A 56,670-nucleotide genomic window follows, 5' to 3' on the forward strand; every position below is an offset into this window, starting at 1 on the left:
CATCCCGAACTCAGTAGTGAAACGATGCATCGCCGATGGTAGTGTGGGGTTTCCCCATGTGAGAGTAGGTCATCGTCAAGATTAAATTCCGAAACCCCATTTGCGAAAGCAGATGGGGTTTTGTTTTATGTAGAAACTCATGAATTTCATCGGCGCGATGCGAATGCAACGATCCGATACACAGAATTTCTTGACGACCATAGAGCATTGGAACCACCTGATCCCATCCCGAACTCAGTAGTGAAACGATGCATCGCCGATGGTAGTGTGGGGTTTCCCCATGTGAGAGTAGGTCATCGTCAAGATTAAATTCCAAAACCCCTGTCTGTTATACAGACAGGGGTTTTGTCGTTTAGAGGCGCTGGTGGGTGGGGGCCGCACTAGTGGCTCAGAACTGGTAACTTACCGCCGCGCTTACGCTGCGCTCTTCACCCAGATAGCAGAAGTTCAGACTGGCATAGGACGCTACATAAGTTTCATTGGTCAGATTGTTAGCATTCAGCCTTATATCCACGCCCTTCAAGTCGACGTTACCTTAAAGGTATAGCTGCCCAGGAACTTAGCTCCATATGTGCTTCCAATTCCAGCCCCAGCGAACGTACAGCGCCGACAGCACGATAAAAGCTTTTCTGCGGTAGCTTGGTTGCCAGATTTTCCTGATCAATTCGATCAGGTCTTGCAGATAAAACCCGGTCTGCTCCACCCGGCGCAAGTAGCTGGTAGGGCTGTAATAGCGGATAACAGAGTTACCATAGGCTGGGTTAAGCGCATTGATTGGCTCAAGCGACCCACTTGTCCAATCCACCACTGTTTTACGCCCTTGATAGCCCGCACCTATCAGCATGGTTTGCTTGGTCGCCCTAGTGGAGATAGGCCTGTAACGTCAGTGAAGTGTCATCGGTAAAGTCGATGCTCAGACGGGACATCTGCGCCCATAGAGTAGTGAGGAAGGACCCTTGAGAATGTCCACGCGCTCCAGGAAGTACGGATGCAACTTACATCGTGCTATAGGTGCCTCTGTCCCTCATGGACTTCAAGCCATCAAGGTAAATGTTATCCACCGAGCGATCATTTAAGCAGCGCATCGCACTGTAACCCCACCGAGTGCCGGTCCTGAGTTTGCGCTGGCATGCTGGACATAGTGACGCCTATCGGTCGTGAGAACTGATTGAGTACCTGGCTCAGTGGGCCTGCAGCTATCTTGTAGGGTTGATTGACCTGCTCGGCGCGGGCTTCTGCCGCTGAGACACTGATGAGTACCGTACCGCTACCCAGCGCCGTCAACAGCAATGCTGCGCGTATGGCTTGACCCAATAGCGTGTAGGAAGAGTCGAGCGTGTTGCGGGGAAAACACGCTGGCATGTTGAGCATCTGTAGAGCCTGGTGAGCGCAGATTGACTGGCTCACTGTCTAAGCTGGACTCACGGAAAAAAGCCGCCAAAAAAAGTGAAAAATTACACCCTTCGCTCCAGGCTCACCCACCAACGCGTGCGATAGCGCACGTGTACCGGCAGTATGCGTGGCAGTATCGCTAGCAATTTATCGGTGTCCTCCAGGCGGAATGCACCCGACAGCCTTAAATCTGCAATATCCATTGAGCAGCCCAGATAACCAGGGCGATAACGCCTAACTTCTGCAAGGAAGTCGATCAACCGCATATTTCGGGTCAGGAGCAGCCCATCTGACCAAGCAGCAATGTCCATATCTGGCGGCGGAGCAAGCATGGCTTCGGTCTGACGCACGACGTAACTCTCACCTGCGTGAACGCGCGTCGAAAGTCCATCCGGCCTGTGCGGTGAGTGAATCGCTACAGTACCGCTGACCACATTCAAGCGCGTGCAGTCACTGTACTGACGAACTGTAAAACGCCCTTCGATGCCTTCCAGCAAGCCGTGTTGAGCTTGAACCAACAATGGGGCAGAGGAAGCAGCACTGCAGGTCACCAGTATTTCCCCACGCACCAATGTGATCAGACGCTGCTGCGCATTGAAGTCCAGGTCTACCGCGCTGTCTGTGTTGAGTTGCAGGCGAGTGCCATCGGGCAATTGCATGCTGCGGCGCTCGCCGGTGGCTGTTGCGAGGTCAGAAGTCCAGCGCTGCAAACCGGTCAGGTCCCGGCTTAGCCATACTGTTGAGCCCACCAGCAGTGCGCCGGCCAATAACTTCAGTGCCTGCCGCCGTCCCAGGCCTTGTGTACTGTTTTCCAGTGCTTTATGTACCCCGGGGATCGCGGTCAGATGGCTATTGAGCTCCTGTTGTAGCGCCAGTACCCGTTGCCAGGCCAGTTCGTGATCATGATGAGCTTCGCGCCATTGCTCGCATTGCAGGCGCAGCCGTGTATTGGCGGGGTTGTGACGTAAGCGCAGCATCCAACTGATGGCCTGCTTGACCACCCTAGAGTCTGGCGCGGAGCGTGTGGTGTTATTCATTGGCGCCGTAACGCAGGACGGAGCAGTAGTAAAGCGCCTCGGCGACATAACGCTCAACTGACCTCAGTGATATACCCATCTGTTTTGTGATCAGCTTGTACGTTAGCCAATCACACTGAACCATCAGAAATACCTTACGCACCTCAGGTTTTAGCCCTTCCAAAAGCCGGGCGATGTCCTCCAGTAACTCCAATACCAACGCCCGCGTCTCAGCGCTTGGCGCCAGCGCTTCGGACAGATGGGCGATTGACTCGATATAGGCTCGTTCGATCTCCTCGCGGCGCCAGTGATCAACGACCACCCCTCGTGCACTTGTGCGCAACAATGCCCGTAGCGCCTTGAGTTCAAAACGTTCGATTCTCTACAGCAGTCGAATGAAGGCGTTTTGAGGCAGTTCTGCTGCATCTGCGACATTGGCCATACGGCCGCAGCCACGTGTTAAGCCAGTTGTGGTGGGTGCAGTAAAGCGTCTGCACAACGCTATCTTCACGCGAGGTGTATTCAGAGGGAGGCCTGTAAACAAGCTCGTCCAGGCGCTACAGATGTCAATTTGTCTCAGTGCTTGGCAGGCGGAAAAATTTTTTACTTCGCTCCTTGTACGACAACCTTTTGTCGGTTTCCTACCTAAAAAGAAGATCTTTCCCACAAATCACTAAGTTTTACTTCGGCGTGGCCGAAAGCCTGATAAGCCATGTGTGCACCGAAATAGAGCGGCCCGAGACGCTGCCTAGACCGTACATGGAATGCTCCATTCGGCCCGCTCACCCCCCCTTTGGCAAAAAGAAGTCGATGAAATGAATCTCAAGTTCAGTCATAAAATTTTGTTGGCCGCGTCAGGCGTCGTGGTTCTAGCCTTCGCGTTATTTACTCTTTACAACGACTACCTGCAGCGCAGCACCATCAAGCAGAACCTGGAGTCGTCTATCCAGCAGTCGGGTGAGCTCACCGCCAGCAGTGTGCAGAACTGGCTCAGCGGTCGGATATTGGTGCTCGAAAGTCTGACGCAAAACGTTGCCCACCAAGGCAGTGCGGCTGACCTCCCGGGGTTGGTCGATCAACCGGCGTTCACCTCGAACTTCCAGTTCACCTACGTTGGTCAAACCAACGGCGTGTTCACCCAGCGTCCCGACGCAAAGATGCCTGACGGCTACGACCCTCGTCAGCGTCCCTGGTACAAGCAAGCGGTGGCTGCCGATAAGCCCATGCTGACGCCGCCCTATATGGCCGCAGTGGGTGGGCAGATCGTAACGATCGCCATGCCGGTGAAAAAGAACGGCGAGTTGCTCGGTGTGGTCGGCGGTGACCTGAGCCTGCAAACCCTGGTGAAGATCATCAACTCGGTGGACTTCGGCGGTATCGGCCATGCGTTCCTGGTCAGCGGCGACGGCCAAGTCATCGTCAGCCCTGACGAAGACCAAGTGATGAAAAACCTCAAGGACATCTATCCAGGTACCAGCGTCCGGATTGAGAAAGTTAACCAGGAGGTCGTCCTCAAAGGTCAGGACCGCATCCTGTCGTTCACGCCTATCAGCGGTTTGCCCGGTGCTGATTGGTATATCGGTCTGTCGATCGATAAAGACAAAGCCTATGCACCGCTGGGCAAATTCCGCACGTCCGCGTTGATCGCCATGCTGATCGCTGTTGTCGCGATTGCCGTGCTCTTGAGCCTGCTGATTCAAGTATTGCTGCGCCCTCTGACCACCATGGGCATTGCCATGCAGGACATCGCCCAGGGTGAGGGTGACCTGACCCGCCGCTTGACGGTTACCAGCAAAGACGAGTTCGGTGAAGTGGGCAGTGCGTTCAACCGGTTCGTAGAACGTATCCATGCCTCGATCTCCGAAGTGTCTTCAGCAACGCGCCAGGTGCATGACCTGTCCCAGCGTGTGATGGCGTCATCCAACGCTTCGATCATAGGCTCTGACGAGCAGAGCGCACGTACCAACAGCGTCGCCGCAGCAATCAACGAGCTGGGCGCCGCTACTCAGGAAATCGCCCGTAACGCCGCTGACGCCTCACAGCACGCCAGTGGTGCCAGCGAGCAGGCCGACGATGGGCGCAAAGTGGTTGAGCAAACCATCCTGGCAATGTCGGAACTGTCGCAAAAGATCAGCCTGTCCTGCACCCAGATCGAAACGCTGAACGCCAGCACCGACAACATCGGCCACATCCTTGATGTGATCAAAGGCATCTCCCAGCAAACCAACTTGCTGGCATTGAACGCGGCAATCGAAGCAGCACGTGCTGGTGAAGCCGGACGCGGGTTCGCCGTGGTCGCCGATGAGGTGCGTAACCTGGCTCACCGTACCCAGGAGTCGGCTGAAGAGATTCATAAGATGATCACTTCGCTGCAAGTGGGCTCGCGTGAGGCGGTGACCACCATGAATGCCAGCCAGACCTCCAGCGAAGAAAGCGTTCAGGTGGCCAACCAGGCCGGTGAGCGCCTGGTCAGCGTAACGCAGCGAATCGTCGAGATCGACGGCATGAACCAGTCCGTGGCCGCCGCTACTGAGGAACAGACTGCCGTGGTGGAAACCCTCAACGTCGACATCAACCAGATCAACCTGCTGAACCAGCAAGGTGTGACCAACCTCAACGAAACCCTGAAAGACTGCGATGCGCTGTCTCAACAGGCCAATCGGTTGAAGCAGTTGGTCGATAGCTTCAAAATTTGATCTGCTGAGTGTGTAGGAGCGAGCGATCTCGCTCCTATCGCTTACCCAGCAAGCGGCGAACATTCTCCAGGGCGCCATCGGCGAACCCCTGCACAAACTGCTCAAATCCCACCTGTGCTGCGTCTAAGGGCTCGGCAATGATGGTCCAGGTTACCCTGGAGCAGTGCTCTCCAAGAGCGTCTACTTTGATTGCCGCCCACAGCCTGGCCACGCCCAGGGTGTTGTAGATCGTGGTCCAGGTCATGTGCATCGCGTGCTCATCCCAGCTATTTAGCTGTTCCACCACTCGGTTGCCATCGCGGAAAAATTTCGTGCGTAAGGCGCCCACACCGGTGCCGGTCATTTCGATATGCGTCAGGGCCGGTATGAAGGTATCGAAGCCTGCAAACCGTCCCACCGTGTTCCATAGGCGGGTGGCATGGCAGTCGATCACCACAGAGGCCACGATCGGCCGGCCGTTTGGGTTATGAATTAACGTATCGGGTTGCAGCGGTTTCATGAAGTTGTCCTGAAGCGGTTCAGAGAAAGCCGATGGTCTTAAGGTAATTGCAGCCTCTACTCAGCAGCACCGCGTTCTTTTCGGGGTACTGCTCGCCCATCTGCTGGACGCCGTGTTGTGCGTTGTCATGACGGATCATCAACGTGTCGCCAATGTCTTCATCCAGTCGATCCAGGTAAAACCCGATTACGCCAAACAACGCATTGTCCTGGCCCGCTGTTCGCAGCGCCTGCTGCCAACGCGCAGTACTCACCCGTTCGAACCGATGGCCCGCCCGGCTGAACGCATCCAGGTAGTGATCCCAGCTCAATGGCTGTGGGTTGTGCAGGTTGAATACGCTTCTGTCCGCTTCAAAGCGCGTGCAGTGGTAAGCAATGAATCGAGCCAGGAAGTCCACGGGCATTAGGTCGAAATTCAGATCTAGCCGAGGCAACATTCCCAACTGCAGAGACCCCTTAAGCATCAGCATCAGGCGATTCTTCTGCGGCTGGCAGACACCGTTGCGACTGTTGAAGCTGATATTTCCAGGGCGATGGATATTTACCCAGGCACCTTGCGCGACCGCACGCCCCAACACTCGCTCGGCTGCCCACTTGGATAGGTTGTAGCCATTGCGGATGTACAGCGGCAGGGTGGTCGCAGCCGCTGCTTCGAGCACATACCCTTGCGGGTCGATGCTGCTGGACGCCGACAACGTTGAGACAAAGTTGAAGACCTTCTTGCAGCGGGTCTCGCACAGGCGCAGGCATTCGAATATGGGTTCAACGTTGTCTCTGGTCAGTGACGCGTAGTCCATCACGTGGTTGACCTGCGCCGCGTTATGCACCAGCACGCCAAAGTCTGCGGCGAGCGTGTCATACACCTCGCAGGTCAAACCCAATCGCGGCAGGCTGATGTCGGCGGCGACTACCCGTACCCGGCTCAAGTCCAGGTGTTCCAGGTGGTATTCGCGCAGCGACTGGGTAAAGCGTGCCATTGCAGGCTTCCCCGGCATCTCACGTACCAGGCATGCCACCTCGGTTACACCAGAGGCCAGCAATGCTTCGACAATATGGACGCCGACGAAACTGTTGGCCCCCGTCACAATCACCTTGTGCGGATCACCAGCGCAATTCCTATGCAAGGGAGTGATCACCCAATCCCGTTGGGCATCCAAGACTGCCTGGCCAGAGGATGCGTCGGGTGGTTCTCCGTCCTCCATCAGCGTTGCGAGCGTACGAATCGTCGGAACTTCAATGAAGTGGCTCAACGCGAAACTACGCCCAAATTGCTCGCGTACACGCAACAAGAGAGTCGACAGCAAAATTGAATGGCCGCCCAACGCGAAGAAGCTTTCGTCGATGGACAACTGATGGCTGGGCACACCCAGCAGCTCGCTCCACACCTCGCTCAATCGTGCTTGAAGCGGTGTGTGTGGAGCCCGGTGCGCAGCGCTGAAAATCGGTTGGAAGGGGAGCGCCAGCAGCGTCTTCCGGTCGACCTTGCCGTTGTTGGTGTACGGCATGCCTGGCAGTTCCACCCAGAAACCGGGTTGCATATAGTCCGGTAGCCGGTGGCGCGCATGCTGCTGCAGGGCCACCAGCGTGGCGCCGGGTGCGGGCTGGGCGACAAAGACGCAGATCCTGCTTTCATGATCGATCACTACCGCCAGTTCGCGATACAGCCGGCTATTGCGCAGGCATTGTTCAATCTCTCGGGGTTCGACCCGGAAACCGCGGATCTTCACCTGATCGTCGCGACGCCCACCCAGCACAATCCCTTGGGCCGTCCACTGTGCCAAGTCGCCGCTGCGGTAGGCCCGCAGCGGTTGGCCGCTCGGCATCAGCAGTTCGACGAATGGGCTGTCAGCCTGATGCGGCGCATTCACATAGCCCAGACTTAATCCGGGGCCGACGATGTACAACTCGCCCATCACCTGTTCATCCACAGGTTGCAGATCGTCATCGAGTATCAGCACCTGGCTATTGGCGATCGGGTGGCCAACGTTGCGATTGTTGTCATCGGGTGCGAGCGTCCGGTGCGTAATCAGCACTGTGGTTTCGGTGGGGCCATAGAGGTTGTGAAGCTGACACTGCGCTGCCAGTCGCTCGACGACATGGGGTTCGCAGGCATCGCCACCGGTGAGCAGGTGCGTCACACCCAAGGGTTGATCCAGCGGCAGGATATTGAGCAGCGCGGGCGGTAGGAAGGCATGGGTAACGCACTGTCGACGGAGCAGTTCCACCAGTTGCTCAGGGTCGCGTCGTTGTTCTTCACTGGGCACGATCAACTGCGCACCTGCAATCAGCGCAGGGAAAATGTCGATCAATGACGAGTCGAAACCCAGGGGCGAAAACTGTAGAACGCGGCTCCATTCATCTGGCTTCATGCAGGACCCAAGCCAAGCAGTGAAGTGCGCCAGGTTACCTTGACTGAGGAGCACCCCCTTGGGCTGGCCCGTGCTGCCAGAGGTATAGAGCACCATGCACGGCATATCCGAGCAGGGCCGATTGTGCATCAGCGGATGAGCAAATTTGAGGGTGTGTGGCTCAACGGTGCTGACATCGAGTGAAGTGAAATGCGCCCGTAACGGGTGCTGGCCGGTATCCAGCAACACTTGAGCCCCGGCGCTTTCGAGCATGGTCTGATGCCGTTTAAGAGGCTGCTCAGATTCCAGTGGCAGGTACACCGCGCCACAGCCGAGCAGCGCAAGAATGCTGGCGTACAGTTCGATGGACTTTTCCATGCACACGCCAACTATCCACGGCGTTTCAACAGCCTCCAGCAAGGGCTGTAATCGTTGCTGGATTGCTATGGCTTGAAGGTGCAACTCGCGGTAGGTCACCGTGTGCCCGGCGATATTCAGAGCCGTCCGGTCAGCGAAGGCATAAAGGCTGGACTGGAGCTGTTCGATCACAGGCACCTGGGCTTTCTGGATCAGGTTGGGGTCTGCCGTACGATTGAATCGGTGCATAAAGGCCAGCGTCTCCAGCCCCCGCAAGCTCTGCTCGGGCCAGTCAGTGGCAATCGCACTCGTAGAGAGAGCCCCGGGATCACGTGAAAAACCACTGACGAGCAGCGCGACCCAGTCCACCACTGTGTCTGTGACCTGCCGACGCAGTCGCTGGCCGTTACCACTGGGTTCTTCGGCGATGTCCAGCACGGCAGACAAACGTCGCTCACGGTCATAGGCGCGCAATTGCAACAGGGGCAACCCGCAATCGGTTACCGGACCGACCCCAAGGCGCAGACTTATACAGGAGGCTTTGCCCACGTCATCCGGCAACGGCAGGCTACCGTCTTCAATCCACAGGTCGATGTTCTTATCGCCCGACACATGCCCGTATTGCTCCAATACGGGCCTGATGGCGCCAAGTGCCTTGCTTGTTCCGAGCCAGCCGATTGTCAGGCACCTCATGGCGACACCGGCAGGTAGTCGTTCAGCGCCTGCGCCACACTTGGCGTTTGCAGCAAGCCGCTGTGTTGCAGGAAACCCATGATATTGCCCATCAACGGGTGCTGGCGGGTGATGGGAAACGCCAGCGCTGCGACTTCATCGCGCAGATTCCCGCGTAGGCGATCGCTGATGTCGAGGTGCTCGATCAGTTGCAGGTCGAAGTTTTTCTGCAGGTCGTTGGTCAGGTAATGCGCCAGGAATGTGGGCAGTACCTGAGCGATGCTGTCACGGTCGTCCGGGCTCGCGGTTTGCCAGTAAATACGCACCAGCCGGGTCCAGAACTGCGCGTGGCGGCCTTCGTCAAACAGGTGGTCGGCCATCAAGCCACGAACGGAAGCTTTGACACTGCTGTCCTTAGAGAACGCTGCGACATCGTGGGTTACGGTGTTTTCGGCGATAGCCACGCCAATCAGTTCCACAGCATCGCTCAGATGGGCGGGGGCCTGCGCCTGTGCCGCCGGCAGCGCACGGCTCAGTTCGATATGCTCCGGCAGGTCGAGCGGTTGTATGCCGGTCATTTCCACTGTCTGTTGCAGGAAATCCAGCGCTACCAAGGCGTGGTAGTCCTCATCCACCACCACCGTCATCGCATCAACGCGACAGGCTAGGGGGAAGGGTAGCGAGAAGCGATTCTTGGCAATATTGCGCGCAGTTTTTTCGACGATTTCGGTTTCAAAAATGACCACGTCGTTGATGAATTTGTAGAAGCTTTGCACCAGCACGAAGTCGCGCCATTGTGCGCAGTGTTCAACAAAGGTCTTGCTGAGTACCAAGGGTTGGCGGCACATCGGATAGATCAGATTTTCATCGTTTTCCAGCAAGCGGCGAGGGCGTGTACGGATGGTCGCGCGGCGTTCCCAGTCGTCGGCGATGGGGGTGTAGCCCACGGTATTCATGGGCGCACCTCTTGCAGCGCGGCCCGCACCTCGTCCCAGAACGTGATACGGCTTTCTACGGCGGCGAGGGCTGCTTCGTCGGCTTGTTGCGGGTAACTCGGAGCCACTGCCAGCAAGCGTTCGAGCAACTGCTCAGCTGCCGGCCCATGATGCTCAGCGTCTAACTCGACGTGGCGCTCGAAGTAGCCGCACAAGGTGGGTGCTTGGCGATGGATAAACGTATCAGTCTGCAGGATGCGTTCGAACATGCGTGGGACGACACACTCACGGCCATGAAGGAATACGGCGGCTACACAATGGGTGGGTGCGTTCAGTGCCATGTGCAATGTGTCGCTGACGAAGCGTGCAGCACCAGCAGGAGCGTTCGACATGCTCAGGACAGTATTTGCATCAACGCCTTGGTGTTGCAGTGCAATGAAACGGTTTATCGACGAGGTGCTGGCGCCGACTTCGACCATGGCTTCCAAGTACAACTCGAAGTGGCTGCAATAGCCTTGCCTGGGGTGTGAGTCCGACTCTTCGCCCAGCACTATCTCATTGATCAGGCGTGCAGCGTTCGGGTCGGCCGGTGGCAGCCAAGGCAGGCGAGTGCATGTCAGGTCCTGTTGCAGGCGTTTGGTGAGTGTCATGAAGTCCCAAACTGCAAACACATGGTGCTCCATGAATAGTTGTAATTTTTGCAGTGAGGTTATTTCCAGAAATAACGGATGGTTGCACAACTTCAGTTTTCTTTTTTCAAGTAATGGTGGGTACATGGTTGATGCCTATGAGTTGTTGCGTCTGCTGTTTAAGCAGTATTGGGTTGTTGTGAGTGGCAAGGAGATAAAGAGATATAAGCCAGACTTGGCGCGCACAAACGCTCGCGCGATTGGGGCTGCGCCGTCGAGTTAAGTGTCTGGTTTAGTGGCGGTGGATAATAAGCGGGTTAAACAAGTTGGTAAGCATATGAATGCATTAGATGTTTTGCTAAATAATATTAGCTGTCGGCAACTTGCATTATAAGAGTGAGAAGTTTCTTCGGCGCGGGGTGTGCTACCTGATCAGGTAGGAAGCCCCGCAGCTCTGGAGCGTCAAGACGAGAGACCTGGCGCTTTGTTATGGGGTGTTTTTTACAGTGGTATTCGGGCTGTTGAGATAGGCTGTGATCACTTCCATTCCGCGCATCAAGTGATTACGCAGTGTCAGGATGCTTTCGTCGGTTTTCCTCTGCGCCACAAGGTTTAGCAGTTCACGGTGATCTTCCTGGGATGTCTCACCCAGCCCCATCGCTTCTAGGTTGAAACGCAGGAAGCGCTCTTCCTCATTTAACCCGTGCTCTACCAATTTGAGCAGCCGTTGGTTAGGCGCCTTGCTGTAAAGGGTCATGTGAAACAGGCGGTTGAGACGACCGATCTCGGTGTAGTCCTTTTCCTGTTCGAGGGCACAAATGAAATTCTCTGCATCGGCCAGATCTGCTTCGGTCAGCAAGGGAATCGACAAGCGTAGCGCTTCAGACTCCAGCAACAGTCGCAGCTCATAGGTCTCAGCTGAGTTGTCTTCGATCAACGGTGCCACGACGGCGCCCTTGTGGGTGACCACATGCAGCAGTGACTGCGCCTCTAACTGGCGCAAGGCTTCACGCACCGGCATGCGGCTGACCCCGAACAGGCTGGCGAGCTCCTGCTGGCGCATGGCGGTACCGCAGGGCAACCGGCCATCGAGGATGGCATTGCGCAATGTTTCTTCAATCACGGAGCGAGCGAGATGGGCGGGAATAGGACCGCTGATCTTGATGCTGTTCAAAGGGTTCGGCTTCTGCGTCACGGCTACGCTATCCTCCTTATTCAAAGAGTGGTGGCTAATTGGATCCAATGCACACTAGTGGCTGCCAATAAGCTTGTCAAACGGCCACGGTTTCGGCTTGTAAGCGTTTCAACGCGGGGCTCCGGTGGCCCACATCCGAGCTTTCCGGGGTCTTACACGCTGCTGCCATGTTGCGACATTCCCGCATATCGATATTCATTAACGGTATTTAAAATGCCGTTCTTATACCTATAAAGTCACTCTCCTGTCTGACCGGGAGTGAACTCATGTCTGCCACCTCTACTGTTCCAACAGCGATCCTTTCCGCCCAGGATTTCGAGGTTCGCCCGCTGCCCGGCAGCGTCGGTGCGGAGATTATCGGTCTGGACCTGTCCCGGCCAGTCAATGACCAGGATTTCGCGCGTATTCATCGCGCGCACCTGGATCACCATGTGGTGGTCTTTCGCGACCAGCGCATCACCCCCGAACAACAGATTGCCTTCAGTCGCCGTTTTGGCGTGCTGCAGATCCACGTACTCAAACAGTTTCTGCTGGCCAACCACCCGGAAATCCTGATCGTTTCCAACATTATCGAAAACGGCCAATCCATCGGCCTGGGCGACGCGGGTAAATTCTGGCATTCGGACCTGTCCTATAAAGAACTGCCGAGCCTTGGCTCGATGCTCCATGCGCAGGAGTTGCCCTCTGAAGGGGGCGACACTTTGTTCGCCGACATGCACAAAGCCTGGGACCAACTGCCCGAGCACCTGCGCAACGCTGTCGAAGGCCGCAGCGCCGCCCATTCCTACACCGCGCGCTACAGCGAGACCAAGTTCGAAGGCAATTGGCGCCCCACGCTTACTCCCGAGCAGTTGGCGCAAGTCGCAGAAGTGGTACACCCGATTGTGCGCACCCACCCGGAAAACGGCCGCAAAGCGTTGTTCGTCAGTGAAGGGTTCACCACCCGTATCGTCGGCCTGCCGGAAGACGAAAGCCGCGATCTGCTGGCTCAGCTGTACGCCCACAGCGTGCTGCCGCACAACATCTATCGCCACCAATGGCAGCCTCACGACCTGGTGTTCTGGGACAACCGTTCGCTGATCCACTTGGCCGCCGGTTGCCCGAGCCATCTGCGCCGCAAGCTGTTTCGCACCACCATCCAGGGCGACGCGCCTTTCTGATTCGGAGCATGACCATGTCCAGGAACATTCCATTTGCACGATTGGCCGCCACAGTTGGATTGGGTATCAGTCTGTTGGCGGGCAGCCTCGTCGCTCCAGCAGCGGCCCAGGCCGAAGGCGAGATCCGCATCGCCGAACAATTCGGCATCGTCTACCTGCTGCTCAACGTGGTGCGCGACCAGAACCTCATCGAGAAATACGGCAAGCAGGAAGGCATCGACATCAAGGTCGACTGGACCCAACTTTCCGGTGGCGCGGCAGTCAACGATGCGCTGCTGTCCGGCTCCATCGATATCGCCGGTGCCGGTGTCGGTCCACTGCTGACCATCTGGGATCGCACCCACGGTAAGCAGAACGTCAAGGCCGTAGCGTCCCTGGGTAACTTCCCGTACTACCTGGTCAGCAACAATCCCAAGGTCAAGACCATTGCCGATTTCACCGACCAGGACCGTATCGCCGTGCCTGCGGTGGGCGTTTCGGTACAGTCGCGCTTCCTGCAATACGCCGCTGCCAAGCAGTGGGGTGATAAGGAATTCAATCGCCTCGACAAGTACACCGTCGCCGTCCCGCACCCTGACGCCACCGCCGCATTGATCGCAGGCGGTACTGAACTGACCGGGCACTTTTCCAACCCGCCATTCCAGGACCAGGCCCTGGCCAACCCCAATGTGCATGTGGTGCTGAACACCTATGACCTGCTGGGGCCGAACTCACCGACGGTGTTGTTCGCCACCGAAAAATTCCGCAACGACAACCCGAAAACCTACAAGGCCTTTGTGGACGCGTTGACCGAAGCCGCACAATTCGCCCAGAACGATAAGGGCGCCGCAGCCGACACTTACATCCGCGTGACCAAGGCCAAGATCGACCGCGCCGAGCTGCTCAAGATCATCGACAACCCGCAGTTCGAGTTCAGCGTCACGCCGAAAAACACCTACCCGCTGGCGGAATTCCTCTACCGCGTCGGCGCCATCAAAAACAAGCCTGAATCGTGGAAGGACTACTTCTTCCAGGACGCCAAGCCCCTGCAAGGAAGCTGAGATGAACGCGCCCTTGCAAGGCCACACGGCCAGCAACCTGCACACCGCCGAGCCGTTGCTGGCGGTGGATAGCGTCAGCCTCGAATACCGTACTCCCGAGCGCGTGGTACGGGCCACGCACCAAGTCAGTTTCGAGATCGATCCGGCTGACCGTTACGTGCTGCTGGGCCCTTCGGGCTGCGGCAAATCCACGTTGCTCAAGTCCATCGCCGGGTTTATCAAACCGTGCGAAGGCGAGATTCGTTTGCTGGGGCAAAAGGTCGAACAACCCGGCCCGGACCGCATTGTGGTGTTCCAGGAATTCGACCAACTGCCACCGTGGAAAACCGTCAAACAGAACGTGATGTTCCCACTGTTGGCGTCCAAGACCCTCAAGCGCCGTGAGGCCGAAGAACGCGCGCTGCACTACCTGGACAAGGTGGGCCTGAGTGCCTTCGCCGACGCTTACCCCCACACGCTTTCCGGCGGCATGAAAGCCCGTGTGGCCATCGCGCGCGCGCTGGCGATGCAGCCGAAAATCCTGCTGATGGACGAACCCTTCGCCGCCCTTGATGCCCTGACCCGGCGCAAGATGCAGGAAGAATTGCTGCTGCTCTGGGAGGAGGTGCGCTTCACCTTGTTGTTCGTCACCCACTCCATCGAAGAAGCACTCGTGGTGGGCAATCGCATTCTGTTGCTGTCCCCCCATCCGGGGCGCGTACGTGCAGAAATCCACAGCCATCAATACGACCTGCACAGCTTGGGCGGTGTGGACTTCCAGGCGTCGGCGCGGCGTATTCATCGCTTGTTGTTCGATGAAACCAGCGCAGCGGAACCCGAGTTGGGTTTTGCCGACATCCGCATCGCTTACTAAGGGGGCAACCCATGCGCCAGGAATATGAAGTCACCCTCGAACCGCTGCTCAGTGTCCCCGTGGAGCGCGAGTTGCCCCTGCGCCAACGCCTTTGGCAACAAGGCTGGCTGCGCAAGGGCCTGATCCTGATCGTGCTTGCGATCCTCTGGGAAGTCGTGGCGCGCTATCAGAACAACGACCTGCTGCTACCGAGCTTTCTGCAGACTTTTAACGCGCTGTCCGACGGCCTGCTCAGCGGTGAACTGCTGAGCAAGGTGAGTATCTCGCTGGTGGTGCTGATCAAGGGTTACCTGATCGGCATAGTGCTGGCCTTTGCCCTGACCACCTTGGCTGTGTCGACCCAATTGGGCCGCGACCTGCTGAGCACCCTGACCTCGATGTTCAATCCACTGCCGGCCATTGCGTTGCTGCCGCTGGCGCTGCTGTGGTTCGGCCTGGGCCAGAACAGCCTGATTTTCGTGCTGGTGCATTCGGTGTTGTGGGCGCTGGCGCTCAACACCTATTCGGGGTTCCTCGGTGTGTCCGAGACGCTGCGCATGGCGGGTCGCAACTATGGTCTGAAGGGCATGCGCTTTGTGCTGTTTATCCTGATCCCGGCTGCACTGCCGTCGATCCTCGCCGGCCTGAAAATCGGCTGGGCGTTTGCCTGGCGCACGCTGATCGCCGCCGAGTTGGTGTTCGGCGCCACCAGCGGCAAGGGCGGGCTGGGTTGGTACATCTTCCAGAACCGCAATGAGCTATATACCGACAAGGTGTTTGCCGGGTTGGCGGTGGTGATCCTGATCGGCCTACTGGTGGAAAACCTCGTGTTTGGCACCTTCGAGCGGCTCACCGTGAAGCGTTGGGGCATGCAGCGCTAAACAGGAATGATTGCTCTTTGTCCGACGTGAACCTGATAATGCCGGCCGAATTCGACGCTGCTCCGGCGTCGGATAGGCTTGGTAAAAGGATTTACGACGATGCGTTTTTTTGTCTTGGCTGCGGCCTTGTTGCTGTCGACCTCTGCGTTGGCCGAGTTCATACCCGAAACGGTATCGATGCCCAAGCCGGTCTACCCTGGCAACCTGACTAACACCCAAGGGCATGCGCGCATCAGCCTGAACATTCACAGCGACGGCACCGTCAGTGACGTCAAAGCACTCAGCGCCACCAAGCCGGAGTTCGGTGAGGCGGCCGTGGCTGCAGCCTCAAAATGGCGCTTCAAACCCTGGACGGTGAATGCCGATCGGCCAGAGGTAATCGATGCTCAGAACGACATGATTTTCTCGCCCGTACCGACGAGTGAAGAAAGTACGCGACTGACCTTTACGCAAACCACCTATCAATCCTGCAGCGCGTTGAACGAGGAAGTCAGCCAGTTCCGGCGCGATCATCCCTCCCGGCCACTGATCGCCATGAAGAGCTTTGCCATTACCCGTGTGGCAGTGATGTTCCCGGCGTTAAGCGGTAAAAGCGACTACAACGAAGGCCTGTCCAAGGCCGACGAGCTTGAAAGCGCTCTGCCGGACATCGTGCGCAAATGCCAGGCCAATCCCAAACGAACCTACGCCGACTACCTGCCACGCAACCTCAAGCGTTACCTCTAAAGCCTGCTACGATTGCGCCCAGTTCACTCCCTTCTGATCACGAGTGCTTGGCATGCAACTACCGGACATGAACCTGCTGGTCGCCCTCGACGCCTTGCTCGACGAGGGCAGTGTGGTCGGCGCCGCCCGGCGGATGAACCTCAGTCCAGCAGCCATGAGCCGTACCCTCACGCGTATCCGCGAAGCGGTGGGCGACCCGATTCTAGTGCGGGCCGGTCGGGGCCTGGTGCCAACGCCCAAGGCCCTGCAACTGCAAGGTCAGGTGCGCAACGTGGTGGAACAGGCGGCGCTGCTGTTTCGGTCGGCGGATCAAGTGGACCTGACCACCCTGCGCCGCCGCTTCAGCGTGCGCGCTAATGACTTTTTTATTGGCGTGTATGGCGGTCGTCTCTTCGACACCATGGAGCGTATGGCACCGCTGTGTGAGCTGTGTTTCGTGCCAGAAGGCGACACCGACGACGAAGCGTTGCGCGAAGGACGCTTGGATTTGCGCGTGAGCAACACCCAGCCGGCAAGCCCCGAGGTCAAGGTGCAGAACCTGTTCTCCACCACCTTCGTCGGCCTGGCGCGGCAGGATCACCCGTTATTCGACGAGGAGATCACCGCCGCACGTTTCGCCAGTTACTCCCACATCAGCATCTCGCGACGCGGCATCGCCCGGGGGCCGATCGATACCGCGCTGAATGCCCAGGGTTTGGAGCGTCGTGTGGCGATGATCGCCCCAGGGTTTCACGGTGCGATGTTCATGCTGCCTGACTCCGACTTGATCCTGCCGGTGCCCAAGGAGGCGCTCTACAGCGCTAATCGCCTGAAGCTGCCCCTGCGCGCCTTCCCGCTGCCGATCTCTTTGCCGACCCTGGTCCTGGCCCAATCCTGGCACCCTCGCTTCGATAAAGACCCCGCTCACAAATGGCTGCGCGAAACCATGCGCGAGAGCTGCCACGCCACGTGGCTGGAAGCCCAGCCGACCTGAACATCAAGCGTACACAGGGCAAATGTGAGAGGGCGCTTGCCCCCGATCGCGGTGGATCAGATAGAGAGTCTGTGCCGGCCACACGGCAATCGGGGGGCAAGCCCCCTCCCACGAGAGATCTGTGGTGGATTCAGGATTGCGTCTGACGCACTTATACCCTGCCAACATGTAACTTTTTGTCATGTGTGTGCCTGATTAAACTGCTCGGGTATTTTTAATCCCGAGTTATCCGTTCATGACTTCCCTCGCTGCCCCCACCCTCGCGGCCGCAGCCAAACCCACCGCCATCACCCCACCCGTATTCGGCCCGCGCATCATCATCGGCCTGGTCGGCGTGTTGTTGGCGGTGCTGGTGTCCGGTCTCAACGAGATGGTCACCAAGGTGGCCCTCGCCGATATCCGTGGTGCGCTTTACATCGGTTTTGACGAAGGCACTTGGCTTGTCGCGGCCTACACCGCCACCTCGGTCGCGGCCATGGCCTTTGCCCCCTGGTGCTCGGTGACGTTCTCCCTGCGCCGCTTCACCCTGTGCGCCATAGCCCTGTTCACCGTACTCGGGATCCTGTGCCCCTTCGCGCCGAACTACGAAAGCCTGTTGCTGCTGCGCACCGTGCAAGGTTTGGCCGGTGGCGCATTGCCGCCAATGCTAATGACCGTGGCGCTGCGCTTCCTGCCGGCCAACGTCAAGCTGTATGGCCTGGCCGGCTACGCGCTCACCGCTACCTTCGGCCCGAGCCTTGGCACACCACTGGCGGCGCTGTGGACCGAATACGTCGGCTGGCAGTGGGCGTTCTGGCAGATCGTCGCGCCGTGCCTGCTGGCGATGGCCGCCGTGGCCTATGGCTTGCCCCAAGACCCGCTGCGCTTGGAGCGCTTCAAGCAGTTCAATTGGCGCGGCCTGCTGCTGGGCTTCCCGGCGATCTGCATGCTGGTGATCGGCATCCTGCAAGGCAATCGGCTGGACTGGTTCGAGTCGGGCCTGATCACCTTTTTGCTGAGTGGCGGCTCGCTGCTGCTGGTGCTGTTTATGCTCAATGAATGGTCGCACCCGATGCCGTTTTTCAAGTTGCAGATGCTCGGCCTGCGTAACCTCTCGTTTGCTTTGATCGTGCTGGCGGGCGTGCTGATGGTGCTGACCTCAGTGATCATCATCCCGTCGAGTTTCCTCGCCCAAGTCCAAGGCTATCGACCGCTGCAAACCGCGCCAGTGATGCTGCTGATGGCGTTGCCGCAGTTGATCGCGCTGCCGCTGGTGGCCGCGTTGTGTAACCTGCGCTGGGTCGATTGCCGCTGGGTGCTGGGGATCGGCTTGAGCATGTTGGTGCTGTGCTGCATCGGCAGCGCGCACCTCACTTCGGCGTGGATCCGCGACGATTTTTACGGCCTGTACGTGCTGCAAATCTTTGGGCAGCCCATGGCTGTGTTACCGCTGTTGATGCTGTCCACCGGCAGCATTCAGCCACAGGACGGCCCGTTCGCTTCGGCCTGGTTCAACACCGTCAAAGGCCTGGCCGCCGTGGTCGCCACCGGCGTGCTGGACGCGCTGACCACCCAGCGCCTGCACTTTCACTCGACCATGTTGGTGGATCGCCTGGGCAATTCGCCCCTGGCCGACGGCGACGCGCCGGGCCTCGCCCATCGGCTGCACGAGCAGGCGGTGGTGCTCACTTCTTCGGATCTTTATTACGTCATGGGCGGTGTCGCCGTGGCGTTGATCCTGCTGATTTTCTGGATGCCCACGCGGATCTTCCCGCCTCGCGCACCGACCTAGCCACAAGGACTTTCCATGAAACGCAAAGACAAAATTGCCGTCTCCGTCATCACCGTATTTGCCGTCGGTGTGCTGTTCTATCTGGTCGCGCCAGGCTTGCTGGGCAGCAAGCATCAGAGCACTAACGACGCGTTTGTTGCGGCAGACTTCACCCTGGTTGCCCCGCGCGTGGCGGGTTTTATCAAGGAAGTGCTGGTGGAGGACAACCAGCGAGTTAAGGCCGGACAGTTACTGGCGCTGATCGACGACCGTGATTTTCGCGCCGCCGCCCAGGCCGCTGATGCGGACACATTGGTTGCCCAGGCCCAGCTGAAAAACGCCACCGCGACCCTGGAACGCCAAAGCTCGGTGATCGCCCAAGCCCAAGCCACCGTCGCGGCGGATCGCGCCGAAATGGCCTTCGCCGAGCACGAACTGAACCGCTACAACCACCTCGCCGGTGTGGGCGCCGGTACTGTGCAAAACGCCCAGCAAGCCAAGACTCGCATCGACCAGGCCACCGCACGCCTGGCCAATGCTACGGCGGTGCTGGCGGCCGAACGTAAGCAGGTGGAGATTCTCACCGCCCAGCGCGATGCGGCTGAAGGCGGGCTCAAGCGCGCCCAGGCAGCGTTGGAGATGGCCAGCTATCAGCTGTCCTACACGCGCATCGTTGCTCCGGTGGATGGCATGGTCGGCGAGCGCGCCGTGCGGGTCGGCGCCTATGTGACGCCGGGCAGCAAGATCCTCGCCGTGGTGCCGTTGGCGCAGGCGTACGTGGTGGCTAACTTTCAAGAGACCCAACTCTCTCACATGCGAGCCGGCCAAGCCGTTCAGGTGCGTGTCGACAGCCTCGACGGCGAGTTGCTCAACGGCCATCTGGAGAGCCTCGCACCCGCGACTGGGGTGACCTTCGCCGCGGTCAAACCGGACAACGCCACGGGTAACTTCACCAAGGTGGTGCAGCGCATTCCGGTCAAAATTGTGCTGGAGCCCAACCAGCCGCTGACCGAGCGCCTGCGCGTCGGTATGTCGGTGGAGGCCAGCGTCGACACTCAGCCGGTCGCACGTCAGCGTGAGGTTGCCCAGCAATGAAACGAGTTGCCTGGCTCACCCTCAGTTTGATCAGCCTGAGTGCATGCACCGTCGGCCCGGATTTTCAGCGCCCGCAGAACGCTCAAGTGACGCAATGGAGCGCACCCCAAGGCCGCCAAGCCGACAGCCGCGCCGTCAGCGACCCGCTCCAGGAGCGTTGGTGGGACGTGTTCCACGATGCACAACTCTCGGCCCTGACGCGCCGCGCCCTCACCGATAACCTCGACTTGAAACTGGCCAGCAGCCGTCTGGAACAAAGCCGCGCCGTGCGCCAGGTGACCACTGCCGAGCGTTACCCCAAGGTTGATGCCACGGGGGCTTACCAGCGCAAACGCAACAGTGGCAAAGGCTTGAACGACCCGTCCGGCGAGAATGGCCGCGCGGCGTTCAGCCAATGGGATTCGGGTTTCTCCGCCTCCTGGGAGCTGGATTTCTGGGGCCGGGTCAAACGCGAAACTGAAGCCGCCGATGCCACCTTGCAAGTCGCCGAAAACGACCGTCGTGCCGTGCTGCTCTCGGTGCTGGCCGAGACAGCCCAGGACTACATCCAACTGCGCGGCGTGCAAAATACCCGCGCGGTGACCGAGCAAAACCTCGACGTCGCACGCCATAGCCTCAAGCTCTCGCAACTGCGCCTGGCTGATGGCGTCGCCACCGACCTGGACGTGGCCGAAGCCGCCGCCCAAGTCGCCGCCATCGAAGCGCGCCTGCCGGATTTGCAGCAACGCCAGGACCAGTTGATCAACGCCCTTAGCCTGCTGATGGGCGAGCCACCCCAAGCCCTGCACGCGCAGTTGTCCAAGGACGCCGCCGTACCGCAGACCCAGCGCCAAGTTGCTATCGGCCTACCGTCGGAGCTTGCCGAACGCCGTCCGGATATCCGCCAGGCTGAAGCTCGCTTGCATGCCGCCACCGCCAACATCGGCGTGGCCAAGGGCGATTTCTATCCGCGTATCACCCTGTCCGGCAGCCTCGGTTCACAGGCCATGCAACTGTCGGATTTCGGCTCCTGGGGCTCACGCGCCTTTGCCTTCGGCCCACAGTTCAGCCTGCCGCTGTTCAACGGCGGGCGCCTGCAAGGCATGGTGAATCTGCGCGAAGCCCAGCAACAGGAAGCGGCGCTGGCCTATCAGCAAACCGTGCTGCGCGCCTGGCATGAAATCGACGACCAACTGACCCGCTACAACGCCAGCCAACTGCGCCGCGACAGCCTGGCCGAAGCCGTGCGTCAGAACCAGATCGCCCTGACCACCGCGCAACATCAGTACGTGGAAGGTGTGGCAGATTTCGTCAATGTCCTCACCGTGCAAAGCGCGTTGCTGGCGACGCAAGAGCAGTGGGTGGAAAGCTCGACCGGCGTGTCGTTGGCGATGGTGGGGTTGTACAAGGCGTTGGGGGGAGGATGGGAGTCGGTGTATCCGCTGCAAGCTGTTAACCGATGAACTCACGAAGTCGAGAGTAGGAAGGCTCTCTATTTTGGCGCGGGCCAAAAAATCGGGAACGCGAGCAGTACTGTGGCGGGCTATTCCTTAAAGAGCCCTCGCTATGTCCATTGCTGAAAACCCTTACGCACCGCCGCAAGCCGATCTCACCCTCGCAGCGGCCCGGCCCGCTGCCTTTTTTGTGGTGGCCCACCGCAAGCTGCTGGTGATGATGCTGTTGTCCTACGGCCTTTATGGCTTTTACTGGTTGTATAAGCACTGGGATGCCTATCGCAGCGCTACCGGTGCCAGAGTGCTGCCTGTGGTTCGGGCATTTTTTTCAATTTTTTTTGCTTATTCGCTCGTCCTGAAAATCAAGCGGGCGCTCGATTTGAAAGATGCGTCCTATCGATGGTGGCCTCGTTGCTTCGCCCTGGGCTGGATAGGCTGCGCCTTTTTACCCTATACCTACATCTGGTTTGTATCGCCTTTGACGGTAGTAAAAGTGGGTGTCTGCTTCACCATTGTTCAGGTTGCCGTGATGGTGCAGATTCAGCTTGCGGTGAACCACCTTGAGGATGATCCAAAAGGCGAAGCCAACAGCCGTTTTACATGGGCCAACGGAATTTGGATCGTCATAGGCGTGAGTTTGTGGGCGCTGGGAATAGCGTCTGCGTTCCTTACCGCTTAGTAGACGTGAGCTTGCTCGCGAAGGGCCAGCAGTCGCCGCGTGCATGCAGAATGCACGCGTATTTGTTGATGTTTTTCTAGCGTTCATCAGCGGTTCTGCAAAAACACCACATACCCCCGAAACCACTCACTCCCCTTCAAATACTCCGGCTCCTCCCACGCCCCGCCCTGGATCAAACCAATCTTGAACGCCAGCCCCAACCGATTCATACGCGGTAAATACGCCGCGTAATCCGGGATGCTGTGGCGGCCTTGATACGTTTGCACCACCACCTCATCCACCACGCCCTTGAGTTGGGCGATGGCGGCCGGGTCGGCGTTGCTGCTCCAGTCCATCAGGCCGGTGATGCTCAGGCGCAGGTCGGCGGGCAGGCGGTGGCGCAGGTCGCGCAGGAAGTCGGCGTATTCGTGCAGGTATTGGGTGCGGGCGTCGAAGTCGATCTGGATACCGACCACCGGGTTGCCCGCGTCGCGCCAGCGTTGCACCTGGCCGAGCAGTTGGGTGTAGACCCGTTCCGGCCAATGCAGGGTGTGGGCGCGATAGACCACCCAGACTTCACCTTGAGTGATGCGCGGCACGCTGATGCCCTGGGCGATAAATTGCACGCCGCGTTGGGGCGCGCGGCGCGTTGAGTTGATCTGGCCCTGGAGGATGTACAGGGTTTTCGCCTGTTTGAGTACCGGCTGGGGCGTGACGCCGCTCCACAGCCAGAAGGCGTCATAGTCGCGAGCGTCGACGGCGGCGAAGGCCGGGCTTGCCAGCAACAGCAAGCCCAGCCACAGCTTTTTCACCAGTAGTACTGCAGGGATTTGCCCCACTGCGTGTCGCCAAACCCGGTCTTGAGTTGGCGGAACCAGGCTTTGCGCACAGCCGGTTCCACGTCCTGGCCGCCGCAGCTGTTATAGCCGGCCGGCGCGTAGCAGTTGATGGCGCGGAACAGGGCGTAAGCCTTGTCGTTCTTCGGCGCTTTGGCATTGGCGATGACCTGCTTGTAACCGTCGAGGCGCGAGAAGGTTTCTCCTTTGAAGTCCGACGCGGTGCTGCCCAGGCTACCGGCGGCGCGGGCCTGCTCCAGGGGCATGCCGTCCAAGTTGTTGCGCAGGATGAACTCGCCGAAGCAGTTCAGGGCTTGCGGGTTTTTCGCGTCAGCCTGCAACGCCGCTGCGGTTTGCGCGATGCTCGGGCAGGCGTAGCCGGATTCGGCTTTGTCACCGCTCCACTGGAACAACTTCAGGGTCTGGTTGCCGCTGTAGACGTAACCCAGGCTGGTGCCCAATTTGTCCTCAGTGGGCGAGGCGGGCAGTTGCTTGAGATCTTCGGCGAAGGTGGCGTACTGGCCGCGCAGCAGGTCTTTATAAAGCAGGACGAATTGCGCGGTCTGGCGCTCCAGCGGATCGCTGGCCTGGGCGATCTGCTGGCGCAGTAACTCAGGCCCGGCGACGTTGCGCAGCAGAATGTAGCGCACCTGCTTGGCAGTGATGGGCGAGTCGCTGGCAAACACCTTGGCTAATTGGCCGCTGCGTTCGTAGTTCATGGCCAGAGCCAGTTCCAGTTGGTCACGTTGCAATGGCAACTTGGCCTGAGCGAGCAGTTTCAGCCACAGTGCTTCGGCGCTTTTCCAGTCCTTTTTTTCTTCAAGCGCCAATGCACGCAGCGTTTGTTGGCTGAAGGCGAAATAATCCAGGTTCGACGGCATGTCCTGGGGTAGGTGCTTCAAGGCGGTGTCGGGCTGATGCTCGACGTACAGCGCAAAGGCCGCCTGCAGGTAGTCGTACAGTGCTGGCGTGTTGGCAAACGTGGCTTTCTGCTGGGCGAGGGCTTCGCGGGTCAGGCGTGGCGGAGTGTTGGCGCGCATCAGCATCAGATCGGTGACGGTTTGCAGCAGCGGCTCTTTGAGGTTGGCGCTGTTGACCATCAGCAGCTTGAGGTCGGCTTCTTCCACCAGTTCGTCCACCGACACATTGCGCTGGGCGTCGGTGGCTTGGGTCAACTGCCAGGCGAAGTCTTCGGCCAGTTTGTCGTTGTCGTCCGCCAGCCAGTGCACGCGGCGCAGCAGGCCGTGGGCGGACGTCGCGTAGACACCTTGTGGATAAGTGTTCAGGTAGCCCAGAAACCCAGCTTCCGCCTGGCCCAGTGCAGACTTATCCACATGCTCAAGCTGCGGCATGCCGTACTCATCGAAGGCCTCAGCTTGGGCCTGGTTGAGTGAGTTGCGCGCGGTCATGTACAGCGCGGTCTCCTTCAGCCAAGGGATCGTCGACAGGTTAGCGGCGGCGAATCCGCGTTCGGCGTCACTGAAGCGGCCGCTGTAGAAGTCAGCGGCGGCTTGCAGGTAGGTGCGAAAGAGCAGGCCGTGGGCTGACTCGATGGGATCGGTCACCACCTGGCCATCCCAGTCGCAGGTGGTGAGCAATTGCAGGCGGGCCTTCACCAGCGCCGTGCGCTCGGTACTCGGCATGTCGGCGTTGATGACCTGGCTGATAAACGCGGTGGCGCTGTCATCGTCATTGCTGCGGCAGCGGCTGCCTTCGCCGTCGACGAAGGCTTCGCCAGCGGTCTTGTACTCTTCGCGCTTGATCCCCAGACCGGTCAACAAGGTGTCCAGCTCGGCGGTGGGCGATTGGTCGGAGTCGGGCTGCGTCTCTGCGCTTGAGGCGGGTATCAGGCGATACACCGGAAACGGCACCGGGCCAAAGCCCTGGGACAGATCATCTTCACTCAGCGCGTTGGGCGTCAGCGCCGCGTTCTTTTTGTCGGCCAGCAATAGGCGCAGGTTGGCCCGGCTGTCATTGCCAGGGCTCAGAAACGGTAGGTTGTTGCAGGGATCGAGGCTGTCACGTGACACCCGCCAGTCCGGGTAGCACGAATCGTCTGAACTGGCCTGGGCCGGCAGGGAAATACCGGCCAGCAGGGCCAGTGCCAGGGGTGACAGAAAACCGATGCGCATGACGTGTCCTTGATCCTGAGTCCTTGGAGGGAGGCAATCATAGCCTGATCCGACGCGTGCTTCGTTGAAGCCCTACACAAATTGCCGATTTGTCCGATTCCAGCAGCGACTCAGGGGCTTTTGTCCTAGAGTGGCGGGAGTTTGCACATGAGCAATCAAGGCAGTGGCAGGGGAATCGGGGTGCGTCGGTCTGTGGTAGAGCAAAATGAAAAGGTCGGGGCGTTGCCCGCAATCAACCGTCTCACGTGGGAGGGGGCTGCTTGGCTGAGCCGTCTTTGGTGGGTGCCGATCCTGGCGTTGGCCATGGCCCTGCGGTTTTATCACCTCACGTCGGCGGCGATCTGGGGAGATGAAGGTTCCAGCCTCCTGCTCAGCGAGTACGCCCTTGGCGACTTGTGGTTTCACGCCGCCCATGATGTGCACCCGCCGCTGTATTTCTTCCTGCTGCGCGGCTGGATCGAGCTGTTTGGCGACAGCATCTGGTCAATTCGCGGCATGAGCGCCATTCCCGGTGTCATTGCGGTGGGGCTGGGCATCTGGCTGACGCGGCAACTGTCCACCCGTCGCGCTGCAGTGCTGGCGGGCGTGCTGCTGGCGCTACTGCCGACCGCCGTGCGCTACAGCCAGGAAGTGCGCATGTATTCACTGCTCGGTGTGTGGCTGCTGGGTGCCACGCTGGCGTTGGTGTACTGGGTGCGCCAACCTGAGCGCACGCGATACATGGCGGTGTATGTACTGCTGATGAGTGCCGGGTTTTATACCCACTACTTCACGGCGCTATGCGTGCTGGTGCATTGGGCGTACCTGGGACTGTTGAGTGCCGCCCCCGGTCAGCGTTTGATCAAGCGCCCGGCGTGGTGGGGCGCCAATGTCGTGATTGTGTTGCTGTACCTGCCCTGGTTGCCGAACTTGCTGGACCTGGTGCAACACGTCGACCAGCTCAAAGTGGGCGGTGACATTGGCTGGGAAGAACCGGTCAACCTGCTGTCCCTGCCGTCGATGATCTGGCAGTTCGTGCTGCAGGATGAAGGTGTTGGTTTCTGGCCGCCGCTGTTCTGGCTGTTTCCGTTGCTGCTGGTCGCGGTCGTTGTGGTGACCGCCTGGCGCGACCGCGAGCGCTATCGACCGGCGAGCCTGCTGGCGTTGTTCTTTCTGCTGCCGCTGCTGCTGGTCTACGCCGTGTCGTTTATTTCACCGGTGTTTATCGAGCGTTATCTCACGGTGTACGCCCTGGCTTTGCCGATCCTGTTGGCGCTGGCCATCGACCGTTTGTCGTGGCTGGGTGCGGCGGTGTTTGTGCTGTTTGTCGGCGTTGAGTTGGTGGGGCTGAAGAACAACTTCGCTGTGGATGAACACGACCAGTTCAACGTGCCCGTGGAATTCGTCAACCGTAACTACCAGGAAGACGACCGCATCGTGCTCAGCGACATGATGTGGTACCTCAGCTACGTGTATTACGACCAGACCGATGCCCAGTTGCAGCTCTATACCCCGCCAAAACCCGATGGCACGCCGACCCGCCCCAACGCCTACGGCTTCGGCACCCTGGTGGACCAGGACGGTGGCCGTATATACCTCGACCACTTGTCGGCATTGCCCGAAGGCACCCGCCGCGTTTGGCTGATCAGCAGCAACGAAGCCCCGGACGATTTCGCCCCACTGCCTGCGGGCTGGCGCGAACTCAGCCGCCAGGACGGTGGTGGCGCCAGGGCGCGGTTGTTCGTGCTGTGCAACGCGCCATCGGCGCAACCCGAGGGCTGCCGCTAGACTCGTTTCAACCGCCTTTATCAGGAGCTCATCATGGAATCGCCTGTGCATAGCTTGTCGTCATTGTTCAAACAGCTGGGCCTGCCGGATGACCCGGTGAGCATCGAAAAGTTTGTGTCCGTTCACTCGCCACTCAAGTCTGAGCTGCATCTGGCGGACGCGTTTTTCTGGACGGGCAGTCAACGGGCGTTTTTGCGTGAGGAGATTCTGGAGGATGCGGATTGGGCTGAGGTGGTGGATGAGTTGAACTTGATGTTGAGGGGGGGGCGAGGGGGGCAGAAAGCTTAGGCAACACCGTCGGATGTGAAAAATCTGATGAAAGGATGAAGGATCTGTGTAGAACGTTCTGTAATCAAACTGCTCGGTGTTGCTGAGTGGGACAAAAATAGACCAGAATAAAGCACCTAATTGAGGTCTTTATTATGCAGATTGTCTTGGCCGATATGGCCGTCAGTGTTTCCGAACTTAAAAAAAACCCCTCTGCAGTGCTGAGTGGTGCGCACGGTGGCCCGGTTGCTGTGCTCAACCATAACCGTGTGATGGGTTACATGGTCCCCGCCGAAGTATTCGAAGCGATGATGGATCGTTTAGATGACTTGGAGTTGGCTGAACTCGTTCGTCAGCGTAGCCACGAGACGCCTGAGCCGGTGAACCTGGATGACCTATAAGCTTGAATTTCTGCCTTCGGCACGTAAGGAGTGGGACAAGCTCGGACACACATTGCGAGAGCAGTTTAAAAAGAAGTTGGCCGAGCGTCTTTTGTTGCCGCGCATACAGTCTGACGCGCTGCATGGAATGCCAGATTGCTACAAGATAAAACTCAAGGCTTCAGGCTATCGCTTGGTTTATCAGGTAATCGAGGCGCGTGTAGTAGTCGCGGTCGTCGCGGTAGGTAAGCGTGAGCGTAGCGATGTTTATGAGCGCGCTAAAAAGCGGTGAGTTTTGAAACGTCGGGGGTATGTACGAAACCATGACGCCATGGTTGGGCAAGCCAGCCCATATTGCGAAGCGCAGAAATCAGCCCCTCCCCATCCGCAAAATTGTTTCAAAACTTGACGCATCCTCCTCCTTCCACCATATTGATAGTTAGCAAACTAACTGTATGCGAACTATCCAGTGCCTCAATCCCTCGAACAACTCCAGATGAACCTCAGCAGCAGCATGGTGGTGGGCGCCCGTAATTGGCGCAAAATCTGCCAGACCACGCTGGTGAGCTATGGCATCTCCGAAGCCTGCGCCGTGCCGCTGTTGATGATCGGCCGCTTGGGCGACGGTGTGCACCAGGTCAAAGTTGCCCAGGCATCCGGTATGGAGAGCCCATCCCTGGTGCGCCTGCTCGATCGCCTGTGCAGTGACGGCTACGTATGCCGCACCGAAGATGTCCACGACCGTCGCGCCAAGGCCTTGAGCCTTACCGAGCGTGGCCGTGAGCTGGTGCAAGCGGTGGAAGTCCAATTGGTGCGCCTGCGCCGTGAAGTGCTGGCGGACATCGACTCCACCGATATGGAAGCCGCGCTGCGTGTGCTGCGGGCCTTTGAGGCAGCGACGCTTTGAACGGATTCTTTACCGGTTTTCCGCCGGCCCGCGACTGGTTCTACGGCGTGCGTACTTTCGCCGCGTCGATGATCGCGCTCTATATCGCGATGCTGATGCAAATGCCGCGTCCGTACTGGGCGATGGCCACGGTGTACATCGTCTCCAGCCCGTTTGTCGGCCCCACCAGTTCCAAGGCCCTGTACCGCGCCATCGGCACCTTGATGGGCGCGGCGGCGGCGGTGTTTTTTGTGCCGATGTTCGTGCAGTCGCCGTACATTTTGGTGGTGGTGATCGCACTGTGGACGGGCACTTTGCTGTTCCTCTCGATGCACCTGCGCACCGCCAACAACTATGCCTTGATGCTCGCTGGCTACACCTTGCCGCTGATCGCCCTGCCGGTGGTGGATAACCCGTTGGCGGTATGGGATGTGGCCGAGGCGCGAACCGAAGAAATCTTCCTCGGTATTGCGGTCGCCGCCGTAGTGGGTGCGATGTTCTGGCCGCGCCGCCTGATGCCCGTGTTCGATGGCTCGGTGGCCAAGTGGTTTGCCGATGCTCAGGTCTACAGCCAACGCTTTCTGACGCGCAATGTGCAGCGTGAAGAAGTCAGCACTTTGCGCAGCGGCATGGTCGCCACTTTCAACACCCTCGAATTGATGATCGGCCAATTGCCTCACGAAGGCGCGCGGCCGCAAACGGTGCGTAACACCAAGGAACTGCGCGGGCGCATGATCCACCTGCTGCCGGTGGTGGATGCCCTCGACGATGCGCTCTACGCCATCGAACATCGGGCGCCGGAATTTCTCGACCGCATCCAGCCGATTCTGGAAGCCACAAGCCAGTGGCTGGAAAACACTCAACAAAGTGCACCGTTGGAAAGCTGGCGCGCCCTGCGTGACCAGGTCGACGCCCTGCAACCCCAAGGCGAGGCGCTGGACGACCGCCACACCCTGCTGTTTTCCAACGCGCTGTATCGCCTGGGCGAATGGATCGACCTGTGGCAAGACTGCCGCAGCCTGCAAGCGGCCATCCAGTGCGAAAGCCAGGACAGCTGGCGCGCCGTGTATCGTCACTGGCGGCTGGGTCGGCTCACGCCATTCCTTGACCGTGGTCTGATGTTCTATTCGGCGTTTTCTACCGTCACCGCGATCATCGTCGCCTCGGTGCTGTGGATCCTGCTGGGCTGGACCGACGGCGGCAGCGCGGTGATTCTGGCCGCCGTGGCGTGCAGCTTCTTCGCCTCGATGGACGATCCGGCGCCACAGATCTATCGGTTCTTTTTCTGGACCGCCATGTCGGTGCTGTTCGCCAGCCTGTACCTGTTTCTGGTGCTGCCCAACCTGCACGATTTCCCAATGCTGGTGCTGGCGTTTGCGGTGCCGTTCATCTGCATCGGTACCCTTACTGTGCAGCCGCGCTTCTACCTGGGCATGTTGCTGACGTTGGTGAACACCTCGTCGTTCATCAGCATCCAGGGTGCCTACGACGCGGACTTTCTCAACTTCGCCAACGTCAACCTCGCCGGGCCCGTGGGCCTGCTGTTTGCGTTTGTGTGGACATTGGTTGCGCGGCCTTTCGGCGCCGAATTCGCCGCCAAGCGCCTGACCCGTTTCAGCTGGCGTGACATCGTCGGCCTCACCGAGCCCGCAACCCTGGCCGAACACCGACACCTCGCCGTGCAGATGCTCGATCGCCTCATGCAGCACCTGCCGCGCCTGGCACTCACCGGCCAGGACACCGGCATCGCCCTGCGCGATTTGCGCGTGGCGCTGAACCTGCTCGACCTGCTGGCGTACTCGCCGCGCATCCTTGGAGTGCCACGTGTGTTGCTCAACCAGGTCGTCGAAGGGGTGGGCGCTTACTTCAAGGCCTGCCTCAAGGCGGGTGAACGCTTGCCCGCGCCCAGCGGTCTGCTGATGACCCTCGACCGCACGCGCCGCGCCCTCAACGGCCAGGGTCTGCAAGACGAGGACGATACTCGCCTGCACCTGTTGCACGCCCTGGCCGGCCTGCGACTGGCGTTGTTGCCTGGCGTCGAATTTATTGGCGGCACCGAGATGGAGGCGCCGCTGCCTGATGGAGCGCCTTTATGATCGGTGATCTGGATATCAGCGGGGTGTTCCTGCCCACGCTACTGGTGCTGATGGGCATTACGTACGTGTTGTTTCTGGTGGTGCACGGGCTGTTGACGCGCATGCACTTCTATCGCCTGGTCTGGCACCGGGCATTGTTCAATGTGGGGCTCTACGCGCTGTTGCTGGGCGCGGTGGACTCACTCAGTCGATACCTGATGACATGAAAAAACCTTTTTTGACCATCGGCCGTGTAGTCCTGACGCTGCTGATCGTGAGCTTCGCGGTCGTCGTTGTGTGGCGCATGGTCATGTACTACATGTTTGCGCCCTGGACCCGCGACGGGCACATCCGTGCCGACATCGTGCAGATCGCCCCGGACGTGTCCGGGCTGATCCAGCGCGTGGACGTGCGCGACAACCAGTTGGTGACCAAGGGCCAGGTGCTGTTTGCCGTCGACCAGGACCGCTTCAAGCTGGCCCTGCGCCAAGCCCAGGCCGCCGTGGCCGACCGCCAGGAAACCCTGGCCCAGGCCCAGCGCGAGTACAAGCGTAACCGTGGCCTCGGCAACCTGGTGCCCAGCGAGCAACTGGAAGAAAGCCAGTCCCGCGTGGCCCGTGCCCAGTCGGCCCTGGCTGAAGCGCAAGTGACGGTGGATTCGGCCCAACTGAACCTGGATCGCTCAGTAATCCGCAGCCCGGTGGACGGCTACGTCAACGACCGGGCGCCGCGTAACCAGGAATTCGTCACCGCCGGCCGGCCGGTCCTGTCAGTGGTGGACAGCAATTCCTTCCATATCGACGGCTATTTCGAAGAGACCAAACTCGACGGCATCCACGTCGGCATGGCGGTGGATATCCGCGTGATCGGTGATAACGCTCGCTTGCGCGGCCACGTGCAGAGCATCGTCGCCGGTATCGAAGATCGCGACCGCAGCAGCGGCTCCAACCTGTTGCCCAACGTCAACCCGGCGTTTAGCTGGGTGCGCCTGGCCCAGCGCATTCCGGTACGCATCGCCTTTGACGACGTGCCGGCGGACTTCCGCATGATCGCCGGGCGTACGGCCACGGTGTCGATCATTGGCGACAAGCCCAATGACGGAGCCACGCCATGAAGCAACTGTTGGCAACCGCCGCGTTGGGTTTGCTGCTGTCGGCCTGCCAAGTGGTAGGCCCGGACTACCAGTTGCCGGACAAGGCCGCGGTCAACCGTGGCGACCTGCAAGGGCAACTCGCGGGCGAGGGCTCTAACGTGGTGTCAGCACCGGTGCCGACCGACTGGTGGAAACTCTACAAAGACCCGCGCCTGGATGAGCTGGTGCGCCAGGCCATGGCGTCCAACACCGACTTGCGCGTGGCCGCTGCCAATTTGCAGCGCGCGAGGTTCCAGACCCAACAGGCTGAATCCGCCGGCGGCTGGAGCCTCGGCGCCAAGGCAGAGGCGCAGCGCCTGCAGGAGTCCGGCGAAGCATTTTTGCTGGCCGACAAAGTGCCGGTGGGTAACATCGGCAGCGTCGGCATTACCACCTCGTATCAATTCGATCTGTTCGGCACCTTGCAACGGGGCATCGAAAGCGCCCAGGCCAGCGCCGATGCCGCTCAGGCCGCTGCCGATATCGCGCGCATTACCCTAGTGGCCGATGTGGTGCGTTCCTACACCCAGGTGTGCGCGGCCAACGAAGAGCTGGCGATTGCCAACGAGTCCCTGGACTTGCAAGCCCAGAGCACCAAGCTGACCCAACGCCTGCGTGACGCCGGCCGTGGCGATGAAACCCAGGTCACCCGCTCGCAAACCCAGTACAAATCCCTTCGCGCCGACATGCCGCGCTACGAAGCTGCGCGCCAGGCCGGGCTGTTCCGCCTGTCGATGCTGCTGGCCAAGCCGTTGGACCAACTGCCGGCGGGCACCGGCAACTGCGCCGAGCTGCCGCACATTGCCCAGTTGTTGCCAGTGGGTGACGGCGCGGCGCTGCTCAAGCGGCGTCCCGATGTGCGCCAGGCCGAACGCCAATTGGCCGCTGCCACCGCACGTATCGGCGTGGCCACCGGCGCTCTGTACCCAGACATCGCCATCGGCGCCACCGTAGGCACCGTCGGCTTGCTCGACAACCTCGGCACGCCTGCGACCAACCGCTGGGGTTTTGGCCCGATGATCAGCTGGACCGTGCCGACCAACGGCGCCCGGGCCCGCGTCCACGAAGCCGAAGCTGCCACCCAGGGCGCCCTGGCGCATTTCGATGGGGTGGTGCTCAACGCCATTCGCGAAACCCAGACCGGTCTGGCGCAATACACCGCGCAACTGCAACGCCGTGATGCGTTGGCCGAAGCCGGCGAGTCGGCCAAGGAAGCGGCGGGGCAGACCCATCGCTTCTTCCAGGCCGGCCGCGCGTCGTTCCTGGCCGACCTGCAAGCCACCCGCACTTACACCGATGTGCGTGCGCAATTGGCGGCGGCGAATACCCAGGTCGCCATGAGCCAGATCGATCTGTTCCTGGCCCTGGGCGGCGGTTGGGAAAGCGGACGAACGCAAGCGTCACAGCCCGGCAAACCCTGAGCGGGTAGCTATGCTTTGTCAGGTGGGCCGCCGTGATGGCCTACCTGACACTGCTCGCGTTTGCTCATGGGGATTCCAATAATGAAAAACCCTTATGCTCCCGCTTTCTGGTGCGTGCTCCTCGCACTGGTGCTGTTATCGGCCGCGTATTTCTACGGCGTCATGCTCGCCCACCAGCTCGACAAGGCCATGGTCTTTCTCGACAGCGCCTGCCTGGTGATCGGCACCTTGTCCATCGGCGTGGTGGCCTGGGCCTCTTACCAAAATCAACGGATCAAGAAAAAACTTCTCGAACAAGGCAAGACCCGCGTGGCGATCTGGGACACCAAGGTCGCGCTCCGGCGTGTGGAAACCGTGTTCGATCGTTATTTCTGGGGCAGCTACTGGCAGCCGGGTCGCACCTTTCAGGAGGTCATGGGAGACCTCACCGGCACCCCCCTGGAAAAAAGCCTCGAAGTTCTGAAAAAACAGTGCGTGGCCCTCGATCAGCAGGTCGCCGATGGTAGGCATTGGCTTAACAATGCGCGTGAATTGTCTGACGTCGCGACGCAGATGGCCCGCGAACGCTACCAACTGGATTTCTGCGACCCCAAGGCCGATACCCCCGGCAACGCGGTGATACACCGCGAATTTGAGGTGTTGGTGTACACCTGGACCGCGCGGCTGAAGAGTTTCGATCACCAACTCGACGAGATCGAACTGGAATACTCGTGAACCAACTGCTCGCCTGAACCTCTGAGAAATCTGGGCCCTTCGCGGCCGCCAGTGCTAATCTTCCCCCGTTTTCGGCGGGCTTGAGCCAACCCCATCGGGGTTCAAGGAAGACAGCCCACTTCTCACAGGATTTGATCAGGTCACTTCATGAATAAGCCAGCAGTCGTTCTTTTGGGTTTTGTTGTCGCCGTAGGCGTCGTCAGTGCAGGCGGCGCCTGGTACACCGGTAAACAACTGGAGCCGGTGCTGCAAACCGCGATCCAGAACGCCAACAAGGAACTGCAGACCTCCATGGCCGGCGTCGATGGCACTGTGGCCCTGGAGCTGGTCTCCCTGGACCGTGGCGTGTTCAGCAGCACCGCCCATTACCGCTTGAAAGGCCAGGGTTCGGTCTTCGGCGAAGAAAACCCTAACCCGGAACTGCTGTTCGTCGACCATATCGAACACGGCCCGCTGCCGTTCTCGCGCCTGGTGACACTCAAGTGGCTGCCGGTCATGGCCACCAGTCACTACGAGCTGGAAAAGAACGCCACCACCGAGAAGTGGTTCGCCGCCGCCAAAGACGTATCGCCACTCAAAGGCGTAGCCAACATTGGTTACACCCGTTCGGTCAACGGCAATATCGAATTGCTGCCCCTGGAGTTCAAAGACGATACGTCTTCGGTGAGCTTCTCCGGCGCGAACATGAATTTCGACAGCACTGCCGAAGGCCAGAAGGTCAAGGCCGACGGCTTCATGAACAGCGTCAAGGTCGCCGCGGTAGACGCCAAGGGCGAGCACTTCGAAGCTGAGCTGTCTGGGCTGACCATCGCCAGCAACCTGGAAAAATCCACCTTCGGCTTCTACACCGGGCAAAACACCGTTGAGCTGACCGACAGCAAGTTCACCTTCGGCCCGCAGAAAGCCGTGCTGACCGTCAAAGGCTTCGAGCAGAAAGACTCCAGCGAAACCAAGGACAACAACCTGGCCGGCCGTGTCGACTACAAGATCGACGAGATCGGCTACCAGGGTAAACCTGTAGGTTCGGCGGCCTTGGCCGTGAGCATGAAGAATGTCGACATCCCGGCCATGCTGGTGCTGACCAAGCTGTACCAGGACAAGATGCAACCGGTGCAAGCCGCCGCCGCAGCCAACCAGCCGGCCCCCGAGCTGCAACTGACTGAAGCCGAGCAAGCCCTGGCTGAAGCCAACGTCAATCAGGTCCTGGCTGCCAAGCCGCAAGTGGCTGTGGAAAACCTGTCGCTGAAAACCACCCACGGTGAAAGCAAGTTCAGCCTGCTGGTAGACCTGGCTAAACCGGTGTCCATGGAGCTGCCGCCAGTTGAGCTGGGCAAGCAGATGATTGCGCTGCTGGATGCCAATCTGACCCTTTCCAAGCCGATGATCGCTGACGTTTCCGCACTGCAAGCCCAACTCGGTGGCGTGACCGACCCGAAAGCCATCGAGCAGCAATCCCAGATGGCCGCCGAGATGGTCAGCGGCATGGCGGTTGGCACGCAGTTGGCAACTTTGGTCGGTAGCGACGTGGTCTCCAAGCTGCACTACGCCAACAATGAAGTGACGTTCAACGGCCAGAAGATGACCGTCGAGCAGTTCATTGGTTTTGTAATGGCCAAAGTCGGTGCGGTCAGCGGCGCACAGTAACGCCTCAACACCCAGCCTCTTCGTGAGGCTGCTTGAAATGCAGTCAAAATGTGGGAGCGGGCTTGCCCGCGAATGCAGTGGATCAGTCACTACTGCGTATTCGCGAGCAAGCCCGCTCCCACATTTGTTTTGTGCAGGCCCGACTCAGCGGCTACCCATCAATTCTGAACAATTGTTCTGAATTGGTCTTCTTCCTACGTTCCTAAGAGATAGTTCACACAGGAAAGCTAGGCCGGGTCATTAGACGCCGGCACCCTGTAGCATGTCGCTCAGGATCACCTATCGTTACAGCTTTCCGTGTGTAAGGAAGCTCACGATATGTTGCGAAACCTACCACTCAGTGCATCAGGCCGGTTGCGACTGCTCATCGGGGCAGCTTTATGCAGCCAGCTGTTGATGCCTACTTTCGCCATGGCCGATCCGGCCTATGACGCGCTGATTATCCAGGCGCGCAACGGCAACTTCACACCCGCCCTTACGCAATTGCGTCAGCTGTCTGCCGAGCGCCAGACGCCAGGCCAGGTCAGCGATCATGTGGTGATCGCCGGTTGGGCCGGGCAGGACGCCGAAGTGCTGAAGGTGTACGAAGCTGAGGGTAAACATCGCAACCTCAGTACCCAAGCGCTCGCCACCGTGGCGCGCACCTATCGCAATCAAAAGCAGTGGCCCCAGGCTGAGGCGACCTATCGCCAGGCGCTGCTGCGTGAACCAAATAACGTCGACCTGCAACTGGGCCTGGCCCTGACCCAGGCTGACGGCGGCAAAGCCAATGAAGCCGTGCAACGCACCCGCGCGCTGGTGGCCGCCAAGCCAGACGACCCCAACCGGCGCATGGCCCTGGGGTATGCGCTGACCCGCGCCGGCTTGAACTACGACGCGCTGTTTGAATTCGATCAGGCGTTTATCCGTGCTGGCGACAAGCCTGAAGTCGCCCGCGAATACATCGTCGCCCTGCAAAAGGCTCGCTTGCCGGAAGCCGCTTTGCGCCTGTCGGCCCAGCGTCCGGGCCTGCTGGACCCGGTGACCCAGCGCCGCCTCGAAGGTGACCTCGCCGCCGAACGGGTGCGCATGGCCGAGTTCGCCACGCGCAGCGAAAAAGAACGCTATGTGATTGCCGACCGCGCCCTGGCGGACTACGACAAACTGCTCGCTCGCTGGACCCCGGACGCCACCGCCCATGACGATGTGGTGCGCTGGCGCATCGACCGCCTGGGTGCACTCAAGGCGCGTGCACGTACCGCCGAGGTGATCCGCGAGTACGAAATCCTTAAGGCCGAAGGCGTGCAATTGCCGACCTACGCCGTGCGTTGGGTGGCCGCGTCCTACCTCGACCAGCGCCAGCCGGAAAAAGCCGAGCCGCTGTATCGCCAGGCGCTGAGCGCCACCGACGCGGAGCCCGATGATCGGGTCGAAGACACCACCGCGCTGTTCTACGCGTTGCAGGAAAGCGACAAAGGCGAGGATGCCAACGAGGTCGCCAAAGGACTCGCCAACAGCCAGAACCCTCGGGTCGAACTCAAGGGCTTGCCCATCGGCAACCCCAACGACGCGTGGATGGACGCCCAGCAACTGTCGGCCCAGGCCGGCGTATACGGTGGCGACCTGCCGGGCAGCGAAGCCGGTTTGGAAGCGTTGGTAGCAAAAGCACCGGGCAACGTCGGCCTGCGTCTGGCCCAGGCTGACATGTACCGCGCCCGCGATCTGCCCCGGCGCGCCGAAGGCATTCTCAAGGAAACCGAAGCCCAGGCCCCGCGCGACATCGGCCTGGAAGTGAGCCAGGCCTACACCGCCATGGACCTGCAGGAGTGGCGCCAGCTCGACGTGCTCACCGACGACGTGGTTGCGCGCAACCCGGATAACCGTCAGGTGCAGCGCCTCAGCCGCCTGCGCGATGTGCATGACATGGCCGAGCTGCGCGTCGAGGCCTACACGGGTAAAAGCTTCGGCGGCGGTAACGACAGCGAAGCGGGTGCGGTGTCGGGGAGCCGTGACTGGGGCATCGAAAGCCGTCTCTACACGCCGCCTATCGACGAAGACTGGCGCCTGTTTGCCGGTGCCGGCTATGCCCGCGCAGATTTCGAAGAGGGTACCGGCCAGCATCGTTGGCAGGTTGTCGGCGTGGAGCGGCGCACCCGTGACATGACCATCGAAGCCGAGGTCTCCAACCATTCCTACGGCGATGGCTCCAAACAAGGCGCCGCGATCTCGATTGCGCGCGACATCAACGACAACTGGCAATACGGCGGCAGCCTCGGCTACCTGCTGAGCACCACGCCGTTGCGCGCGCTGAATGATGGCATCACCGCCAACGGCGGCAGCGGTTTTATTCGCTGGCGCGCCAACGAAAGCCGCGAGTGGAAACTGACCCTCAGCCCGTCCCACTTCAGCGACGGCAACGACCGCTTCGAAGCCTTGCTCAGCGGCCGCGAAGGCCTCTACAGCTCGCCGCGAGTGCAAGTGGACCTGGGCCTGGAAGTCGGTGCCAGCCGCAACAGCAAGGAAGACACGGTGTACTTCAATCCGAAGTCGGATTTGACCGTGCTGCCCGTCATCAACATCAACCATGTGCTCTATCACCGCTACGAGACCCAGTGGAGTCAGCAGTTCCAGGTCGGTGCGGGTACCTATAGCCAGCGCGATTACTCCACCGGCGGCATGGCGTTGATCGGCTACGGCCAACGCTATCGCTGGAACGATGTACTCGACGCTGGCGCCAACCTGAGCCTGATCAGCCGACCTTACGACGGTGATCGCGAACGCGATCTGCGCCTGCTCGTCGACCTCACTTACCGTTTCTAAAAGAGCCTGACCATGACCTTCCTCAGCCGTTGCTTGTTGGTTCTGGGCGTATTGCTGGCCAGTGCCTGCGCCCAGCAACCCGCACCTTTCACTCCACCCGCCGAGCGGCCGACACCGCTCAACGAACAGGCGTGGCCGAAAAACCACTTCCTGGGCATTGCCTACCACGATGTGTCGGATCGTGATCCTGACCAGGCCGTGGTGGCGGTGCGTACCGAGCGTTTGATCGAGCAGTTGGCTTGGTTGCGCGAGAACGGCTACCAGGCGGTCAGCGTTGACCAGATCCTGGCCGCCCGCCATGGCGGCCCGGCATTGCCGCCCAAAGCAATCATGCTCAGCTTCGACGACGGCTATTCGAGCTTCTACACCCGCGTGCTGCCGATTCTGCGCGCCTACCACTGGCCGGCGTTGCTGGCGCCGGTGGGCAGCTGGATCGACACACCGCTCAACCAGCCGGTGGATTTTGCCGGTTCACCCCGGCCGCGTGGTGAGTTCCTGACCTGGCAGCAGATTCGCGAAGTGTCCCAGTCCGGCCTGGTGGAAATCGCCGCGCACACCGATGCCAATCACAAAGGCATCCTGGCCAACCCCCAGGGCAACCTGGAGCCAGCTGCGACTTCCCTGCGTTATGACCCGGCCACCGGTCGTTATGAAAGCCAGGCCCAGTTCGATGCGCGGTTGCGTGCGGATGTGGTCGCGATCTCCAACAAGATCCAAACCGTGACCGGCAAGAAACCACGGGTCTGGGTATGGCCGTATGGCGCCGCCAAAGGCACCTCGCTGGCCATCGTTGGTGAGCAGGGCTACCAAATGGCCCTGACCTTGGAAGATGGCCTCGACAGCTCCGATGACCTGATGAACAGCCCGCGCTTTCTGGTGGCCTCCGACCCGGACGGCGAGCATTTCGCCAACAGCATCGTCGCCGTGCAAACCCCGGCACCGCTGCGGGTGTTGCATGTGGACCTGGATAACGTCTACGACCCGGACCCGGCCCAACAGGCGCGCAACCTCGACCAGTTGGTGCAGCGCGTGGTGGACATGGGCGCCGGCACGGTGTTCCTGCAAGCCTTCGCCGACCCCAAGGGTGACGGCCTGGTCCGCTCGCTGTACTTCCCCAACCGCCACCTGCCAGTGCGCGCCGACCTGTTCAACCGTGTCGCCTGGCAACTGCACACCCGTGCCCATGCCAGCGTGTATGCCTGGATGCCAGTGCTGAGTTTCGCCCTTGATCCCAAGCTGCCGCGTGTGACGCGCTGGGACCCGGAAACCGGCAAAGTGGGCATCGACCCGGATCAATACAAACGCCTGTCGCCGTTCGACCCGCAAGTGCGCAAAATCATTGGCGAGATCTATGAAGACCTGGCGCGCAACAGTGCCATCGACGGTGTGCTGTACCACGACGATGCGGTGTTCTCGGACTTCGAAGACGCCAGCCCCGCCGCGCTCAAGGCCTATGCTGCCAACGGCCTGCCGGGCAGCATCGAGGCACTGCGCGCCGACCCTGCGGTGATGCAGCGCTGGACGCGCTTCAAGAGCCGCTACCTGATCGACTTCACCAAGGAGCTGACCGCCAAGGTCCGCGCTATCTCTGGGCCGCAGGTGCTGACCGCGCGCAACATCTTCGCGCAGCCGATGCTCAACCCAGAAAGCGAAGCCTGGTTCGCGCAGAACCTCGACGATTTCCTCCAGACCTACGACTGGACCGCGCCCATGGCCATGCCGCTGATGGAAGGGGAGACGCTGAAGAACTCCAACGCCTGGCTGGAGAAACTGGTGGCGACGGTCAAAGCCCGCCCCGGTGCGATGCAGCGAACGGTATTCGAACTGCAAGCCAAAGACTGGCGCACCCCAGCAGCCCCCGACCTGTCCGCCGAGCAAATGGCTGAATGGATGGGTGTACTCAAGCGCCAGGGTGTCACGAGTTTTGGCTACTACCCGGACAATTTCCTGGAAAACTCCCCGGACCTGAAGACTGTGTGTCCGGCCCTTTCCAACCAATGGAACCCTTGACCATGTTCGACAGAATCCTGGCTTTATTCGTGCTGGCACTGGTATTAGGCGTGCCCCTGGGACTGATCTTCCTGGTCACCGGGCAGTTCCTGATGGACTTTGTGTTTTTCTACCCGCTGTTCATGTCGGCGCTGTGGATCTCCGGCGGCTTGTACTTCTGGCTGCACTGGGAGCGCCACTGGCCCTGGGAAGAAGACACCCCGGCGCCGACCCTGGCCGGCAACCCGCTGATCTCGATCATCATCCCTTGCTACAACGAGGGTGATAACGCCGCCGACACCATTCATGCGGCCCTCGGTCAGATGTACCCGAACATCGAAGTGATCGCGGTCAACGACGGTTCCAAAGACAACACCGCCGCAGTGCTCGACGCCCTGGCGCTGGAGCATCCACGCCTGCGGGTGCTGCACCTGGCGCAGAACCAGGGCAAGGCCGTGGCCTTGCGCATGGGTGCCGTGGCGGCGCGCAGTGAATACCTGGTGTGCATCGACGGTGATGCATTGCTCGATAAAAACGCGGCGGCTTATATGGTCGCGCCGATGCTCGACAACCCGCGCCTGGGTGCCGTGACCGGCAACCCTCGTATCCGCACACGCTCGACCTTGATCGGCCGCGTGCAGGTGGGCGAGTTCTCGTCGATCATTGGCTTGATCAAGCGCACGCAACGAGTGTTTGGTCGGATCTTCACCGTGTCGGGTGTGGTGGTGGCGTTTCGTAAAAAGGCGCTGGACCGCATCGACTACTGGTCCACCGACATGATCACCGAGGACATCGACGTCAGTTGGAAGCTGCAACTCGACCACTGGAGCATCTTCTACGAGCCCCGCGCGCTGTGCTGGATTCTGATGCCCGAAACCGTCGGCGGCCTGTGGAAACAACGGCTGCGCTGGGCCCAGGGTGGCGCCGAAGTACTGTTCAAAAACATCCGTGGCATCTGGCAATGGCGTCACCGCTACCTGTGGCCGCTGTTGTTCGAATACTGCCTGTCCACCGGTTGGGCGTTCACCTTCATGCTGTCGGTCATCTTTTGGGGCGTGGGCAAATTCACGCCGCTGCCCCAGGCGATCGCGGTGGACTCACTGATGCCGCCCGCGTTTACCGGCCTGGTGTTGGCGATGGTATGCCTGCTGCAATTTGCCGTGAGCATCCTGATCGACCGCCGCTACGAGAAAGACCTGTGGAAAACCCTGTTCTGGACCGTGTGGTACCCGATGGTGTTCTGGCTGGTCAGTCTGTTCACCACCCTGGTGAGTTTCCCCAAGGTGCTGTTCAACCAGCACCAGAAGCGCGCGCGCTGGGTCAGCCCGGACCGTGGCATCAAACCTGTTGAAGAGGAGGCGTGATCATGAAACTGGTCAGAACTCGCCAAAGTACCGTCATGTGGATCATCGACGTGGTGTTGACCCTGATGGCCTGGGCCGGATTGGTTTGGCTGCTGGCGCGAGGGATTACCTCGATGCTGGATACCCACGGCGGCCCGCGCATTGACGCACCGATTTTTGCGGCGCTCAACACCTTGCAGATCTACCTCTGGATCGCATTGTTCAACGCCGTGATCCTGGTCAGTTGGGCACGCTACCAGCAGCGCAAAGGGCGCAAGTTCGCCCAGCGTCGCGCCCAGGCCAAGGCCCTCAGCGACAAGAGCCTGAGCGAAAGCTTCAGCCTGGCAGAAGGCGACCTGGAGCAACTGCGCCGGCCAGGCGTGCTGGTGATTCATAACGACGAAGAGGGCGGCGTGTCGGAAGTGAAATCCCATGTCTCTCGTGACGTGGAGAAACCTGGATTGACCTTGGTACCTGGCGCTGTCCAGAACAAAGACGCCAGCTAGTGCGCTAAACAACGCCTAAAGGCCGACCCATAACTCTGAAGTGAACGGACTTGCCCCGCGCTGGGCTGCGAAGCCGCCCCAAAACCTGCCACCGCCGTTTTACTGAGTAAACGCGCCGGTCTTAATGGGGCTGCTTCGCAGCCCGGCGCGGGGCAAGCCCGCTCACCACAGAGTCGTGTGGCAGCCTTTAATATTTGCGTCTATATCCATGCCCCGGTAGTGGTGGGTCAGTTACAGATTTATTAGCTGACGCTCCCTCATCGGCGGCTGTTTCATCCTGCCAATAGTGATTATTGCGATCCAGTTCCCAGGCCCACCCCGCGAACTTTTCTGCATTTCCCATTACTAATTTACTGCGCAATAACTTGGCGGCCAACTAGTGGCAGCTTCTAAGTTCTCCGACGAATCGATATCAAAACAGCTGCCGCCTGTCGGATTAATAGATTCGGTCTCAGGTCGCCAAACTTTTTGATAATTATTTATTGTTATCAATTAATGTGTTGGGGCTTCAAGTAGCGCGAATGTCCAACTAGCTCGGATTCTTTGGTTGGTCAAAGTTTGATGTTAGTTTCCCTGCCCTTGAAATAGGGGTCAGACCACGGTTACATTAATAGTGGTCTGATCCCTGTGGTTTTCCCATTGCCCTGCTAGTTGACAGGGAACCACGAATTTATCAAATAAATCAGGAAGTCACGGTGATGATCCAATGGCCTCGCTTGCTTAGATTCAAACAGGATGATGTCCTTGATATACCCGAGGGCTCCCGTTCACTCATTGATGAGGGTGTCTACAGCATTTCAGACACTCAATACTGTCTGGCCGATGTGATTAATGAGAACGGACAGGACACGCTGAGGGTGCTCTCGTTTTACTGGGCTGCCAGTCAGGGTGCGTTTCGGCGAGCCTGTTTCAGAGAAGTTGAAAGTGATGATATGGCTCTCGGTTATCCACCAGAAGTGCTAATACCTGAGCGGGCAGGGGCGACCTATAGTCAAATAAAACAAGCATTGACGGCGATGGGTGACGTCATGGAGCATGCTTCTTATCGAATAATGTCTGATGGCGCCTTTATTCATAAAAGCTTGGAGAGCGCCTCAGTGGTGTATCATTTTCGGTCGCTAGACTCGCTGGATGATGAGTTGCCTTATGCAATTGTATGGAAGTGTCGTCGTACTTAGCGTCTCTGCATAAAGTTGAAAGGAGACAGCGTATTTACATAGCAAGGAGTGGCCATGAGAAAAAATGAACCCTGGTGGGTAGCCGTTTATCTGCCTTGCGCCTCGGCGTTAGCGCTAGTGTCTATGTGTGCATTTTTTCAGATAGCGGGTTATTGGCTGAGTGGTGGTGAGGATATTATTAGCCTCTTGGAGGCGCATGTATTTTTCTATCTGCAAATGGCCGTGGCTGGATTTGCTTTAGGTTTCGTGCTTTGGTTTTTTAATGTCCGTTAGTGTTCCTGTAATAGAAGAGACCTCTTGGTTAGGGTGTAACTCTGATCGGTGAGCTATTAAGTGAAACTGCTTTTTTAATTTAAACTAGTGTGTCGCTATAACGTGCAGGACGACTGGCCTCGACAACCCGGATAATCGGCGCGCTGAGTTATTTTCTCTCTTCAAGGATGATCAATGAATCCCCGTATTCCGACACCACTGGCGCGCACGTTGAGTATCGGCTGTCGAGTCGCGCAGGGGTTGTGCCTGCTGGTAATGGCCGTCAGTGCCACTGCGTTCATGCTGGTCTGGGTCTACTTCGATAGGCGTGCGTCAATGTTGGGCTCGGCGGCGGCCGGTGTTTTGTGGTGCGCCATCGGGCTGTTGTTCGCGTTTGTGTTTGAGCAGCCTCGCACGCCGCGGGCAACGCTGCGATTTATGGTCAGTCGGATTGCTGGGGTGGTGGTGCTCGCAGCAGCGGCCGCCTATTTGGTCGGCACGCTTTGGATTGAGCCTGAGCGCGCATTGCTGGACGCTAATACCATCATGATCCAGCCCGGCAATCTGGCCCAGGTGCTCAGCCTCGCGGACCGTTTTGATGGCGGTAAATCCTGTGGCTGACAATCAACAAACAAGGACATTTCAGATGCTGTACAGAGCTTTTATCCTCCTTTGCCTGACGGCGCTCGCGGGCTGCCAGGGCCTGCCTTACCGGGGTGCGGAAGATCAGGCGCGGATCCGTGCCGACCTGGCGCTGGAGGCGACGCCCGCTGAGTTCACAAGGTTGCGCTGGGCTTATACCAACTACGGCGTTCAGGAGGGCGGCCAGACAAAGGATGCAATCGCCGTGGTGCAACCTGGGCTGGTGACGCTGGTGGGGTATGAGAGTGGGCGTTATGTTCGCCAGGCCAGTTTTCCCGCTGCCGTTGTGGACTGTGCCTACATCTTCGAAAGCCAGACCAGTGATCGGCCGATCTGGCTGTTGCAGAAAGACCGCATCGTGTTTCTTACCGTCAGCGACTTTCGTGGCAACGGCGATGTGCTCAAGCGCACGCAACTGGTCAAGGCGCTGGCCGCCAGCGGTTTCAGCCTGCACAGTGATGCTCAGGGACCTGCCTACCGACCGACGGGGAAGTCGGAACGCCTGTTGGTGCTCAACTCAATCGTCGGCAAGCATATGGAAGAGGTCGCTGAGAACCGGGCCTACAACGTGTGTCGTGGGCAATGATGGGATGGGCGGCACCACGGCCGCCTGATTTAACTCAGGCCGGGTTGGCATTGAGCCTGGACTGATCGCATCCAACCGATCAAAGCCGTTGCGCAGCAGAATCGCCAGCAGATGGGCGGTTCACTCAATCGTCGCCAAACCCGGTGGCCATTTGGACGACGGCCGGACGATAAGCCCCCGCCCAGTGGAATCCCGCTCCCCGCAAACACCGCCGCATTGTGATCGACTACACAACTTTCCGACACAATCCTGAACCTTTTCGTACATTTGAAGGTCTTTACCGCGCCCACCCGCACGCGGTCGGGCTGCATGGACTGCAGCGTTTTCAAAAACATTAAGGATTGATGTGAGCCTTTTTCCCCCTATTCCCTTCTTCGCCACTGCCTTGTGCGGTGCGAATGGCTGCGCGCGCGTATTACGCAAACGTGCCGAGGGCATGCCTCTGGATCCGTTGATCCCTCACTCGATACACCTACTGCCGCCGGGCCTGTTGGCGGCTTTGACCTGTAGTTCATGGAGTTTGAAATGAAGCGTAAGCAGTTCCAGAAAAGTCTGTTGGCAATCATGGTCGGCGCCATCAGCACGCAAGTGCTCGCGGTGGAAGTGGACCTTGGCGCGGGCAAGACCCAGTTTGTCAGCGAGACCTACAACGAGTCGCTGATCCTCACCGGGCAAACCACCCAAGTGACCACACCGACCAGTGCGCCCCCAGCCGGGCTGGGTGTCGCCGATACCCATATCCAGGGTTCGTTGATCAACCGCGCTGACATCACGCTGAATGCCGACGGCTACACCGTGCGGGGCTTTGCTCTGGACCCGATGTACTGGACTGGCCCGCCCAACCTCAACCCGGGCTCTGTCACCGGTGACGTGGTGCAGGCCGGTAACATCCTGATGAACAACGGTGGCGACGAAGGCCTGGAAATCGGCAAGACCAACATTGGCGGCAGCGTGATCAACTCCGGCACGATCATTTCGACGGCACCGTCGGCGCCTGCACCGCCGCCGTTCTATATCGGTGGGGGCGAGGGCATTTACCTGCACGGCACCACCATCGGCGGCGATGTGTCCAACACTGGTCTGATCGACATGGCCGGCGAAGGCGCGATCGGTATCGTGCTGGATCGCGACAACTTCACCCCCACCACCATCGGCGGCAAGATCCTCAACTCCGGCACTATCAAGGCCACGGGTGAAGGCGCTTGGGGCATCGAAGTGGAAACGGATACCAGCCCGCTGCGTATCGAAAACAGCGGTTTGATTTCTGCCAACGGCAATGACGCCAAAGGCATATTTTTTTATAACGGCACCATCGATTACATCCTCAACACCGGCACGCTTGAGGCCAAGGGCACCAATGCCAATGCCTTTGAGTTCCTGGAGGCCACCTTCGCCCAGAACAGCGCGAGTGGTTCGCGCGGCATCGTCAACCGTGGCACGGTCATCGCCGATGGCACGGCGATTCTGGTCGGCCCCGATCAAACGTCATCGTTCGAGATCAACCAGCAAGCCGGCGAAATCCGCAGCAACGCCGGCACGGCCATCGATGCGCGCAACCTGGCAACCCTGAACTGGACCGGTGGCGACATCATTGGCGATGTACTCAACCTGAGCGCGGTGAATATCGACGGCCAGGCTGGGTTTACCGGCAACCGCATCATCGCACCGGTGTCGGTCAACTCAGGGTCGCTGAACCTGTCGGCGCCCGGCACCGCCATCACCGGCAACCTCAACGTCGCCAGCGGCGCGGGCATCGATATGCATCTGTCCGACAGCGTCGTGCCGACCACGCCGTACCTGACCGTCAACGGTGCCGCCAATTTCGCCCAGGCGTCGAAGCTGACTGTGAGCGCTAACCCTGGCGACTTCGCCAGCACCAACGACGGCACGCAATACACCCTGTTGCAAGCCACCAGCGTGCAAGACAACGGCCTGTCCGTGGGCAGCTCTTCTGCGTTGCTGAATGTGCTCAGCTACTCGTCCGATGCGCAGACGGTCAAGGCCGTGGTAGCGGTCAAGGCTGACCAGCAAGTTGAGACAGACCTCTCCGGCGTGGGCGCGAGCCGTGCGTCGGCAACGGCGGTCAATACCTTCAAGAACGGTGTCCTGAGCCGTCTCAGCGCAGACGATGCAGTCTTCCAGGCGCTGGCCAACGCCGGCACCGCCGACCAACTGGCTCGGGTTGGTGACCAGCTCGCGCCGGACGTCAACCGTGGCGCGTTGGACATCGCCTTGTCCGGGCAGACCGTGGTCAACGGCGCGATCTTCAACCGCCTCACCGAGCAGCGTGAAGCCAAAAAAGCCGGCGGTGTGTGGGTGCAGGGCCTAAGCAGCAACATGGATCAGGACGGTCGCGGCGGCAACAACGGCTACTCGGCCAACAGCAGCGGCATGGCGGTGGGTGTGGACAGTCGTGTGAGCGACACCACGACCCTGGGCGTGGCTTACAGCTACCTCAATTCGAATATCCATTCGGACCTGGGCAACAAGACCGACGTCGAGGGGCACGCACTGTCGCTGTATGGCAACTGGTCGCTGCAAGACTGGTTTGTCGATGGCAGCCTCAGCTACGGCCACAACGAAAACGACAGCAAGCGCCATATCGCCGGTACCACGGCCAAGGGCAGCTACGACAGCAATGTGTTGTCGGCCAGTGTGATCGGTGGCTACAGCTTCAAGCCGTCGCAAGCGGTGGTGATCGAGCCACGGGTGGCTGCGCGTTATTCCAACGTGCGCATGGATGGCTACGACGAGAAAGGCTCCTCGGCCGCACTGAGCACGCGTTCGCAGCGTTATGAAGTGGGTGAGTTGGGCGCCGGTGTGCGTCTGGCGGGCAACCTCCCGATGGGCGCTGGTAGCCTGCAACCGGAAGCGACCTTGATGGCCTATCACGACCTGATGGGTGATCGCGTGGCGCAAACCTCCAGCTTCGTGGCTGGTGGTTCAGCGTTTACCGTGACCGGTGCGTCGGTAGCGCGTGACAGCTATGAGGCCAGTGTTGGCGTTAACTATCAGGTGTCGGACTTCAGCGTGGGCGCCAGCTATACGCGCCAGGCGCGCAGTGGTTTTGATGCTGACGGCGTAATGCTCAAAGCACGCTACGCGTTCTAAGCAACCGCCTGGCCGTAATACTGATTTGTGGTGAGGCTGTTCACCACAGATCAGCCCTGCTTGGGTTGTGATCAGAGCAACTTGCGCTGCACCGGTTAGCAGGTTGCAACACCGATCTGTGGTGAGCGGGCTTGCCCCGCGCTGGGCTGCGAAGCGGCCCCACGGCCAGACAATGCGTTCTGTCTGAAAGGGTGCGGTGTTTGTACCAGGGGCTGCTTCGCAGCCCAGCGCGGGGCAAGCCCGCTCACCACAAAAAAGCCCCAGCTCACCAGAAAAAAGCTTCTGTTCATCACATAACAAGTCCCACTGGGCCTGTTTCAGTGGGGTGAGGTCAGAGCAACTTGCGCTGCACCGGTTAGCAGCCTGCAACACCGATCTGTGGTGAGCGGGCTTGCCCCGCGCTGGGCTGCGCAGCGGCCCCACGGCCAGACAATGCGTTCTGTCTGAAAGGACGCAGTGTTTGTACCAGGGGCTGCTTCGCAGCCCAGCGCGGGGCAAGCCCGCTCACCACAAAAATGCCCCAGCTCACTACAAAAAAGCCCCTGATCACCACAAAAAAGCTTCTGTTCATCACATAACAAGTCCCACTGGGCCTGCTTCAGTGGGGTGAGGTCAGAGCAACTTGCGCTGCACCGCTTCATCCAGCGTACTGCGCGTCAGCGCTTCCACGACTTCGCGCGTGTCGGCCTGGAATGGGATGCCTACGATCAGCACCAGATGCATCCAGGTGCGCACCGATTCGCTCTTTTTGACCCGACCCAGTTCCTTGCCATCCTTGTCTTTGAACACCGTCTCCAAGGTGAAAATATTCTTCGCCGTGGACGGAATGATGAAGAACGTAAAGCCAGTGATGAACGCCGACACCGGGCTGTACTCTTCGTTGTTATGCAGTGTGGCATCCACGTAGATATCCGAGTCGACCTTGTCGGTGCTCACCCGCGTAAAACGGTTGGACTCGCGAAAGGAATCGGCCACGGCCTTTTCCCACAGCACCACCGGGGCGCCGACCGCAGCGTTGCCCGGGCCGCCGTTGACGTGGTTTTGCGCTGTGGTGTGTACGTACGCCGTGGGTTTTTGCGCCGGGGTGTTAGCGGTTGGCGGCCAGGGTTGCACGGCTGGCAGTTCGTGCTGTGAATACGACACGCAACCGGTCAACAACACGGCGGCCAGTACCAGGCTGTGTTTCATCAATCCTTTCATGCTTCGCTCCTTGAAATTATGGCTTGGCCAAGTTGGCAGTGGCGGTATCGAGCAGTTGCCCGACCAGTTTGGTCAGCTGTTGGCCGCCCATCGAAGGTGCCCAATATTGGCCGCTGTAAAGCCCGACGTTATGTTCGAATTTGATCGAATCCTTGGCCTTGGCCAGCTCTTTACCGTTGCGGTCGACGATCACCAGGTCGCCGGCCACCTCGAAGCTGTCGACGTAGATCGGGCCGTTGACCCAGATCCAGATGGTCAGCGTCAGCAGCGCGCCGGGTACGTACGCCGGGTGCGGGCTGCGATGGCCTTTGAGAGAAGTCATGTTGAATTTGAGCGTTACGTCTTGCTCTCCCAGGCGTACCGGATACTCGGTGACCTGCTTGAAGTAACCCGCAGTGCGCACGTACTGACTGATCTGGGCCGTCAGGGAACTGCTGATGGCAGCCTTGTTGGCCTCGTTAACGTCGGCAGCACTCACCGCCACATCAGCGATTTGCGCGCTGCGTGGACTGCTGACAGCTACCGGGTGGAGCGGGGCGGCGATAGGGCCGGTGACGGTGTAGGAAACGCAGCCGGTCATCGACAGCGTCGCGATCAGGGCCGTAGCCCGAAGGAAAACTTTAAACACGCAATATCCCTATTAATAAACAAACACAAAACAGTGTCTCGACAGGATGTTACACAACTTGAGGAATGTGCGGCGGCGCACGCAGGCGACCAAAAGCACTTGAGAAGCCCTCTCAACCCCGTAAAATGCCGCGATTGTTTAAAGCACGATACTTTTCAGGGAAGAAGTCATACATGCGCGTGTTCGCCATTTTCATTGCTGCCTGCCTGATGGCGGGCTGCGCCTCCAAGCCGGAGTACTACATCTCCCCGGCGCCGGTTACCATTCCCAAGAACGCCACTTACTGGCTCGACACGTTTGATGTTGAGGTCGTGGGCAAGAACGAGCGTTTTTTGCCGGATGACAAGGTTCGCCAACAACTCGGCGTCGATCTGGTCGACCGTCTGCTCAGCGCCAAGCGTTATGCGCCGAGCAAAGAAAAGGCCGATTACCTGCTGGATGTCAGCATTGTCTATACGCGCCATATCCCGGACTCAAAAGGCGGCCTCTCGACGTTGATCGTTGATGACAACACCATTCTGGCCGCTGTCGATTTCAGCTATCAGGTCAAGGTCAAGAAGGGCGCTGGCGAGGTGCTGCATTTTGCCAAGACGCGTAACAACCTTGTGCCTGCTGGCGTAATGGGCGAGGCGCAAAAATGGAGAACCATGGGCGGCATTATCACCAACTCCGGTAACTCCAGCGTCGAGCGTTTTTATACCGGCGTTTTGAGTCGCGACATCGTCGATGACCTGCGCGCCATTCCTTCTCGCTAACGCTGTCTACCCCCCGATTTATCACCCCAGGAGCACTACGTGAAAGCACTCTCCAAAATCCTGCTGTCAGGCCTCACCGCCGCAGCGCTGCTGACCGTGGCCGGTTGCGCCACCGAAAGCAACCGAGCCCTGCCGGTAGAGCAAGTCGCCAGTGCAAACGTCGCCTATTCCGGCGTGCGCGTGCCGATTGCTGTAGGTAAGTTCGACAACCGCTCCAGCTACATGCGCGGCATCTTCTCCGATGGCGTCGACCGCCTCGGCGGTCAGGCCAAGACCATCCTTATCACTCACCTGCAGCAAACCAATCGCTTCAGCGTGCTGGACCGCGACAACATGGGCGAAATCTCCCAGGAAGCTGCGATCAAAGGCACCGCGCAGAAGCTCAAGGGCGCTGACTATGTTGTAACGGGCGACGTGACCGAGTTCGGTCGTAAAGAAACCGGCGACCGCCAGTTGTTCGGCATCCTCGGCCGTGGCAAGACCCAAGTGGCTTACGCCAAAGTCGCGTTGAATATCGTCAACATCAACACGTCCGAAGTGGTGTATTCCACCCAGGGCGCCGGTGAATACGCGCTGTCCAACCGTGAAGTGGTCGGCTTCGGCGGCACCGCCAGCTACGACTCCACCCTCAATGGCAAGGTTCTGGACCTGGCCATGCGCGAAGCGATCAACCGCCTTGTCGACGGCATCAACGCCGGCGCCTGGAACCCGCGCAACTGATCAGCAACACCTCAAGGAGCAGTACACGGATGAGCAAGGCAGTGAAGTTGGCGCTGATGCTGACAGCAATCGCGGCGGTCGCCGGGTGCCACACGGCGCCCCAACCCCTGTATCAATGGGAAAGCTACCAGCCGCAGGTTTACGAGTACTTCAAGGGCGAGCCCAAGGAGGCGCAGGTCGAGGCACTGGAGCGCGATCTGCAAAAGATCAACGCCAGTGGTCGCAAGGCACCGCCGGGTTACCACGCGCACCTGGGCATGCTGTACCTGAGCATGGGCAAGGATGACCAGATGGTGCAGGAGTTCCGCACCGAGAAGGCACTGTTCCCCGAGTCCGCTGCTTACATGGACTTTCTGCTGAAAAACGCCAAGACCGGAGTGGCCACCAAATGAGCCTGTTGAAACTCACTGGCGCCCTGCTGGCCTTGGCTTTGCTCGGCGGTTGCGCGACGCCAAAGACCGTGGATTACACGGCGTATAAACAGGCTCGGCCGAAATCGATCCTGGTGCTGCCACCGATCAACGAATCGCCGGAAGTGCAGGCTTCGTACAGCTTGGTCTCGCAAGTGACCTACCCGCTGGCCGAAGCTGGTTACTACGTGTTGCCGATCGCTTTGGTGGACGAAACCTTCCGCCAGAACGGCCTGACCACCGCCAACGATATCCAAGGCCTGGCGCCGACCAAGCTGCATGACATCTTCGGCGCGGACGCGGCGCTGTACATCACCGTCAGCGAGTACGGCACCAAGTACATGCTGATCACCAGCGACACTGCCGTGACCGCCTCGGCCAAACTGGTGGACCTGCGCACCGGCACCACCCTGTGGACCGGCACCGCACGTGCGTCCAGCGAGGAAGGCAACAACAACGGCGGCGGCCTGGTGGGCATGTTGATTACGGCAGCGGTCAAGCAGGTGATCAACAGCTCCACCGATGCGGCGCACCCGATTGCCGGCATCACCAGTGCGCGATTGCTGTCGCCGGGTCAACGCGCCGGGATCCTGTACGGCCCGCGTAACCCGAAGTACGGCACGGACTGACCTCGATTCTGAACGCGCCTCAGATCAATGTGGGAGGGGGCTTGCCTCCGATGGCTTAGTGTCAATCACTGCATCGGGTGACTGACCCATCCCCATCGGGGGCAAGCCCCCTCCCACACTTGAACTGCAGTGTTTTCTGAATCAGGTTTAACCCGAACCACCCGCACCTTGCGTCTGACCTTGTGAACGGATTATTCACTCACGAGGCTCAGCCCATGTCCTACCCTCTGCTCTTCCTGCGTCCTGCTGCCCAAGGCTTTGCGGTTACCGTGCTGGTAGCGCTGGCCGGGTGTGGGCTGTCGTCTTCGCCTGAGCTGGCCCAACCGGCGGCCCCCGTCGCCGAGCTGCAAAGCGCGCCGGTCCAAGGCGCGTTGGTCAAACGCATGGCAATGCCCGCCCCAATGCGCATGCAGGAATCAGCAGCGATGGACTATCGCAGCGAACCCCGCGAGCAATACGCCAACCTGCCGGACAACCCGGTGCACCGCGTGGCCGAAACGCCGGTGTCCACCTTCAGCGTCGATGTCGACACGGGCAGCTACGCCAACGTACGACGCTTCCTCAACCAAGGCAGCCTGCCGCCCGAAGGCGCTGTGCGATTGGAGGAAATGGTCAACTACTTCCCCTACAGCTACGCACTCCCCACCGACGGCTCACCGTTTGGCGTGACCACCGAAGTTGCCGCCACCCCATGGAACCCGCGCACCCAACTGCTGCGCATCGGCATCAAGGCGTCCGACCGTGCCGTGGTGGAGCTCGCACCGGCCAACCTGGTGTTTCTGGTGGACGTGTCCGGCTCCATGGATCGCCGCGAAGGGTTGCCGCTGGTGCAAAGCACCCTGAAGTTGCTGGTGGACCAGTTGCGTGATCAGGACCGAGTTTCATTGGTGGTGTATGCCGGTGAATCCCGCGTGGTGCTCAAGCCAACATCGGGGCGCGACAAGGCCAAGATCCGCAATGCCATTGATCAACTCACCGCCGGCGGTTCCACGGCAGGCGCATCCGGCATCGAACTGGCCTACCAGATGGCCCGCGAAGGCTTTATCGACAAGGGCATCAACCGCATCCTGCTGGCCACTGACGGTGACTTCAACGTGGGCATCAGCGACTTCGACAGCCTCAAGCAGATGGCCGCCGAGCAGCGAAAAAGCGGTGTCTCACTGACCACCCTCGGCTTCGGAGTGGATAACTACAACGAACACCTGATGGAGCAACTGGCCGATGCGGGCGACGGCAACTACGCCTACATCGACACCCTGCGCGAAGCCCGCAAGGTGCTGGTGGACCAACTCAGTTCAACCCTGGCAGTGGTTGCGCGGGATGTGAAATTGCAGGTGGAATTCAACCCGGCCCAAGTCAGCGAATATCGCCTGCTGGGTTATGAAAACCGCGCCTTGAAGCGTGAGGATTTCAACAACGATAAGGTAGACGCCGGCGAGATCGGCGCAGGACATACCGTGACAGCGCTGTACGAAATTGTGCCGAAGGGCGAGAAGGGCTGGTTGGAGCCTTTGCGTTATGCCAGCGCGCCTGCGGCGGAAGGTAAGTCCAATGAACTCGCGATGGTGCGCGTGCGCTACAAGCCTGCGGCGGGCGGTGATAGCCGCTTGATCGAACGGCCCATCAGCAACGAAACCACTAAGGCCAGCGACGACCTGCGTTTCACGGCGGCGGTGGCCGCCTTCGCCCAACAGCTCAAGGGCGATGGCCGCTACACTGGCAACATGAGCTTGAAGGACACCGCCGCACTCGCCCGCTCGGCGCGAGGCGATGACCCGTTCGGCCTGAGAAATGAATTCGTGCAACTGGTGGAATTGGCCCAAAGCCTAAAACCCTGATCTTAACCACGACACGGATCAAATGTGGGAGGGGGCTTGCCCCCGATGGCGGTAGATCAATCAGTACATTTTTGACTGACCCACAGCTATCGGGGGCAAGCCCCTCCCACACTTGAACAGCGTTAACTTTACAAAAGGAGTTTGCCCCCTACATGGCTGTTCCCGATGATCCACCCAGCGACGAATCCCTGCTGGCCCGCTACCGCACCGGCGAGGCCGCCGCGTTCGAAGTCTTGTACGCGCGCCACCGCCAGGGCCTCTACCGCTTCCTCGTGTCCCTGAGCAACAAGGCCGAGCTGGCCGAGGAAATCTACCAGGAGACCTGGCTCAGCCTGATCCGCAGCAGCACCCAGCCACAAGGTCGGGCGAGCTTTCGTACATGGCTGTTCCAGATCGCCCGCAACCGCCTGATCGATTACTGGCGCAAGCACGGCATCCATAACCCGTTGCACGACAGCTACGACGAGCAACTGCACGCCCAGCCCGACGACAGCGCCGGTCCTGAGCAACAGCTAAGCCTGAGCCGCGACCAAGCGCGCCTCGACGCCGCCCTGCAAGCCTTGCCCGAAGACCAGCGCGAAGTCTTCCTGCTACGCCTGCACGGCGATTTGGACGTGCCGCAAATCGCCGCGCTCACCCACGCGCCGCTGGAAACCGTAAAAAGCCGCTTGCGCTACGCCCAGCAGAAATTGCGTCGTCTGCTGGCCGAGGAGGTACCTGTATGACTGACTCCCGACACACCCCTGACGACGAGCTGCTCCAGCACCTTCGTCAACACAGCCCCGGCGAACCGCCCGCGTCCCTCGACGCCTTCATCCTCAACACCGCCCGCCGCGAAGCCCCGGCGCCGCAACCGAGCTTGTGGCAACGCTGGCTGCACGCCTGCCAACGCCCGCGCTGGCAAATGGCATTCGCCACCGTGGCCGGCTTGGCGCTGATGATCGGCGTGGTCATGCGCTCACCGGTGCCGCAAGCCGAGATATCCACAGCGACCTTCTCCGCCTTGCACGAAGAAGCCGCCCGCCCTACGCCGCAAGCGTTGTCCGCCCCTGCACCGATGGCTCGCATCGCCGCCGCGCCCAAGGTTGAAAGTGCACCGGTTCAGGCTGAGATCGCCGGAGCGCTGGCAGATCAGTCCGCGGCAAAGCTGAGCAAGCGCGCGCCGCTCGCGCTGCCGTCATTGGAGGAGGAGTTGCAGGCGATTGTGCGCTTGCGTGAAGCGGGTGAAAGCAAAGCCGCGGATGAAAAACTGCTGGCGCTGCACGCGCGCTTCCCCGAGGAAAACCTGCCAGCGCGGCTGGAGGCGTTGCACAAGCATTGACCCACAAAAAAGCCCCAGGTCTTTCGACCTGGGGCTTTTTATCTGTATCTGGTGCACCCGGCGGGATTCGAACCCACGACCCCTGCCTTCGGAGGGCAGTACTCTATCCAGCTGAGCTACGGATGCTTGTGCGGGCGACATCATACCCATGTCGTCCTTGGGCGTCCATGCTGGTGTTTGGCGCTAGACCGGTAGGAAAAGGCCCTAAGTCGGGGGCCGTTGGTCAAGGTGGGGGAACGCGGTGGGAGCGCGCTGATCTGAAAGTTCTGGCTAATGCGCCATTTTCGTTCTTTTTTTCGAACAGACTATTGCCCTGTACCCCCATTGATCCTAGGATTCGTTTGAGATTTCAAACGCTCTGTCTCCCGTGCGCATTCATCTTTCTCGCGTGCAGGGGCTGATTTCCCTGACGGCAGCCCACAAGGCGCCTTTCAACAACTCTAATTCGCTCCGCGTGCGCGCGGTGCTGTTAAGGAAAGCCGACATGCAGCTTAAAGATACCCAGTTGTTCCGCCAGCAAGCCTTTATCGATGGCGCTTGGGTCGATGCGGACAATGGTCAAACCATCAAGGTCAACAACCCTGCCACGGGCGAGATTCTCGGTACCGTGCCAAAGATGGGCGCCGCGGAAACCCGCCGTGCCATCGAAGCCGCCGACAAGGCCCTGCCGGCCTGGCGTGCGCTGACCGCCAAGGAGCGCGCCAACAAGCTGCGCCGTTGGTTCGAACTGCTGATTGAAAACCAGGACGACCTCGGTCGCCTGATGACTCTCGAACAAGGTAAGCCGCTGGCCGAAGCCAAGGGCGAAATCGTCTACGCCGCGTCCTTTATTGAGTGGTTCGCCGAAGAAGCCAAGCGCATCTATGGCGACGTGATCCCCGGCCACCAGCCCGACAAGCGCCTGATCGTGATCAAGCAGCCAATCGGCGTGACCGCAGCTATCACTCCTTGGAACTTCCCTGCCGCGATGATCACCCGTAAAGCCGGCCCGGCCCTGGCCGCCGGTTGCACCATGGTGATCAAGCCTGCGTCGCAAACCCCGTTCTCGGCCCTGGCTCTGGTTGAGCTGGCCCACCGTGCCGGTATCCCGAAAGGTGTGTTGAGCGTGGTCACCGGCAGCGCTGGTGACATCGGCGGCGAGCTGACCAGCAACCCGATCGTGCGTAAATTGTCCTTCACCGGCTCGACCGAAATCGGTCGTCAACTGATGGCTGAATGCGCCA

At 59.8% G+C, this 56,670-nt stretch carries 49 protein-coding genes, 1 tRNA gene, 2 rRNA genes and 2 pseudogenes (1 of these 54 only partly in view); 41 read left to right on the forward strand and 13 right to left on the reverse strand.

What is annotated here, in order from left to right; translation table 11 throughout:
* Together rrf (G9Q84_RS30030) and rrf (G9Q84_RS22340) are read left to right on the forward strand one after the other, a co-directional pair.
* A 5S ribosomal RNA gene (gene rrf, locus G9Q84_RS30030) occupies positions 1 to 81 on the forward strand; the annotation flags it as partial.
* A 108-nt stretch (positions 82 to 189) separates the two neighbouring features.
* Positions 190 to 305: ribosomal RNA gene (gene rrf, locus G9Q84_RS22340) — 5S ribosomal RNA — on the forward strand.
* A gap of 83 nt (positions 306 to 388) precedes the next feature.
* Here the strand turns inward: rrf (G9Q84_RS22340) and G9Q84_RS22345 are convergent.
* From G9Q84_RS22345 to G9Q84_RS22355, 3 genes and pseudogenes are all read right to left on the reverse strand, one after another.
* Positions 389 to 1,371, reverse strand: a pseudogene (locus tag G9Q84_RS22345) (TonB-dependent receptor plug domain-containing protein).
* 83 nt (positions 1,372 to 1,454) lie between these two features.
* On the reverse strand, positions 1,455 to 2,429 hold the full coding sequence (locus G9Q84_RS22350) for a FecR domain-containing protein (RefSeq protein ID WP_181644112.1): 975 nt from the start codon (positions 2,427 to 2,429) through the stop codon (positions 1,455 to 1,457).
* A pseudogene (locus G9Q84_RS22355) lies at positions 2,422 to 2,905 on the reverse strand (sigma-70 family RNA polymerase sigma factor). The gene G9Q84_RS22350 and the pseudogene G9Q84_RS22355 overlap by 8 nt, the downstream one beginning before the upstream one ends.
* Positions 2,906 to 3,223: 318 nt before the next feature.
* On the opposite strand from G9Q84_RS22355, the gene G9Q84_RS22360 reads away from it, so the two are divergent.
* Complete coding sequence (locus G9Q84_RS22360) at positions 3,224 to 5,104, forward strand: methyl-accepting chemotaxis protein (RefSeq protein WP_032884796.1); 1,881 nt, start codon at positions 3,224 to 3,226, stop codon at positions 5,102 to 5,104.
* A gap of 34 nt (positions 5,105 to 5,138) precedes the next feature.
* On the opposite strand, the gene G9Q84_RS22365 is transcribed toward G9Q84_RS22360, so the two are convergent.
* The 5 genes from G9Q84_RS22365 to G9Q84_RS22385 all read right to left on the reverse strand — a co-directional run bounded on the left by G9Q84_RS22365 (position 5,139) and on the right by G9Q84_RS22385 (position 11,738).
* Entirely contained in the window at positions 5,139 to 5,603 is a 465-nt protein-coding gene (locus G9Q84_RS22365; RefSeq protein WP_032884798.1) for an SRPBCC family protein, read from the reverse strand.
* Between the two features lie 19 nt (positions 5,604 to 5,622).
* Complete coding sequence (locus G9Q84_RS22370; RefSeq protein WP_181644113.1) at positions 5,623 to 9,000, reverse strand: amino acid adenylation domain-containing protein; 3,378 nt, start codon at positions 8,998 to 9,000, stop codon at positions 5,623 to 5,625.
* Positions 8,997 to 9,935, reverse strand: a complete 939-nt coding sequence (locus G9Q84_RS22375) for a diiron oxygenase (RefSeq protein ID WP_181644114.1) — start codon at positions 9,933 to 9,935, stop codon at positions 8,997 to 8,999. The genes G9Q84_RS22370 and G9Q84_RS22375 overlap by 4 nt, the downstream gene beginning before the upstream one ends.
* Positions 9,932 to 10,690 (reverse strand): DUF3050 domain-containing protein, encoded by a 759-nt coding sequence (locus tag G9Q84_RS22380; RefSeq protein ID WP_181644115.1) that lies wholly within the window; start codon positions 10,688 to 10,690, stop codon positions 9,932 to 9,934. Before G9Q84_RS22380 ends, G9Q84_RS22375 begins: the two co-directional genes overlap by 4 nt.
* 340 nt (positions 10,691 to 11,030) lie before the next feature.
* Positions 11,031 to 11,738 carry a GntR family transcriptional regulator gene (locus G9Q84_RS22385; RefSeq protein WP_032884807.1) on the reverse strand — a complete coding sequence of 236 codons (708 nt, stop codon included), beginning with the start codon at positions 11,736 to 11,738 and terminating at the stop codon, positions 11,031 to 11,033.
* A 266-nt stretch (positions 11,739 to 12,004) separates the two neighbouring features.
* Between G9Q84_RS22385 and G9Q84_RS22390 the strand changes: the two genes are divergently transcribed.
* From G9Q84_RS22390 to G9Q84_RS22435, 10 genes are all read left to right on the forward strand, one after another.
* On the forward strand, positions 12,005 to 12,898 hold the full coding sequence (locus G9Q84_RS22390; protein ID WP_181644116.1) for a TauD/TfdA dioxygenase family protein: 894 nt from the start codon (positions 12,005 to 12,007) through the stop codon (positions 12,896 to 12,898).
* A 14-nt stretch (positions 12,899 to 12,912) separates the two neighbouring features.
* A complete protein-coding gene (locus G9Q84_RS22395; RefSeq protein ID WP_095186342.1) occupies positions 12,913 to 13,938 on the forward strand; it encodes an ABC transporter substrate-binding protein in 1,026 nt (341 codons plus the stop codon).
* Position 13,939: 1 nt separating this feature from the next.
* Positions 13,940 to 14,791, forward strand: coding sequence for an ABC transporter ATP-binding protein (locus G9Q84_RS22400; protein WP_032884813.1), 852 nt, complete (start codon positions 13,940 to 13,942; stop codon positions 14,789 to 14,791).
* Positions 14,792 to 14,802: 11 nt separating this feature from the next.
* Positions 14,803 to 15,651 (forward strand): ABC transporter permease, encoded by an 849-nt coding sequence (locus G9Q84_RS22405; RefSeq protein ID WP_181644117.1) that lies wholly within the window; start codon positions 14,803 to 14,805, stop codon positions 15,649 to 15,651.
* Positions 15,652 to 15,750: 99 nt separating this feature from the next.
* Positions 15,751 to 16,377 (forward strand): energy transducer TonB, encoded by a 627-nt coding sequence (locus G9Q84_RS22410; RefSeq protein WP_099602097.1) that lies wholly within the window; start codon positions 15,751 to 15,753, stop codon positions 16,375 to 16,377.
* Between the two features lie 52 nt (positions 16,378 to 16,429).
* On the forward strand, positions 16,430 to 17,350 hold the full coding sequence (locus G9Q84_RS22415; RefSeq protein ID WP_032884818.1) for a LysR family transcriptional regulator: 921 nt from the start codon (positions 16,430 to 16,432) through the stop codon (positions 17,348 to 17,350).
* 235 nt (positions 17,351 to 17,585) lie between these two features.
* Positions 17,586 to 19,121 carry an MFS transporter gene (locus tag G9Q84_RS22420; RefSeq protein ID WP_122756781.1) on the forward strand — a complete coding sequence of 512 codons (1,536 nt, stop codon included), beginning with the start codon at positions 17,586 to 17,588 and terminating at the stop codon, positions 19,119 to 19,121.
* Positions 19,122 to 19,136: 15 nt separating this feature from the next.
* Entirely contained in the window at positions 19,137 to 20,195 is a 1,059-nt protein-coding gene (locus tag G9Q84_RS22425; protein WP_095186338.1) for an HlyD family secretion protein, read from the forward strand.
* Positions 20,192 to 21,637 (forward strand): efflux transporter outer membrane subunit, encoded by a 1,446-nt coding sequence (locus tag G9Q84_RS22430; RefSeq protein ID WP_122756780.1) that lies wholly within the window; start codon positions 20,192 to 20,194, stop codon positions 21,635 to 21,637. The genes G9Q84_RS22425 and G9Q84_RS22430 overlap by 4 nt, the downstream gene beginning before the upstream one ends.
* 103 nt (positions 21,638 to 21,740) lie before the next feature.
* Positions 21,741 to 22,307 carry a hypothetical protein gene (locus G9Q84_RS22435; protein WP_181644118.1) on the forward strand — a complete coding sequence of 189 codons (567 nt, stop codon included), beginning with the start codon at positions 21,741 to 21,743 and terminating at the stop codon, positions 22,305 to 22,307.
* An 86-nt stretch (positions 22,308 to 22,393) separates the two neighbouring features.
* On the opposite strand, the gene G9Q84_RS22440 is transcribed toward G9Q84_RS22435, so the two are convergent.
* Together G9Q84_RS22440 and G9Q84_RS22445 are read right to left on the reverse strand one after the other, a co-directional pair.
* Complete coding sequence (locus G9Q84_RS22440) at positions 22,394 to 23,098, reverse strand: DUF3142 domain-containing protein (protein ID WP_122764465.1); 705 nt, start codon at positions 23,096 to 23,098, stop codon at positions 22,394 to 22,396.
* On the reverse strand, positions 23,095 to 25,254 hold the full coding sequence (locus G9Q84_RS22445) for a PA5441 family protein (RefSeq protein ID WP_181644119.1): 2,160 nt from the start codon (positions 25,252 to 25,254) through the stop codon (positions 23,095 to 23,097). Before G9Q84_RS22445 ends, G9Q84_RS22440 begins: the two co-directional genes overlap by 4 nt.
* Positions 25,255 to 25,434: 180 nt before the next feature.
* Here G9Q84_RS22445 and G9Q84_RS22450 point away from each other — a divergent pair, with 180 nt between their 5' ends.
* The 20 genes from G9Q84_RS22450 to G9Q84_RS22545 all read left to right on the forward strand — a co-directional run bounded on the left by G9Q84_RS22450 (position 25,435) and on the right by G9Q84_RS22545 (position 47,946).
* Positions 25,435 to 27,021, forward strand: coding sequence for a glycosyltransferase family 39 protein (locus G9Q84_RS22450; protein ID WP_122764519.1), 1,587 nt, complete (start codon positions 25,435 to 25,437; stop codon positions 27,019 to 27,021).
* A gap of 33 nt (positions 27,022 to 27,054) precedes the next feature.
* Positions 27,055 to 27,309: a DUF2789 domain-containing protein gene (locus tag G9Q84_RS22455; protein ID WP_095186333.1), complete on the forward strand. Its 255-nt coding sequence runs from the start codon at positions 27,055 to 27,057 to the stop codon at positions 27,307 to 27,309.
* A gap of 134 nt (positions 27,310 to 27,443) precedes the next feature.
* Positions 27,444 to 27,689 (forward strand): type II toxin-antitoxin system Phd/YefM family antitoxin, encoded by a 246-nt coding sequence (locus G9Q84_RS22460; protein ID WP_095186332.1) that lies wholly within the window; start codon positions 27,444 to 27,446, stop codon positions 27,687 to 27,689.
* A complete protein-coding gene (locus tag G9Q84_RS22465; protein ID WP_099602105.1) occupies positions 27,679 to 27,960 on the forward strand; it encodes a type II toxin-antitoxin system RelE family toxin in 282 nt (93 codons plus the stop codon). The genes G9Q84_RS22460 and G9Q84_RS22465 overlap by 11 nt, the downstream gene beginning before the upstream one ends.
* 204 nt (positions 27,961 to 28,164) lie before the next feature.
* Positions 28,165 to 28,575, forward strand: a complete 411-nt coding sequence (locus G9Q84_RS22470; protein WP_032884831.1) for a MarR family winged helix-turn-helix transcriptional regulator — start codon at positions 28,165 to 28,167, stop codon at positions 28,573 to 28,575.
* Entirely contained in the window at positions 28,572 to 30,650 is a 2,079-nt protein-coding gene (locus tag G9Q84_RS22475) for an FUSC family protein (protein ID WP_032884832.1), read from the forward strand. Before G9Q84_RS22470 ends, G9Q84_RS22475 begins: the two co-directional genes overlap by 4 nt.
* Positions 30,647 to 30,856, forward strand: a complete 210-nt coding sequence (locus G9Q84_RS22480; RefSeq protein ID WP_003187469.1) for a DUF1656 domain-containing protein — start codon at positions 30,647 to 30,649, stop codon at positions 30,854 to 30,856. The genes G9Q84_RS22475 and G9Q84_RS22480 overlap by 4 nt, the downstream gene beginning before the upstream one ends.
* Positions 30,853 to 31,743 (forward strand): efflux RND transporter periplasmic adaptor subunit, encoded by an 891-nt coding sequence (locus G9Q84_RS22485; protein WP_095186330.1) that lies wholly within the window; start codon positions 30,853 to 30,855, stop codon positions 31,741 to 31,743. The genes G9Q84_RS22480 and G9Q84_RS22485 overlap by 4 nt, the downstream gene beginning before the upstream one ends.
* Positions 31,740 to 33,182, forward strand: coding sequence for an efflux transporter outer membrane subunit (locus G9Q84_RS22490; protein ID WP_099602106.1), 1,443 nt, complete (start codon positions 31,740 to 31,742; stop codon positions 33,180 to 33,182). Before G9Q84_RS22485 ends, G9Q84_RS22490 begins: the two co-directional genes overlap by 4 nt.
* An 81-nt stretch (positions 33,183 to 33,263) precedes the next feature.
* On the forward strand, positions 33,264 to 33,896 hold the full coding sequence (locus G9Q84_RS22495) for a hypothetical protein (RefSeq protein WP_032884836.1): 633 nt from the start codon (positions 33,264 to 33,266) through the stop codon (positions 33,894 to 33,896).
* A gap of 147 nt (positions 33,897 to 34,043) precedes the next feature.
* Positions 34,044 to 35,540 carry a YdgA family protein gene (locus G9Q84_RS22500; RefSeq protein ID WP_032884838.1) on the forward strand — a complete coding sequence of 499 codons (1,497 nt, stop codon included), beginning with the start codon at positions 34,044 to 34,046 and terminating at the stop codon, positions 35,538 to 35,540.
* 318 nt (positions 35,541 to 35,858) lie between these two features.
* On the forward strand, positions 35,859 to 38,339 hold the full coding sequence (gene pgaA, locus G9Q84_RS22505; protein WP_181644120.1) for a poly-beta-1,6 N-acetyl-D-glucosamine export porin PgaA: 2,481 nt from the start codon (positions 35,859 to 35,861) through the stop codon (positions 38,337 to 38,339).
* Positions 38,340 to 38,351: 12 nt separating this feature from the next.
* On the forward strand, positions 38,352 to 40,349 hold the full coding sequence (gene pgaB, locus G9Q84_RS22510) for a poly-beta-1,6-N-acetyl-D-glucosamine N-deacetylase PgaB (RefSeq protein WP_181644121.1): 1,998 nt from the start codon (positions 38,352 to 38,354) through the stop codon (positions 40,347 to 40,349).
* Between the two features lie 2 nt (positions 40,350 to 40,351).
* Positions 40,352 to 41,692: a poly-beta-1,6-N-acetyl-D-glucosamine synthase gene (gene pgaC / locus G9Q84_RS22515; RefSeq protein ID WP_032884842.1), complete on the forward strand. Its 1,341-nt coding sequence runs from the start codon at positions 40,352 to 40,354 to the stop codon at positions 41,690 to 41,692.
* 2 nt (positions 41,693 to 41,694) lie between these two features.
* Entirely contained in the window at positions 41,695 to 42,177 is a 483-nt protein-coding gene (gene pgaD, locus G9Q84_RS22520) for a poly-beta-1,6-N-acetyl-D-glucosamine biosynthesis protein PgaD (protein WP_032884843.1), read from the forward strand.
* A gap of 698 nt (positions 42,178 to 42,875) precedes the next feature.
* Positions 42,876 to 43,355 carry a hypothetical protein gene (locus G9Q84_RS22525; RefSeq protein ID WP_032884845.1) on the forward strand — a complete coding sequence of 160 codons (480 nt, stop codon included), beginning with the start codon at positions 42,876 to 42,878 and terminating at the stop codon, positions 43,353 to 43,355.
* Between the two features lie 54 nt (positions 43,356 to 43,409).
* Positions 43,410 to 43,628, forward strand: a complete 219-nt coding sequence (locus G9Q84_RS22530; protein WP_032884847.1) for a hypothetical protein — start codon at positions 43,410 to 43,412, stop codon at positions 43,626 to 43,628.
* Positions 43,629 to 43,802: 174 nt separating this feature from the next.
* Entirely contained in the window at positions 43,803 to 44,228 is a 426-nt protein-coding gene (locus G9Q84_RS22535) for a hypothetical protein (protein WP_122753750.1), read from the forward strand.
* Positions 44,229 to 44,253: 25 nt separating this feature from the next.
* Positions 44,254 to 44,835 carry a hypothetical protein gene (locus G9Q84_RS22540; RefSeq protein ID WP_095186323.1) on the forward strand — a complete coding sequence of 194 codons (582 nt, stop codon included), beginning with the start codon at positions 44,254 to 44,256 and terminating at the stop codon, positions 44,833 to 44,835.
* A gap of 525 nt (positions 44,836 to 45,360) precedes the next feature.
* Positions 45,361 to 47,946 carry an autotransporter family protein gene (locus G9Q84_RS22545; protein ID WP_181644122.1) on the forward strand — a complete coding sequence of 862 codons (2,586 nt, stop codon included), beginning with the start codon at positions 45,361 to 45,363 and terminating at the stop codon, positions 47,944 to 47,946.
* Between the two features lie 612 nt (positions 47,947 to 48,558).
* Here G9Q84_RS22545 and G9Q84_RS22550 read toward each other — a convergent pair.
* Positions 48,559 to 49,146 (reverse strand): lipoprotein, encoded by a 588-nt coding sequence (locus G9Q84_RS22550; protein WP_032884850.1) that lies wholly within the window; start codon positions 49,144 to 49,146, stop codon positions 48,559 to 48,561.
* A gap of 16 nt (positions 49,147 to 49,162) precedes the next feature.
* Entirely contained in the window at positions 49,163 to 49,774 is a 612-nt protein-coding gene (locus tag G9Q84_RS22555; protein WP_095186321.1) for a hypothetical protein, read from the reverse strand.
* A 173-nt stretch (positions 49,775 to 49,947) separates the two neighbouring features.
* On the opposite strand from G9Q84_RS22555, the gene G9Q84_RS22560 reads away from it, so the two are divergent.
* The 7 genes from G9Q84_RS22560 to G9Q84_RS22590 all read left to right on the forward strand — a co-directional run bounded on the left by G9Q84_RS22560 (position 49,948) and on the right by G9Q84_RS22590 (position 55,447).
* Positions 49,948 to 50,529 carry a hypothetical protein gene (locus G9Q84_RS22560; RefSeq protein WP_032884853.1) on the forward strand — a complete coding sequence of 194 codons (582 nt, stop codon included), beginning with the start codon at positions 49,948 to 49,950 and terminating at the stop codon, positions 50,527 to 50,529.
* Between the two features lie 39 nt (positions 50,530 to 50,568).
* Positions 50,569 to 51,249 carry a CsgG/HfaB family protein gene (locus G9Q84_RS22565; RefSeq protein WP_032884854.1) on the forward strand — a complete coding sequence of 227 codons (681 nt, stop codon included), beginning with the start codon at positions 50,569 to 50,571 and terminating at the stop codon, positions 51,247 to 51,249.
* A 29-nt stretch (positions 51,250 to 51,278) separates the two neighbouring features.
* On the forward strand, positions 51,279 to 51,641 hold the full coding sequence (locus tag G9Q84_RS22570) for a DUF4810 domain-containing protein (RefSeq protein WP_032884856.1): 363 nt from the start codon (positions 51,279 to 51,281) through the stop codon (positions 51,639 to 51,641).
* Positions 51,638 to 52,288, forward strand: a complete 651-nt coding sequence (locus tag G9Q84_RS22575) for a DUF799 domain-containing protein (RefSeq protein WP_032884857.1) — start codon at positions 51,638 to 51,640, stop codon at positions 52,286 to 52,288. The genes G9Q84_RS22570 and G9Q84_RS22575 overlap by 4 nt, the downstream gene beginning before the upstream one ends.
* A gap of 215 nt (positions 52,289 to 52,503) precedes the next feature.
* Positions 52,504 to 54,126 (forward strand): vWA domain-containing protein, encoded by a 1,623-nt coding sequence (locus G9Q84_RS22580; protein ID WP_181644123.1) that lies wholly within the window; start codon positions 52,504 to 52,506, stop codon positions 54,124 to 54,126.
* A 152-nt stretch (positions 54,127 to 54,278) separates the two neighbouring features.
* Positions 54,279 to 54,851 carry an RNA polymerase sigma factor gene (locus tag G9Q84_RS22585; protein WP_032884859.1) on the forward strand — a complete coding sequence of 191 codons (573 nt, stop codon included), beginning with the start codon at positions 54,279 to 54,281 and terminating at the stop codon, positions 54,849 to 54,851.
* The gene (locus G9Q84_RS22590) at positions 54,848 to 55,447 is read left to right on the forward strand and encodes a hypothetical protein (protein WP_181644124.1); all 600 of its coding nucleotides are present in this window, start codon (positions 54,848 to 54,850) and stop codon (positions 55,445 to 55,447) included. Before G9Q84_RS22585 ends, G9Q84_RS22590 begins: the two co-directional genes overlap by 4 nt.
* A 49-nt stretch (positions 55,448 to 55,496) precedes the next feature.
* On the opposite strand, the gene G9Q84_RS22595 is transcribed toward G9Q84_RS22590, so the two are convergent.
* Positions 55,497 to 55,573: transfer RNA gene (locus G9Q84_RS22595), tRNA-Arg, on the reverse strand.
* A gap of 358 nt (positions 55,574 to 55,931) precedes the next feature.
* On the opposite strand from G9Q84_RS22595, the gene gabD reads away from it, so the two are divergent.
* Positions 55,932 to 56,670: the 5' portion of an NADP-dependent succinate-semialdehyde dehydrogenase gene (gene gabD, locus G9Q84_RS22600; RefSeq protein ID WP_095186318.1), read on the forward strand. 704 nt of this gene lie beyond the right edge of the window; only the first 739 of its 1,443 coding nucleotides appear in the window; its start codon is at positions 55,932 to 55,934; its stop codon lies off the right edge, out of view.

It is taken from the genome of Pseudomonas sivasensis, from assembly GCF_013778505.1.
Lineage (GTDB): Bacteria > Pseudomonadota > Gammaproteobacteria > Pseudomonadales > Pseudomonadaceae > Aquipseudomonas > Aquipseudomonas sivasensis.

What these genes read in the sequence shown, in the direction of transcription:
- G9Q84_RS22420 (WP_122756781.1), top strand. Translation starts at nt 17,586, where the DNA reads ATGACTTCCCTCGCTGCCCCCACCCTCGCGGCCGCAGCCAAACCCACC.
- G9Q84_RS22415 (WP_032884818.1), top strand. Translation starts at nt 16,430, where the DNA reads ATGCAACTACCGGACATGAACCTGCTGGTCGCCCTCGACGCCTTGCTC.
- G9Q84_RS22485 (WP_095186330.1), top strand. Translation starts at nt 30,853, where the DNA reads ATGAAAAAACCTTTTTTGACCATCGGCCGTGTAGTCCTGACGCTGCTG.
- G9Q84_RS22445 (WP_181644119.1), bottom strand. Translation starts at nt 25,254, where the DNA reads ATGCGCATCGGTTTTCTGTCACCCCTGGCACTGGCCCTGCTGGCCGGT.
- pgaB (WP_181644121.1), top strand. Translation starts at nt 38,352, where the DNA reads ATGACCTTCCTCAGCCGTTGCTTGTTGGTTCTGGGCGTATTGCTGGCC.
- G9Q84_RS22570 (WP_032884856.1), top strand. Translation starts at nt 51,279, where the DNA reads ATGAGCAAGGCAGTGAAGTTGGCGCTGATGCTGACAGCAATCGCGGCG.
- G9Q84_RS22535 (WP_122753750.1), top strand. Translation starts at nt 43,803, where the DNA reads ATGAATCCCCGTATTCCGACACCACTGGCGCGCACGTTGAGTATCGGC.
- G9Q84_RS22575 (WP_032884857.1), top strand. Translation starts at nt 51,638, where the DNA reads ATGAGCCTGTTGAAACTCACTGGCGCCCTGCTGGCCTTGGCTTTGCTC.
- G9Q84_RS22470 (WP_032884831.1), top strand. Translation starts at nt 28,165, where the DNA reads ATGAACCTCAGCAGCAGCATGGTGGTGGGCGCCCGTAATTGGCGCAAA.
- G9Q84_RS22430 (WP_122756780.1), top strand. Translation starts at nt 20,192, where the DNA reads ATGAAACGAGTTGCCTGGCTCACCCTCAGTTTGATCAGCCTGAGTGCA.
- G9Q84_RS22530 (WP_032884847.1), top strand. Translation starts at nt 43,410, where the DNA reads ATGAGAAAAAATGAACCCTGGTGGGTAGCCGTTTATCTGCCTTGCGCC.
- G9Q84_RS22360 (WP_032884796.1), top strand. Translation starts at nt 3,224, where the DNA reads ATGAATCTCAAGTTCAGTCATAAAATTTTGTTGGCCGCGTCAGGCGTC.
- G9Q84_RS22490 (WP_099602106.1), top strand. Translation starts at nt 31,740, where the DNA reads ATGAAGCAACTGTTGGCAACCGCCGCGTTGGGTTTGCTGCTGTCGGCC.
- G9Q84_RS22540 (WP_095186323.1), top strand. Translation starts at nt 44,254, where the DNA reads ATGCTGTACAGAGCTTTTATCCTCCTTTGCCTGACGGCGCTCGCGGGC.
- G9Q84_RS22455 (WP_095186333.1), top strand. Translation starts at nt 27,055, where the DNA reads ATGGAATCGCCTGTGCATAGCTTGTCGTCATTGTTCAAACAGCTGGGC.
- G9Q84_RS22425 (WP_095186338.1), top strand. Translation starts at nt 19,137, where the DNA reads ATGAAACGCAAAGACAAAATTGCCGTCTCCGTCATCACCGTATTTGCC.
- pgaC (WP_032884842.1), top strand. Translation starts at nt 40,352, where the DNA reads ATGTTCGACAGAATCCTGGCTTTATTCGTGCTGGCACTGGTATTAGGC.
- G9Q84_RS22350 (WP_181644112.1), bottom strand. Translation starts at nt 2,429, where the DNA reads ATGAATAACACCACACGCTCCGCGCCAGACTCTAGGGTGGTCAAGCAG.
- G9Q84_RS22395 (WP_095186342.1), top strand. Translation starts at nt 12,913, where the DNA reads ATGTCCAGGAACATTCCATTTGCACGATTGGCCGCCACAGTTGGATTG.
- G9Q84_RS22500 (WP_032884838.1), top strand. Translation starts at nt 34,044, where the DNA reads ATGAATAAGCCAGCAGTCGTTCTTTTGGGTTTTGTTGTCGCCGTAGGC.
- pgaA (WP_181644120.1), top strand. Translation starts at nt 35,859, where the DNA reads ATGTTGCGAAACCTACCACTCAGTGCATCAGGCCGGTTGCGACTGCTC.
- G9Q84_RS22435 (WP_181644118.1), top strand. Translation starts at nt 21,741, where the DNA reads ATGTCCATTGCTGAAAACCCTTACGCACCGCCGCAAGCCGATCTCACC.
- G9Q84_RS22460 (WP_095186332.1), top strand. Translation starts at nt 27,444, where the DNA reads ATGCAGATTGTCTTGGCCGATATGGCCGTCAGTGTTTCCGAACTTAAA.
- G9Q84_RS22590 (WP_181644124.1), top strand. Translation starts at nt 54,848, where the DNA reads ATGACTGACTCCCGACACACCCCTGACGACGAGCTGCTCCAGCACCTT.
- G9Q84_RS22480 (WP_003187469.1), top strand. Translation starts at nt 30,647, where the DNA reads ATGATCGGTGATCTGGATATCAGCGGGGTGTTCCTGCCCACGCTACTG.
- G9Q84_RS22495 (WP_032884836.1), top strand. Translation starts at nt 33,264, where the DNA reads ATGAAAAACCCTTATGCTCCCGCTTTCTGGTGCGTGCTCCTCGCACTG.
- G9Q84_RS22550 (WP_032884850.1), bottom strand. Translation starts at nt 49,146, where the DNA reads ATGAAAGGATTGATGAAACACAGCCTGGTACTGGCCGCCGTGTTGTTG.
- G9Q84_RS22390 (WP_181644116.1), top strand. Translation starts at nt 12,005, where the DNA reads ATGTCTGCCACCTCTACTGTTCCAACAGCGATCCTTTCCGCCCAGGAT.
- G9Q84_RS22410 (WP_099602097.1), top strand. Translation starts at nt 15,751, where the DNA reads ATGCGTTTTTTTGTCTTGGCTGCGGCCTTGTTGCTGTCGACCTCTGCG.
- G9Q84_RS22400 (WP_032884813.1), top strand. Translation starts at nt 13,940, where the DNA reads ATGAACGCGCCCTTGCAAGGCCACACGGCCAGCAACCTGCACACCGCC.
- G9Q84_RS22465 (WP_099602105.1), top strand. Translation starts at nt 27,679, where the DNA reads ATGACCTATAAGCTTGAATTTCTGCCTTCGGCACGTAAGGAGTGGGAC.
- G9Q84_RS22370 (WP_181644113.1), bottom strand. Translation starts at nt 9,000, where the DNA reads ATGAGGTGCCTGACAATCGGCTGGCTCGGAACAAGCAAGGCACTTGGC.
- G9Q84_RS22525 (WP_032884845.1), top strand. Translation starts at nt 42,876, where the DNA reads ATGATCCAATGGCCTCGCTTGCTTAGATTCAAACAGGATGATGTCCTT.
- G9Q84_RS22405 (WP_181644117.1), top strand. Translation starts at nt 14,803, where the DNA reads ATGCGCCAGGAATATGAAGTCACCCTCGAACCGCTGCTCAGTGTCCCC.
- G9Q84_RS22560 (WP_032884853.1), top strand. Translation starts at nt 49,948, where the DNA reads ATGCGCGTGTTCGCCATTTTCATTGCTGCCTGCCTGATGGCGGGCTGC.
- G9Q84_RS22585 (WP_032884859.1), top strand. Translation starts at nt 54,279, where the DNA reads ATGGCTGTTCCCGATGATCCACCCAGCGACGAATCCCTGCTGGCCCGC.
- pgaD (WP_032884843.1), top strand. Translation starts at nt 41,695, where the DNA reads ATGAAACTGGTCAGAACTCGCCAAAGTACCGTCATGTGGATCATCGAC.
- G9Q84_RS22545 (WP_181644122.1), top strand. Translation starts at nt 45,361, where the DNA reads ATGAAGCGTAAGCAGTTCCAGAAAAGTCTGTTGGCAATCATGGTCGGC.
- G9Q84_RS22580 (WP_181644123.1), top strand. Translation starts at nt 52,504, where the DNA reads ATGTCCTACCCTCTGCTCTTCCTGCGTCCTGCTGCCCAAGGCTTTGCG.
- G9Q84_RS22365 (WP_032884798.1), bottom strand. Translation starts at nt 5,603, where the DNA reads ATGAAACCGCTGCAACCCGATACGTTAATTCATAACCCAAACGGCCGG.
- G9Q84_RS22375 (WP_181644114.1), bottom strand. Translation starts at nt 9,935, where the DNA reads ATGAATACCGTGGGCTACACCCCCATCGCCGACGACTGGGAACGCCGC.
- G9Q84_RS22380 (WP_181644115.1), bottom strand. Translation starts at nt 10,690, where the DNA reads ATGTACCCACCATTACTTGAAAAAAGAAAACTGAAGTTGTGCAACCAT.